General features: G+C 62.4%; 54 protein-coding genes, 2 tRNA genes and 2 pseudogenes (2 of these 58 only partly in view). 40 read left to right on the forward strand and 18 right to left on the reverse strand.

What is annotated here, in order from left to right; translation table 11 throughout:
- Both AC13C2_RS03380 and AC13C2_RS03385 read left to right on the forward strand, forming a co-directional pair.
- Positions 1-626 carry the 3' portion of a fumarylacetoacetate hydrolase family protein gene (locus AC13C2_RS03380; protein WP_424337675.1) on the forward strand. 256 nt of this gene lie to the left of the window's left edge, so 626 of the gene's 882 nt are visible here — the last part of the coding sequence; the start codon falls outside the window, past its left edge; its stop codon occupies positions 624-626.
- Positions 627-868: 242 nt separating this feature from the next.
- Entirely contained in the window at positions 869-1,546 is a 678-nt protein-coding gene (locus AC13C2_RS03385; RefSeq protein WP_482885940.1) for a DUF2270 domain-containing protein, read from the forward strand.
- Between the two features lie 87 nt (positions 1,547-1,633).
- Here AC13C2_RS03385 and mnmA read toward each other — a convergent pair whose 3' ends face one another.
- Positions 1,634-2,776: a tRNA 2-thiouridine(34) synthase MnmA gene (gene mnmA / locus AC13C2_RS03390; RefSeq protein WP_482885941.1), complete on the reverse strand. Its 1,143-nt coding sequence runs from the start codon at positions 2,774-2,776 to the stop codon at positions 1,634-1,636.
- 121 nt (positions 2,777-2,897) lie between these two features.
- Here mnmA and sciP point away from each other — a divergent pair, with 121 nt between their 5' ends.
- The 4 genes from sciP (at position 2,898) to recG (ending at position 8,638) form a co-directional block, all read left to right on the forward strand.
- Positions 2,898-3,176: a CtrA inhibitor SciP gene (gene sciP, locus AC13C2_RS03395; protein ID WP_092764614.1), complete on the forward strand. Its 279-nt coding sequence runs from the start codon at positions 2,898-2,900 to the stop codon at positions 3,174-3,176.
- Between the two features lie 95 nt (positions 3,177-3,271).
- Positions 3,272-3,982, forward strand: a complete 711-nt coding sequence (gene ctrA / locus AC13C2_RS03400; RefSeq protein WP_092764616.1) for a response regulator transcription factor CtrA — start codon at positions 3,272-3,274, stop codon at positions 3,980-3,982.
- A 331-nt stretch (positions 3,983-4,313) separates the two neighbouring features.
- Positions 4,314-6,557, forward strand: coding sequence for an NAD-dependent DNA ligase LigA (ligA, locus tag AC13C2_RS03405; RefSeq protein ID WP_482885942.1), 2,244 nt, complete (start codon positions 4,314-4,316; stop codon positions 6,555-6,557).
- A complete protein-coding gene (gene recG / locus AC13C2_RS03410) occupies positions 6,554-8,638 on the forward strand; it encodes an ATP-dependent DNA helicase RecG (protein WP_482885943.1) in 2,085 nt (694 codons plus the stop codon). The genes ligA and recG overlap by 4 nt, the downstream gene beginning before the upstream one ends.
- Before the next feature lie 452 nt (positions 8,639-9,090).
- Here recG and AC13C2_RS03415 read toward each other — a convergent pair whose 3' ends face one another.
- Positions 9,091-10,542 (reverse strand): methyl-accepting chemotaxis protein, encoded by a 1,452-nt coding sequence (locus tag AC13C2_RS03415; RefSeq protein WP_482885944.1) that lies wholly within the window; start codon positions 10,540-10,542, stop codon positions 9,091-9,093.
- Between the two features lie 42 nt (positions 10,543-10,584).
- Positions 10,585-11,040, reverse strand: coding sequence for an iron-sulfur cluster assembly scaffold protein (locus AC13C2_RS03420; RefSeq protein WP_482885945.1), 456 nt, complete (start codon positions 11,038-11,040; stop codon positions 10,585-10,587).
- Positions 11,041-11,140: 100 nt separating this feature from the next.
- Between AC13C2_RS03420 and hisI the strand changes: the two genes are divergently transcribed.
- From hisI to AC13C2_RS03435, 3 genes are all read left to right on the forward strand, one after another.
- Positions 11,141-11,500, forward strand: coding sequence for a phosphoribosyl-AMP cyclohydrolase (gene hisI, locus AC13C2_RS03425; RefSeq protein ID WP_474521489.1), 360 nt, complete (start codon positions 11,141-11,143; stop codon positions 11,498-11,500).
- A gap of 194 nt (positions 11,501-11,694) precedes the next feature.
- The gene (gene edd, locus AC13C2_RS03430; RefSeq protein ID WP_474521490.1) at positions 11,695-13,500 is read left to right on the forward strand and encodes a phosphogluconate dehydratase; all 1,806 of its coding nucleotides are present in this window, start codon (positions 11,695-11,697) and stop codon (positions 13,498-13,500) included.
- 71 nt (positions 13,501-13,571) lie between these two features.
- Positions 13,572-14,204, forward strand: a complete 633-nt coding sequence (locus tag AC13C2_RS03435; RefSeq protein ID WP_482886044.1) for a bifunctional 4-hydroxy-2-oxoglutarate aldolase/2-dehydro-3-deoxy-phosphogluconate aldolase — start codon at positions 13,572-13,574, stop codon at positions 14,202-14,204.
- Between the two features lie 3 nt (positions 14,205-14,207).
- Here AC13C2_RS03435 and AC13C2_RS03440 read toward each other — a convergent pair whose 3' ends face one another.
- From AC13C2_RS03440 to AC13C2_RS03450, 3 genes are all read right to left on the reverse strand, one after another.
- Positions 14,208-15,734, reverse strand: a complete 1,527-nt coding sequence (locus AC13C2_RS03440; RefSeq protein WP_482885946.1) for a trimethylamine methyltransferase family protein — start codon at positions 15,732-15,734, stop codon at positions 14,208-14,210.
- Positions 15,735-15,907: 173 nt separating this feature from the next.
- Complete coding sequence (locus AC13C2_RS03445) at positions 15,908-17,290, reverse strand: pyridoxal phosphate-dependent decarboxylase family protein (RefSeq protein WP_482885947.1); 1,383 nt, start codon at positions 17,288-17,290, stop codon at positions 15,908-15,910.
- Positions 17,287-18,090 (reverse strand): isocitrate lyase/PEP mutase family protein, encoded by an 804-nt coding sequence (locus tag AC13C2_RS03450; RefSeq protein WP_482885948.1) that lies wholly within the window; start codon positions 18,088-18,090, stop codon positions 17,287-17,289. The genes AC13C2_RS03445 and AC13C2_RS03450 overlap by 4 nt, the downstream gene beginning before the upstream one ends.
- Positions 18,091-18,442: 352 nt before the next feature.
- On the opposite strand from AC13C2_RS03450, the gene cysS reads away from it, so the two are divergent.
- The 3 genes from cysS (at position 18,443) to AC13C2_RS03465 (ending at position 22,201) form a co-directional block, all read left to right on the forward strand.
- A complete protein-coding gene (cysS, locus tag AC13C2_RS03455) occupies positions 18,443-19,786 on the forward strand; it encodes a cysteine--tRNA ligase (RefSeq protein ID WP_482885949.1) in 1,344 nt (447 codons plus the stop codon).
- 67 nt (positions 19,787-19,853) lie between these two features.
- On the forward strand, positions 19,854-21,449 hold the full coding sequence (gene cimA, locus AC13C2_RS03460; protein WP_482885950.1) for a citramalate synthase: 1,596 nt from the start codon (positions 19,854-19,856) through the stop codon (positions 21,447-21,449).
- Positions 21,449-22,201, forward strand: coding sequence for a squalene/phytoene synthase family protein (locus AC13C2_RS03465; RefSeq protein ID WP_482885951.1), 753 nt, complete (start codon positions 21,449-21,451; stop codon positions 22,199-22,201). The genes cimA and AC13C2_RS03465 overlap by 1 nt, the downstream gene beginning before the upstream one ends.
- Here AC13C2_RS03465 and AC13C2_RS03470 read toward each other — a convergent pair.
- Positions 22,198-22,698, reverse strand: a complete 501-nt coding sequence (locus AC13C2_RS03470; protein ID WP_092764644.1) for a flavin reductase family protein — start codon at positions 22,696-22,698, stop codon at positions 22,198-22,200. The genes AC13C2_RS03465 and AC13C2_RS03470 overlap by 4 nt on opposite strands.
- A 96-nt stretch (positions 22,699-22,794) precedes the next feature.
- On the opposite strand from AC13C2_RS03470, the gene speB reads away from it, so the two are divergent.
- Positions 22,795-23,763 carry an agmatinase gene (gene speB / locus AC13C2_RS03475; RefSeq protein ID WP_482885952.1) on the forward strand — a complete coding sequence of 323 codons (969 nt, stop codon included), beginning with the start codon at positions 22,795-22,797 and terminating at the stop codon, positions 23,761-23,763.
- Positions 23,764-23,937: 174 nt separating this feature from the next.
- Here speB and AC13C2_RS03480 read toward each other — a convergent pair whose 3' ends face one another.
- Positions 23,938-24,414, reverse strand: coding sequence for a hypothetical protein (locus AC13C2_RS03480; RefSeq protein ID WP_092764648.1), 477 nt, complete (start codon positions 24,412-24,414; stop codon positions 23,938-23,940).
- Between the two features lie 211 nt (positions 24,415-24,625).
- On the opposite strand from AC13C2_RS03480, the gene lipA reads away from it, so the two are divergent.
- Positions 24,626-25,579, forward strand: coding sequence for a lipoyl synthase (lipA, locus tag AC13C2_RS03485; RefSeq protein ID WP_092764650.1), 954 nt, complete (start codon positions 24,626-24,628; stop codon positions 25,577-25,579).
- A gap of 75 nt (positions 25,580-25,654) precedes the next feature.
- Here lipA and AC13C2_RS03490 read toward each other — a convergent pair whose 3' ends face one another.
- From AC13C2_RS03490 to AC13C2_RS03505, 4 genes are all read right to left on the reverse strand, one after another.
- Entirely contained in the window at positions 25,655-26,857 is a 1,203-nt protein-coding gene (locus AC13C2_RS03490; protein ID WP_482885953.1) for a sensor domain-containing phosphodiesterase, read from the reverse strand.
- Positions 26,858-26,955: 98 nt separating this feature from the next.
- The gene (locus AC13C2_RS03495; RefSeq protein WP_482885954.1) at positions 26,956-27,864 is read right to left on the reverse strand and encodes a c-type cytochrome; all 909 of its coding nucleotides are present in this window, start codon (positions 27,862-27,864) and stop codon (positions 26,956-26,958) included.
- A gap of 3 nt (positions 27,865-27,867) precedes the next feature.
- On the reverse strand, positions 27,868-28,338 hold the full coding sequence (locus tag AC13C2_RS03500) for a c-type cytochrome (RefSeq protein ID WP_092764657.1): 471 nt from the start codon (positions 28,336-28,338) through the stop codon (positions 27,868-27,870).
- Between the two features lie 183 nt (positions 28,339-28,521).
- Positions 28,522-29,103 carry a nucleotidyltransferase family protein gene (locus AC13C2_RS03505; RefSeq protein ID WP_482885955.1) on the reverse strand — a complete coding sequence of 194 codons (582 nt, stop codon included), beginning with the start codon at positions 29,101-29,103 and terminating at the stop codon, positions 28,522-28,524.
- Positions 29,104-29,357: 254 nt separating this feature from the next.
- On the opposite strand from AC13C2_RS03505, the gene csgH reads away from it, so the two are divergent.
- Positions 29,358-29,705 (forward strand): curli-like amyloid fiber formation chaperone CsgH, encoded by a 348-nt coding sequence (gene csgH / locus AC13C2_RS03510; RefSeq protein ID WP_339645056.1) that lies wholly within the window; start codon positions 29,358-29,360, stop codon positions 29,703-29,705.
- Positions 29,706-29,847: 142 nt separating this feature from the next.
- On the opposite strand, the gene AC13C2_RS03515 is transcribed toward csgH, so the two are convergent.
- Positions 29,848-30,618: a DeoR/GlpR family DNA-binding transcription regulator gene (locus AC13C2_RS03515; protein WP_424338218.1), complete on the reverse strand. Its 771-nt coding sequence runs from the start codon at positions 30,616-30,618 to the stop codon at positions 29,848-29,850.
- A gap of 259 nt (positions 30,619-30,877) precedes the next feature.
- Here AC13C2_RS03515 and glpD point away from each other — a divergent pair, with 259 nt between their 5' ends.
- Genes glpD through AC13C2_RS03555 form a run of 8 tightly spaced genes read left to right on the forward strand, consistent with a single transcriptional unit; the run spans position 30,878 to position 38,739 of the window.
- Positions 30,878-32,497, forward strand: a complete 1,620-nt coding sequence (gene glpD, locus AC13C2_RS03520) for a glycerol-3-phosphate dehydrogenase (protein ID WP_482885956.1) — start codon at positions 30,878-30,880, stop codon at positions 32,495-32,497.
- Entirely contained in the window at positions 32,487-33,572 is a 1,086-nt protein-coding gene (locus AC13C2_RS03525) for an ABC transporter ATP-binding protein (RefSeq protein ID WP_092764667.1), read from the forward strand. Before glpD ends, AC13C2_RS03525 begins: the two co-directional genes overlap by 11 nt.
- The gene (locus AC13C2_RS03530) at positions 33,573-34,646 is read left to right on the forward strand and encodes an ABC transporter ATP-binding protein (RefSeq protein ID WP_092764669.1); all 1,074 of its coding nucleotides are present in this window, start codon (positions 33,573-33,575) and stop codon (positions 34,644-34,646) included.
- Positions 34,643-35,515 carry a carbohydrate ABC transporter permease gene (locus AC13C2_RS03535; protein ID WP_092764671.1) on the forward strand — a complete coding sequence of 291 codons (873 nt, stop codon included), beginning with the start codon at positions 34,643-34,645 and terminating at the stop codon, positions 35,513-35,515. The genes AC13C2_RS03530 and AC13C2_RS03535 overlap by 4 nt, the downstream gene beginning before the upstream one ends.
- A gap of 59 nt (positions 35,516-35,574) precedes the next feature.
- Positions 35,575-36,414 (forward strand): carbohydrate ABC transporter permease, encoded by an 840-nt coding sequence (locus AC13C2_RS03540; RefSeq protein WP_092764757.1) that lies wholly within the window; start codon positions 35,575-35,577, stop codon positions 36,412-36,414.
- Positions 36,414-36,713: a hypothetical protein gene (locus tag AC13C2_RS03545; protein ID WP_139204728.1), complete on the forward strand. Its 300-nt coding sequence runs from the start codon at positions 36,414-36,416 to the stop codon at positions 36,711-36,713. Before AC13C2_RS03540 ends, AC13C2_RS03545 begins: the two co-directional genes overlap by 1 nt.
- A complete protein-coding gene (locus AC13C2_RS03550; RefSeq protein WP_092764673.1) occupies positions 36,706-36,981 on the forward strand; it encodes a DUF2160 domain-containing protein in 276 nt (91 codons plus the stop codon). Before AC13C2_RS03545 ends, AC13C2_RS03550 begins: the two co-directional genes overlap by 8 nt.
- Before the next feature lie 39 nt (positions 36,982-37,020).
- A complete protein-coding gene (locus AC13C2_RS03555) occupies positions 37,021-38,739 on the forward strand; it encodes an ABC transporter substrate-binding protein (RefSeq protein ID WP_339645032.1) in 1,719 nt (572 codons plus the stop codon).
- A gap of 80 nt (positions 38,740-38,819) precedes the next feature.
- Here the strand turns inward: AC13C2_RS03555 and AC13C2_RS03560 are convergent, their stop codons facing one another.
- The 3 genes from AC13C2_RS03560 to miaA all read right to left on the reverse strand — a co-directional run bounded on the left by AC13C2_RS03560 (position 38,820) and on the right by miaA (position 41,484).
- Positions 38,820-39,644 carry a DUF1206 domain-containing protein gene (locus AC13C2_RS03560; RefSeq protein ID WP_339645030.1) on the reverse strand — a complete coding sequence of 275 codons (825 nt, stop codon included), beginning with the start codon at positions 39,642-39,644 and terminating at the stop codon, positions 38,820-38,822.
- A 63-nt stretch (positions 39,645-39,707) separates the two neighbouring features.
- Complete coding sequence (locus tag AC13C2_RS03565) at positions 39,708-40,550, reverse strand: helix-turn-helix transcriptional regulator (protein WP_482885957.1); 843 nt, start codon at positions 40,548-40,550, stop codon at positions 39,708-39,710.
- A 52-nt stretch (positions 40,551-40,602) separates the two neighbouring features.
- Entirely contained in the window at positions 40,603-41,484 is an 882-nt protein-coding gene (miaA, locus tag AC13C2_RS03570) for a tRNA (adenosine(37)-N6)-dimethylallyltransferase MiaA (protein ID WP_482885958.1), read from the reverse strand.
- 106 nt (positions 41,485-41,590) lie between these two features.
- Between miaA and pyrH the strand changes: the two genes are divergently transcribed.
- The 16 genes and pseudogenes from pyrH to AC13C2_RS03650 all read left to right on the forward strand — a co-directional run bounded on the left by pyrH (position 41,591) and on the right by AC13C2_RS03650 (position 55,890).
- The gene (pyrH, locus tag AC13C2_RS03575) at positions 41,591-42,331 is read left to right on the forward strand and encodes a UMP kinase (RefSeq protein WP_092764684.1); all 741 of its coding nucleotides are present in this window, start codon (positions 41,591-41,593) and stop codon (positions 42,329-42,331) included.
- A gap of 137 nt (positions 42,332-42,468) precedes the next feature.
- A complete protein-coding gene (gene frr / locus AC13C2_RS03580) occupies positions 42,469-43,026 on the forward strand; it encodes a ribosome recycling factor (RefSeq protein ID WP_092764759.1) in 558 nt (185 codons plus the stop codon).
- Positions 43,027-43,231: 205 nt separating this feature from the next.
- Positions 43,232-43,960, forward strand: a complete 729-nt coding sequence (uppS, locus tag AC13C2_RS03585) for a polyprenyl diphosphate synthase (RefSeq protein WP_092764686.1) — start codon at positions 43,232-43,234, stop codon at positions 43,958-43,960.
- The gene (locus AC13C2_RS03590) at positions 43,957-44,820 is read left to right on the forward strand and encodes a phosphatidate cytidylyltransferase (protein WP_092764688.1); all 864 of its coding nucleotides are present in this window, start codon (positions 43,957-43,959) and stop codon (positions 44,818-44,820) included. The genes uppS and AC13C2_RS03590 overlap by 4 nt, the downstream gene beginning before the upstream one ends.
- Complete coding sequence (dxr, locus tag AC13C2_RS03595) at positions 44,821-45,990, forward strand: 1-deoxy-D-xylulose-5-phosphate reductoisomerase (protein WP_482885959.1); 1,170 nt, start codon at positions 44,821-44,823, stop codon at positions 45,988-45,990.
- Positions 45,991-46,006: 16 nt separating this feature from the next.
- Complete coding sequence (rseP, locus tag AC13C2_RS03600; protein WP_482885960.1) at positions 46,007-47,341, forward strand: RIP metalloprotease RseP; 1,335 nt, start codon at positions 46,007-46,009, stop codon at positions 47,339-47,341.
- 157 nt (positions 47,342-47,498) lie between these two features.
- Complete coding sequence (locus AC13C2_RS03605; protein WP_281243238.1) at positions 47,499-47,624, forward strand: hypothetical protein; 126 nt, start codon at positions 47,499-47,501, stop codon at positions 47,622-47,624.
- Positions 47,625-47,784: 160 nt separating this feature from the next.
- Positions 47,785-50,133: an outer membrane protein assembly factor BamA gene (bamA, locus tag AC13C2_RS03610; RefSeq protein ID WP_482885961.1), complete on the forward strand. Its 2,349-nt coding sequence runs from the start codon at positions 47,785-47,787 to the stop codon at positions 50,131-50,133.
- The gene (locus AC13C2_RS03615; protein ID WP_339646897.1) at positions 50,133-50,747 is read left to right on the forward strand and encodes an OmpH/Skp family outer membrane protein; all 615 of its coding nucleotides are present in this window, start codon (positions 50,133-50,135) and stop codon (positions 50,745-50,747) included. The genes bamA and AC13C2_RS03615 overlap by 1 nt, the downstream gene beginning before the upstream one ends.
- A 63-nt stretch (positions 50,748-50,810) precedes the next feature.
- The gene (gene fabZ / locus AC13C2_RS03620) at positions 50,811-51,263 is read left to right on the forward strand and encodes a 3-hydroxyacyl-ACP dehydratase FabZ (protein WP_092764696.1); all 453 of its coding nucleotides are present in this window, start codon (positions 50,811-50,813) and stop codon (positions 51,261-51,263) included.
- Positions 51,260-52,057 carry an acyl-ACP--UDP-N-acetylglucosamine O-acyltransferase gene (gene lpxA / locus AC13C2_RS03625; RefSeq protein WP_482885962.1) on the forward strand — a complete coding sequence of 266 codons (798 nt, stop codon included), beginning with the start codon at positions 51,260-51,262 and terminating at the stop codon, positions 52,055-52,057. Before fabZ ends, lpxA begins: the two co-directional genes overlap by 4 nt.
- The gene (locus tag AC13C2_RS03630; protein ID WP_424338061.1) at positions 52,054-52,830 is read left to right on the forward strand and encodes an LpxI family protein; all 777 of its coding nucleotides are present in this window, start codon (positions 52,054-52,056) and stop codon (positions 52,828-52,830) included. Before lpxA ends, AC13C2_RS03630 begins: the two co-directional genes overlap by 4 nt.
- The gene (lpxB, locus tag AC13C2_RS03635) at positions 52,827-53,969 is read left to right on the forward strand and encodes a lipid-A-disaccharide synthase (protein ID WP_482885963.1); all 1,143 of its coding nucleotides are present in this window, start codon (positions 52,827-52,829) and stop codon (positions 53,967-53,969) included. Before AC13C2_RS03630 ends, lpxB begins: the two co-directional genes overlap by 4 nt.
- Before the next feature lie 384 nt (positions 53,970-54,353).
- Positions 54,354-54,430, forward strand: a tRNA-Arg gene (locus tag AC13C2_RS03640).
- A gap of 151 nt (positions 54,431-54,581) precedes the next feature.
- Positions 54,582-55,133 (forward strand): annotated as a pseudogene (locus AC13C2_RS03645) (DUF932 domain-containing protein); the annotation flags it as partial.
- 364 nt (positions 55,134-55,497) lie between these two features.
- Complete coding sequence (locus AC13C2_RS03650) at positions 55,498-55,890, forward strand: sulfotransferase family 2 domain-containing protein (RefSeq protein WP_482886045.1); 393 nt, start codon at positions 55,498-55,500, stop codon at positions 55,888-55,890.
- A gap of 221 nt (positions 55,891-56,111) precedes the next feature.
- Here the strand turns inward: AC13C2_RS03650 and AC13C2_RS03655 are convergent.
- Positions 56,112-56,303: pseudogene (locus tag AC13C2_RS03655) on the reverse strand (IS6 family transposase); the annotation flags it as partial.
- Positions 56,304-56,442: 139 nt separating this feature from the next.
- Positions 56,443-56,532, reverse strand: a tRNA-Ser gene (locus AC13C2_RS03660).
- Between the two features lie 115 nt (positions 56,533-56,647).
- On the opposite strand from AC13C2_RS03660, the gene AC13C2_RS03665 reads away from it, so the two are divergent.
- Positions 56,648-56,944, forward strand: the start of a protein-coding gene (locus AC13C2_RS03665) for an ArsJ-associated glyceraldehyde-3-phosphate dehydrogenase (protein ID WP_482885964.1). It continues 696 nt past the right edge of the window; only the first 297 of its 993 coding nucleotides appear in the window; the start codon lies at positions 56,648-56,650; its stop codon lies beyond the right edge, outside the window.

The raw sequence follows: 56,944 nt of genomic DNA on the forward strand, positions 1-56,944 counted from the left end.
ACATCAAGGAGGGCGGTTATGACATACCGGATTACCCGGCGCTCTTCATGCGGGGCAGGAATTCCATCATGGCCGCAGGAGCACCGATGGTGCGGCCATCCTGCTCCGATAAACTGGACTATGAAGCAGAACTGATGCTGGTTATCGGCAAAGGTGGGCGTCACATTCCCGAAGCGGATGCCTTGGACCATGTCTTCGGCTATACCGTATTCAACGATGGGTCCGTGCGCGACTACCAGCGCAAGACGCACCAGTGGACGCCGGGTAAAAACTTTGACGACACAGGCGCGATCGGTCCCTTCGTTGTGACCCCGGACGAACTTCCCGCTGGCGCATCAGGTCTCAGGATTGAAAGCCGCGTCGGTACCGAGATTTTGCAATCCTCCAACACGGCCAACATGATCTGGTCCGTGGCGCAGACGATTGCGACGATTTCGGAATACGCGACACTCGATGCGGGCGACCTGATCGCTATGGGCACACCGCCGGGAGTTGGTCATGCCAAGACGCCAAATCCGCGTTGGTTGCTACCCGGTGAGATCATCGAGATCGAGATCGAGGGTATCGGCATTTGCGCCAGCCCGATTGTCGACGAGAAGGATCTCGGTGTGAAAGCTGCTGAATGAAGACATCCAACGATGCAGAACAGCAGTCAGTGCGGCCCGGTTTCTTTCACCGGCTGGGATGGGCAAGTGACGATATATCCCTCCGGCCCTTCGGATCGGCAGGTCTGGTGTCCAACGTCGTTTGAACCGTGCAGCCATCGGACAGACCGAAAGCGGTCCTAAGTCTCGAAGAGGCCGGTAGCCACCGGGAAATTTGTTGTTCAGTGCATATTTGATGTGCAACCCTGTTTCAGGGGGCTTCGATGACAGCGGAGATAGCTGAGCAAAGAAAGAAACTTAGCGCTGCCGAAATCGGCGCGATTGCGCACCTGTATCGTGGCGAGGTCTACAGGTCGACGCTCTGGCGGACGCGGCTCGACACCACGACCAACTGGGCCGTGGTCACTTTGGGCATCGCATTATCCATCGCGTTTTCGTCGCCGGCCGCATCGCCACTGCCCTTGATACTCGTGGGCGTCTTGATCTTCTTCTTTTTGATGCTGGAGGCGCGCCGCTACCGATATTTCAATGTATGGCGCGCGCGATGCAGGTGGATGGAGGTGCATTTTTATGCGCCGATGCTGCACGACGGCGATCTCCATATGGAAGACGGCTGGCAAAAAGTCCTGGCCGAGGATTATTTATATCCAATGCACCATGTTTCCATATGGGTGGCGCTCGGACGGCGCATCCGACGGAATTATTTATGGATCCTGCTGATTCAAAGCGCGGCCTATATTGGCAAGTTGGTCGTCCACCCCGAACCTTTGACAAACGCGTCGCAGTTCATAGATCGCGCCGCAATTGGTCCATTGGATGGAAAATATGTCATTGGTCTGGGCGTCGCCTATTGCCTGACGTGGGGCGCGGCTTCGCTGTGGAGTTGGAGGGACGATAAAAACCGAGCCATGAAACGGCCCGCACGCTCCAGTATGGGATGAGTGACGTGCCGAGTGGGAGGTGGAGACCGGAATGGCATTTGAAGAGACGCTAGCCGCTGGTTTTCAAGAAACCGCAGGTCCCGGTCTTCAATATCCGCGCCAGATCCAGCCACCGCCCAGAACGCGCGTATCGTCCAGGTCATAGAACACGCAGGCCTGTCCGGGCGAGACGCCTTCCTCCGGCGTCAGCAGTTCGACTTCAGCCAGATCGTTTGCTTTGGGCCGCAGGATCGCTTCGCGCGGAGGGCGCGTGGATCGAACCTTCACGCCGATGTGCCATTCCCCTCGAGAGGCCAGCGGCGCGTCGCCCAGCCAGTTGATTTCGCGCAGCGGCACCAGGCGCGTGGCGAGCGCGGATTTCGGGCCGACGACGACGTGGCGCCTGTCGGGGTCCAGTTTCACCACATACAGTGGCTCGGACAGTCCGCCGATCCCGAGACCGCGACGTTGGCCAACAGTATAGTTGATGATGCCGTCGTGACGGGCCAGTTCGCGCCCGTCCATATCGACGATGGCACCGGGTTGCGCGGCATCGGGGCGCAGTTTTTCAATGACGGCGGCATAATCACCGTTCGGCACGAAACAGATGTCCTGACTGTCGGGCTTGTCGGCGACCGGCAGGCCATATTTCGCGGCCAGAGCTCGCGTCGCCACCTTGTCGTGCAGATGGCCCAGCGGAAAACGCAGATAATCCAACTGTTCTCCGGTGGTGGAGAACAGGAAATAGGACTGGTCGCGCACCGGGTCGGCGGCGCGGTGCAATTCGGGACCGCGCGCGCCCATCTTGCGCTGGATATAATGGCCGGTCGCCATGCAGTCGGCATTCAGATCCCTGGCGGTTTCCAGCAGATCGCGGAACTTGACGCGCTCGTTGCAGCGGATGCAGGGCACCGGTGTCGCGCCACCAAGATAGGCATCCGCGAATTCGTCGATCACCGACTCGCGGAAGGTGTCTTCATAGTCGAGGACATAGTGGGGAAAGCCCATGGTCTCCGCCACGCGCCGCGCATCGTGGATGTCCCGGCCCGCGCAACAGGCCCCTTTTTTTGCCAGCGCGGCCCCGTGATCGTAGAGTTGCAGCGTGACGCCCACCACGTCGTAGCCCTCTTCAGCCAGCATCGCGGCCACGACCGAACTATCGACGCCTCCGGACATGGCGACGACGACCCGCGTGTCGGCGGGGGCCTTGGCGATGCCGAGGCTGTTGAGCGTGGGTTGATCCAGGGGCATGTGCTTCTCCGGCAGGAAACGCCGTCAGATATAGGAAAATGCGAGATATTCACAAGGTGGCGCTTCATCTTGGCTTAACGACTGTCGCTCAGGAAGGCGGTAACCTACGGAGGAGCATGCCATGTATCTCAGAAAGGGGCCGGGACCACATGTGGTGACGCTGCCCGACGGCACACAGATGTCTCGGGCCGATCTGCCGCCCATCGGGACGACGCGATGGGTCGCCCGCCGGAAAGAGGCTGTCGTGCACGGTGTGCAGGCCGGACTGATCACCCGAGACGAGGCGATTGAACGCTATGATCTGTCGGACGAGGAACTCGCAGGCTGGGAGGAGGCAAGGAATGCCTTTGGAGCCAATGGCTTGAAGACGACGCTGATCCAGAAATTCAGACAATCTTAGAGGGTTTGAAGGCTGGTTGGAAAACGTGGTAACGATAAGTTAACCATTTGGGTGAAAGGATGACAGCATCCCTAAGTTCTCCCTGGAGAGAGTTAATGCGTATCCTGCTCGTCGAAGACGATCCCACGACCTCCAAGAGCATTGAAATGATGCTCGGCAGTGCGAATCTGAACGTCTATTCCACCGATATGGGGGAAGAGGGGATCGATCTCGCCAAGCTGTACGATTACGATCTTATCCTGCTGGATCTGAACCTGCCCGACATCAACGGCCATGAAGTGCTCAAGCAGTTGCGCCTCAGCCGAATCGAAACCCCAATCCTGATCCTGTCCGGTTCCGACGATACCGAGAACAAGATCCGCGGTTTCGGCTTCGGTGCAGACGATTACATGACCAAGCCCTTCCACCGTGACGAATTGATTGCCCGCATCCACGCGATCGTGCGACGCTCCAAGGGGCATTCGCAGTCGGTGATCCGCACCGGGTCTGTCGCGATCAATCTTGATGCCAAATCGGTCGAAGTCGACGGGCGGACGATCCACCTGACCGGCAAGGAATATCAGATGCTGGAGCTTCTGAGCCTGCGGAAGGGGACGACCCTGACCAAAGAAATGTTCCTTAACCATCTCTATGGTGGCATGGACGAGCCGGAATTGAAGATCATCGACGTATTTATCTGTAAGCTTCGCAAAAAGTTGTCTGAGGCTACGGGCGGTGAAACCCATATCGAAACCGTATGGGGACGCGGCTATGTTCTGCGCGACCCTGAAGGAAGCGAAAAGGGAAAACATCTGGTCAGCGCCTGATCGTGGTCCGCGACATGCCGGTATCAACGGGAGGGTTAGCCATGACGATCAACTGACTCATATCATGCATTCCGGGCCGAGCGACAGGATCATACGGTCCTGACCCGATGGAATGGACCCGACCGGCAGGTTTTGACACTTCGGTCGCCGGTCATAAACGCCCTCCGCTCAAATATGCGAAGCGATGCGCACCGCCGCTCCCGGATTAACGGGGGCGGCGTTTCGATTCACCGAACGGTCCGGCTTGATGTCCGCCCATCCCGAATCGGTGGAAAGCGACGGAGAGGAGTCTTACTACCGTACGGCGAGGCGATCGGTCGAAGGGGGCAGGGTGGCGCGGGAACGGGACATTGCGGTCGACGATCTGACCGAAGCGCAGGCCAGGTCGGAACTGGCGGCGCTCGGCCCAGTCTTGGCGCAGGCTAATACGGCCTATCACAGCGCGGATGATCCGGTAATGGACGATGCCGCGTTCGACGCGCTCAAACGCCGGATTGCCGCGATAGAGGCGCGATTTCCAGACCTCAAACCTGATGACAGCATCACTGAACAGATCGGTGCCGCGCCGTCCGATGGCTTCGGCAAGATCCGCCATTCCGTTCGCATGCTGTCGCTGGGCAACGCCTTCGACACCTCCGACGTGCAGGACTTCGATGCCCGCATCCGGCGATACCTCGATTTGAAACCGGACGCGCCGCTGGCCTATACCGCCGAGCCAAAGATCGACGGGCTGAGCCTGTCGCTGCGGTATGAGGCAGGCGCGTTGGTCCATGCCGTGACACGCGGCAATGGCGAGGTCGGCGAGGATGTGACGGCGAACGCCCGCACGATTGCGGATATCCCCCAGACGCTGGTCGACGCGCCCGATGTTCTGGAAGTGCGCGGCGAAGTCTATATGACGCATGCCGACTTCGCCGCGCTGAATGCCCGGCAGACAACGGCGAATTCCAAGGTCTTTGCCAATCCGCGCAACGCCGCCGCGGGCAGTCTACGACAGTTGGATCCGACGATAACGGCGGCGCGCCCGCTCCGCTTTTTCGCCTATGCCTGGGGCGAGGTCAGTGCGCCTTTGGCCGACACGCAATTCGGGGCATTGGAACGCTTGGCCGACTTGGGGTTTTCGACCAATCCGGTCACGCGCCGGTGCAGCGGACCGGATGACCTGCTGGCGCAATACGCGCAGATCGCGGCCACGCGCGCCGACCTTGGCTATGACATCGACGGCGTCGTCTACAAGGTCGACAACCTGAAGCTGCAGGAAAGGCTGGGTGTCCGCTCGACCACACCGCGCTGGGCCATCGCGCACAAGTTTCCCGCCGAAACCGCATGGACGCATCTGGAGGGCATCGACATCCAGGTTGGTCGCACGGGGGCGCTGTCGCCGGTTGCACGGCTGACGCCGATCACAGTCGGGGGCGTCGTGGTTTCGAACGCGACGCTGCACAACGAGGATTACATCGCGGGGCGGGACGCCAACGGCCATCCGATCCGAAGCGGTGATCTGAGGGTCGGAGATCGGGTCGAAATATACCGCGCCGGTGACGTCATCCCCAAGGTCCGCGATGTTGATGTGTCAGCACGTCCGGCGGATGCGGTGCCATTCGTATTTCCCAAAATCTGCCCCGAATGCGGCAGCCCGGCGCAACGCGATCCGGGGGAGTCTGTACGGCGATGCACCGGTGGACTGATCTGTCCGGCGCAACGGGTGGCGCGACTCAAGCATTTCGTGTCGCGCGGTGCGATGGATATCGACGGTCTGGGTGACAAGGAGATCGAGCGCTTCCACGATCTGGGTTGGGTATGCACTCCGGCCGATATTTTTATCTTGCAGGCGCGGCATGGCAGCGGGCTCAAGACTGTCGCGAACCTTGAAGGCTGGGGCGAAATATCGGCATCGAACCTGTTTGCGGGGATCGAGGCGGCACGAACGCAAGGTCTGGCCCGCGTCCTGTTCGGGTTGGGCATCCGGCATCTGGGCGAAGTTTCAGGCCGCGATCTGGCACGACATTTCGGCGATTGGGCTAGGTTCGCCACCGTCGCTGACGCGGCGATTCCCGCCGCCGAAGCGCATCGAGCGGCGGAAGCCGCCATCATCGACGAACGCGCCGCCGCCGAGGCCGCGGGCCGCCGTGCCAGGCTGTCCGATGTACGCACCCCGATCTGGTCCGCTGTTTCCGACGCGGCCCGCGCCGCATGGGACGAGCTGACAGGGATTGACGGTGTCGGCGCGACCCTGGCGCTTGCGATCTGCGACGCCATGGGGGCAGCGCAGGAACGCGCGGCGATTGACGCCCTGATGGCGGAGCTGGACCCCGCAGCACCAGAAGCAGTCGCCAGCGCCAGTCCGATCGCAGGCAAGACAGTCGTGTTTTCCGGCACCCTGGAGCGGGTCACTCGGGCCGAGGCCAAGGCGCGCGCGGAGCAATTGGGGGCCAGGGTCTCGGGCTCGGTCTCGGCCAAGACGGACCTGCTGATCGCCGGGCCGGGTGCCGGATCGAAGCTGCTCAAAGCGGCGGAACTGGGGATCGAAACACTGGACGAAGCTGGCTGGATCGCCCTGACCGGCAATAGATGACGGGACGTCCTGAACCCCTGTTTCCCCTGTTCGCCAGTCTGGAAACCTTGCCCGGCGTCGGACCGAAGACGGCCAAACTGATGGCCAACATGTCCGTGGCGACGCCCAGGGACCTGATCTTCACATTGCCCACCGGGGGCGTCGACCGCACGCCGGTCGTGTCGGTTCGGGATGCGATCCTTCCAGGGGTTGTAACCGTACAGGTGACGGTCGGGCGCCACATCGCGCCATCGTCGCGCGGGCGGCCCTATCGTATTGAGGTAGAGGACGCGAAAACGACGTTTCAGGTAGTGTATTTTCGCGGTTCTGCCGACCTCCACGCCAAGACGTTGCCGACCGGGCAAAAGCGGATTTTGTCTGGAAAGGTCGAGCTTTATGACGGCATCGCGCAGATGCCACATCCCGATCATGTGCTGGTCGAAGGCGAACGGCTTCCTGCCTTCGAACCGGTCTATCCGCTGACCGGCGGGATTTCCTCGCGGATCATGGCACGGGCGGTCGAGGCGGCGGTGCAGCGTGTGCCCGAATTGGCCGAATGGATCGATCCGGCACTGGTTGCTGAAAGGGGCTGGCCCGCCTTTGGCGACGCCCTGCGGCAGGCCCATCACCCGGAGGATGCGGGCGATCTGTCGCCCGGCACGGCGGCGCGTCAGCGATTGGCATACGACGAATTGTTTGCGCATCAGCTGACGCTTGCACTGGCCCGGTCGACGGACCGCCGGCGGGCCGGGGTCGTGACCGAAGGCGACGGCCGATTGCGGCGCAAGGTTCTGGCATCATTGCCATTCGAAGCGACCGACGCGCAGAAACGTTGCATCGGAGAGATCGCGACCGACATGGGGCAGCCCCGTCGGATGAACCGCTTGCTGCAAGGCGACGTGGGGTCGGGCAAAACGCTGGTCGCCCTGATGGCGCTGCTGACGGCGGCCGAGGCGGGCGGGCAGGGGGTGTTGATGGCGCCTACGGAAATTCTGGCACGGCAACACGCCGAAGGGTTGCGGCCCATGGCGGATACGGCGGGCGTGGTGCTGGAACTGCTGACCGGGCGCGACAAGAACCGGGAGCGGCAGGCCAAGCTGGATGCGCTGGCGCGGGGAGACATCGCCATTCTGGTCGGGACCCATGCTGTATTCCAGCGCGACGTGGTCTTTGCCGACCTGCGGCTGGCGGTGATCGACGAACAGCATCGGTTCGGGGTGCGGCAACGCATGTTGCTGGGCGAAAAGAATGCGGCGACGGACGTTCTTGTCATGACGGCCACGCCGATTCCGCGATCGCTGGCGCTGACGCAATACGGCGATATGGACATAAGCGTTCTGGACGAAAAACCACCGGGCCGAACGCCGGTGCAGACGGCGACGGTGCCGGTGTCCCGGATGGACGACGTGATTGCCAAGCTGCGCCATGCGGTGGCTGAGGGGCGGCAGGCCTATTGGGTCTGTCCGCTGGTCGAGGAATCGGAGGTCGTGGACACGACGTCTGCCGAAGAACGGTTCCGCAGTTTGCGCGCGGCCTTGGGCGAGGGGGTCGTGGGCCTGGTTCACGGTCAGATGCTGCCGTCCGAGAAAGACGCTGCGATGGCCGATTTCGTGTCCGCCAAGACGCAGGTTCTGGTGGCGACGACGGTGATTGAAGTCGGGGTGGACGTGCCGAATGCGTCGATCATGGTCATCGAGCGGGCGGAAACCTTCGGTCTGGCGCAGTTGCACCAGTTGCGCGGCCGGGTCGGGCGCGGGGCGGCGGCCTCGACGTGTCTGTTGATGTACAAAGCGCCGCTGGGTGAAGCGGCAGAAGCGCGATTGCGGATTCTGCGCGAGAGCGAGGATGGATTCCGCATCTCCGAAGAGGACCTGGCTCTGCGTGGTGCCGGCGATGTGATCGGAACAGCGCAATCCGGATTGCCTCGGTTCCGGATTGCCAACCTGGAACGTCATGCCGGACTGATGGAGCTGGCCAGTCGGGATGCGCGATCCCTGCTTGCGAAAGATGCCGATCTGGCGAGCGCGCGGGGACAGGCTGCCCGGTTGCTTCTATGGTTGAACGAACAGGATCGGGCGCTTCGATTACTGTCTGTCGGGTAGCGACAAAACCAAGAACAAATGCAGTTTGTTCACTAATGTTCTAAAAAAGTTCTTTACTTACTGTTAGGGAAATGAGAACAAAGGTGAAACAAAGCAGCACGGAAGGTGACAGAAATGGCCCGCAGAATGAAAACTTCCCTGACCCGTCTCAGCGATGAACCACTTGGCGATATTCTTGGCGGAATCTGGCTGGTGACTGTGATGCTGGGCCTTCTGAACCTTCCTTCGCTGATCTCCTGATCCTGCCTTTTCCCGGTTACTGTCTGCATCCCCTAGGTCTCGAACCCTGATCCGGACCTCCCCCTCGTCCGGTCGGTCGATCGCCGTCTCTGTCCCCCGGAGACCCCCGATCCGGTCCCGTCGTCCCGCGCCCCGGACATCGGTCCCTCGAACGTAACGGGATGCCACTTCACCGCCGCCTCCGCCCTACGGAGTGCGGCGGTTTTTTTGGCTCATACCCTGTGTGGTGCCTCTTGCACGGTGTTGCGATACCCTATGCGCAGCCCGCCCCAGTGACGGCCCCGCACAGTGATCGGGGCGGAAATATCCTTCATCATGACCATCCCCTGTGCGCCCATATCTCTACGATAGACCTGCATAAGGAACGGCGCGCGGCTGGCTCCGGCCTGCCGCCCGGTCCGGTCGTCGAACAGACGGCGATTTCGGCAATTCGCTGCATTCCACGCCGGATCGTCCGACTGCAGCGCGGAAAACTTGCGGTTATGGGTGGCGATGTACCCCTGTCGGTCACAGGGGCAGGTAAACAGGATGTTCGGGTCGAACCTCAGCGCATCCTCGATGATCGGCGGGACGACGGTGTCGGTCAGCCGGCTGTGGCGGGCCATGAATTGAGGAGGGTCTGAGCCGGGGATAGGGGCAAGCCCGGTATCGAACAAGTCTTCTTCGGTGATCTGACCGGTTTCGAGGGCCGTCTCGAAGGCGGCGGCAATCCTGCCGGCAATGGTCTGGGCGTGGGCGATGAAAGGACGATCCGGGCCGTCGGTTTCGACCTCCGCAACGCGCTGCAACAATGCCTCGCATCTGTCCATCATGTGGTTCGTGCGGTTGCGCGCTTCGTCCACGCCGGTCGCGGTGTGGCGCGTGCCCATGTCGATGATGTCGCAAACCTCTCCAACGTCTTTTTCGGCACTGGCAAGAACGTTGACAGAGGTCTCCAATGCTTCGATCCGGGTACGTGCGGCGGACATCTGATCAGCGATCATGGCAACGGCATCCTGCGTGCTGGCCGCGATTTCCAGACCACGCGCGAACTCCGGTGTCAGGCGGCGGCTGTCTTCGCGCATCGTCCGGGTCCATCCGTCCAGCGAAGTTACCGCAGTCCTGATGCCGCCGGCGGCGTCTGCGGTCTTGTGCGACAGGTCCTTGACCGCTTCGGCGACGATTGCAAAGCCGCGACCGGCATCGCCTGCCCGCGCCGCTTCGATCGACGCATTTATGGCCAGAATGTTCACCTGCCGGGCGATCCGCGTGATGTCGTCGTTGGATGCGACGATCCGGGACAGGACGTGTTCCAGGTCTTCGGTGCGCGGCCCGATGCCCGTGCCCCACGCCGAGAGCTCCTGATAACGGCGTCCGTTTTCCGCGATGGCATCGAGACGCTCCGCCGCTGCCGCCTCGGTCTCGAGAGCCGACGTCCCAAGTGATCTGAACCCGTCGTGCAGGGCGGCAATGGCACCACCGAAATCCTGTGTTGCCCGCCGCAACGTATCGATTTGCACAAGGTTGGCCCGCGCGTTGCCGTCGATTCCGTCCACGAAGGCGGCCAGATCGGCCACCAGATATCCCAGCGGAGCTATTTCCTCAGCCAGGCTGGTGTCTGCGACGATTGCAGGGTCCGCCGGATTGGTCGGTACAGTCGCTAAAGGCAGGGGCTGGGCCGTCATGCATCCTCCTCGGTCTCGACAGAGGGGAATAGAACCTGAAGATTACCTTGCGGTTAATCGCCGGTCATCGAGGCTTTCAACCGCTTCGACCGTCGCATCCAGTGCCAGCAGGATAGAGGCATGTCGATTGCGGAATTCACGCGCGGGCAGCATCACTTCCAACCCGTCGAACGGCGCATCCGGCACCGGCCCGCCGTCTTTCAACATCGCGCGCAACTGATCGCGGGCAGTGCGAACCTGCTCCAGATCGCAACCGATCACCCTGCGCCCAGATACCGACGCGGAAGCCTGGCCCAGCGCGCAGGCCTTCACGTCCTGAGCATATCGGATGATCCGCCCATCCTCGACATCCAGCGATACAGTCACCGTCGATCCGCAAAGCGGCGACCGCTTGCGCACGCTCACCTGCGGGTCGGTCAAAGGCTCGGTCGCTGGCATGTCGGCGGCCAGGGCGAGGATGCGTCCGGAGTAGAGCTTGACCAGATCAGTTTCGGACATTCACGTGCCTCCGGCTTCTGGCCGACCTCAGGAGACTTCCCTCGGACGGTCCTGACCCTTAGGTAGCCCCCCGAACCCCGGTTGCAAAGGTGTGGCCCCGATGACTTTTGACCCTACTACGCTGAAATACGATGCCAACGGTCTGATCCCGGCCATTGCGCAGGATCATGTAACGAACGAAGTCCTGATGATGGCCTGGATGAATGCAGAAGCAATCGCGAAAACCCTGGCGACGGGGCAGGTGACCTATTGGTCGCGATCACGGCAGGCTTTCTGGGTCAAGGGCGAAACGTCGGGGCACGTTCAGGCGCTGGTCGATCTGCGGGTCGATTGTGACCGGGATTGCCTGCTGCTGATCGTCGAGCAGACCGGGCCTGCCTGTCACACAAATCGGCGGAGCTGCTTCTTCACGGCCGTCCGGGATAAAGATGAGATCGAGCTGATGCGACCGATTGGCTAGAGTAAGTGTTCGAAACGGATGCCTTATTGGGATGAGGTTCCAGTCCGGCGCAAATACGCCGTAGATATTGATGGTAACAAAGCTGCGGGACCGGATTCGTGCGCGGTATACCGACGCCGAAAAGGGCAGGAGTCGAACACGCCCCTTGAACCGTTAGCGCTAACGGTGCATTTGTTCCCCAAAGGAGGCCCATCATGCCGCTGGACAGCCGAATCGATGAAATTACCGACCGTATCCGCGAACGCTCCCGCTCGACGCGAGACCTATATCTCGAACGTATGCGGGAACAGGCGCAGAAAGGCCCGCGCCGCGCCCATCTGGAGTGTGGCAACCAGGCCCACGCCTATGCCGCGATGGGCGAAGACAAGGGCGATCTTGTCGCTGACCGGGCGCCGAACATAGGCATCGTGACAGCCTACAACGACATGCTATCGGCGCATCAGCCTTTCAAGGATTATCCCGACCGCATCAAGGCCGCCGCCCGGTCCGTCGGTGCCACGGCACAGGTCGCGGGCGGTGTTCCCGCGATGTGCGATGGCGTCACGCAGGGCCAGAACGGCATGGAGTTGTCGCTGTTTTCGCGCGACGTGATCGCCTTGGCCACGGGCGTTGCGCTGTCGCACAACACCTTCGATTCCGCGCTGTATCTGGGCATCTGTGACAAGATCGTGCCGGGCCTGGTGATCGCCGCTGCGACCTTTGGCTATCTGCCGGGGATATTCGTGCCCGCGGGTCCAATGACGTCCGGTCTGGGCAACGAAGAGAAATCGCAGGTTCGCCGCGATTTCGCCGAGGGCAAGATCGACCGGGCTGAGCTGATGAAGGCCGAAATGGCCAGCTACCACGGGCCGGGCACCTGCACATTCTACGGCACCGCGAATTCCAACCAGATGTTGATGGAGTTCATGGGCCTGCACCTGCCCGGCGCGTCTTTCATCAATCCGGGCACGCCGCTGCGCGATGCCCTGACCGATGCCGCGACAGTGCAGGCGACGAAAATCACGGCGCTTGGCAACGCCTATACGCCGGTCTGCGACGTGCTGGACGAACGCGCCTATGTGAACGGTCTGGTGGGCCTGATGGCGACGGGCGGGTCGACCAATCTGGTGCTGCATCTGATCGCCATGGCGCGCGCCTCGGGCGTTCAGTTGACCTGTGCTGATTTCGATGCCGTGTCGGACGTCACGCCGCTCATGGCGCGGGTCTATCCGAACGGTCTGGCCGACGTGAACCATTTCCATGCCGCCGGAGGCCTGCCGTTCATGATCGGTCGGTTGTTGGAGGCTGGCTTGCTGCATGAGGATGTGCAGACGGTCGCCGGGCAGGGCCTGTCGGCTTATGCGACCGAACCAAAGCTGACAGGCGACCGCATCGAATGGACGCCCGGCCCGAAGGACAGCCTGAACGACAGGATACTGAAAACTCCGGATGCGCCCTTCGACCATCATGGCGGTCTGAAACAGGTGCATGGCAATCTGGGACTGGGAGTCATTAAAATCAGTGCGGTAGCGCCCGAACTTCATGTGATCGAAGCGCCCGCCCGCATCTTCCACTCGCAGGACGACGTAAAGGTCGCTTTCCGCGCCGGAGAGCTTGACCGCGACGGCGTCATCGTGGTCCGCTATCAGGGGCCGCGCGCCAACGGGATGCCCGAACTGCACGGCCTGACACCTGTTTTGACGGTTCTTTTGCAGCGCGGATACAGGGTCGCGCTGGTGACCGACGGGCGCATGTCAGGGGCATCGGGCAAGGTCCCCGCCGCGATCCATGTCGCGCCCGAGGCACTGGACGGCGGTTTGATCGGCAAGTTGCAGGATGGCGACCTGATCCGCGTCGATGCGGTCAAGGGCACGCTCGACGTGCTGACCGAAGGCGTGGCCGGTCGCGATGTTCCGCGGCCCGACCTGAGCCATAATGAGTATGGGCTGGGACGCGAATTGTTCAGCCTCTTCCGGGCCAGTGCAGGGCCATCCGACCGGGGGGCGGGTGTGGTCATCTGACTGCGCCTGCGCCACACCTGATCCAATCCAGCCGCCCACCAAAGGCACCGCAAAGAGGCACCGCCATGACCATGACCCCCGCCGAACAATCCAGGGCCGCCCGCGACATCGCCACCCGCGCACCCGTCATCCCCGTGCTTGTGCTGGACGACGTGGCGCATGCCGCGCCGCTGGCCCGCGCGCTGGTCGCCGGTGGGTTGCCCGCATTGGAGGTCACGCTGCGGACGCCGGTCGCGCTCGAGTGCATTCGTGAAATGGCCAAGGTGCCGGGCGGGATCGTCGGGGCAGGCACGCTGTTGACCCCCGCCGACGTGAAAGCGGCAAAAGCGGCGGGCGCGATGTTCGGGGTCTCGCCCGGCGCGACCGATACGCTGATCCAGGCCTGCATCGACGAAGACCTGCCCCTGCTGCCCGGCGCGACCACGGCGACCGAGGCGATGATCCTGCTGGAAAAGGGCTATGACATGCTCAAGTTCTTCCCCGCAGAGGCCTCCGGCGGCGCGCCCGCGCTCAAGGGTATCGGCGCGCCGATACCGCAAATTTCGTTCTGCCCGACGGGCGGTGTCAGCCCACAGAACAAAGCCTCCTACCTGAGCCTGCCGAACGTGGTCTGCGTCGGCGGAAGCTGGGTCGCTCCCAAGGACATGATGGACGCGGGCGACTGGGACGGGATCGAAAAACTCGCGCGCGACGCCCAGACCTGACCGTCACACCAGCAGATCGAACCGGGCGCGCAGGCTTCGTTCCAGTTCGGGCGCAAAGGCGGCGATGTTTGGCCCGGCCATGATCTCCGCCCGCCGCACGCGCGCCTTTGCGATCAGGTCGGGCCGACCGGCCTCCTGCCATTCCTTCGGGCTGATCCGGCATCCCAGCGTCGGATAGACATATTCGCTCTGCATCACCGACAGGGTCGATTCGGTGCCCAGATAATGCCCCGGCCCCTCCAGGCAGACGGCGCGCATCGCCTCGAGTGCCAGCGTCTCGTCGGTGACTTCGACCCCCCGCACGCAGCGCAGCGCCGCCCCGATCATGTCATCGCCCAGGATCAGGCTCTCGGGGCAGAATCCCATCAGCGATCCGTGCATCCCGGCGGCCTCATATACCATGTTCAGCCCGGCCAGACCGGCCATCACATCGCTCATGCCCTGTTCCCATCCGGCCTGCATGTCGGGCAGCTTGGCGTCCGCCATCCCCGCCGCCGCGCCACCCGGCAGGCCATAGAACCGCCCCATCTGCGCACAGGCCGCCGTCAGCACGGCCTGTTCGCCCGATCCGCCCGACATCGCGCCGGTCCGCAGGTCCGACACGAAAGGCCAGGTGCCGAAGACCGCCGGATGCCCCGGCGCGATGCTGTTCACATAGACAACGCCCGCCAGACATTCGGCCACGGCCTGCATCACCGCGCCCGCCAGCGTCGCGGGGGCCGTCGCCCCGGCCTGACCGGCCGACAGCAGCAGCACCGGCATCCCGCCCCGGATGCAGGCCTCCATCACCTCGCAGCTTTCGGTGGCGAAGCGCATCGGCGGCACCACGAAACAGTTGGAGTTCAGCACGAAGGGTCGCGCGCGGAACGCATCTTCGCCCCCCGCGACCGCGTAAAGGTAGTCCAGACACATCGGAACCGTCGCGGCGGTGCAAAAACTCGTACCGACATGTTTGCGCGTCCCCGTCAGACAGGCGTGCAGCGTGTTGAGGTCCAATGTCTGGTCATCCGTCATGTCGCGCGCCACCATGGGCCGCTGCAGGAAGTGGATGTTGTCGAGCGCATCGGCCAACCGCGCCGCCTCGTGCAGGTCGGCGAGCGTGCTGTCGCGGTAATCGCCGGTCATGGCATCGACCACGCTGACGGCGGCCCCCGCGGTGCCATAGTGGACGCGCGCGCCCGTCAGATCCAGATCGAAGGCCGGATCGCGCGCGGGCAGGGTGATGTCGCGCGCGGCGCGCGCCAGCATGTCCTCGACCAGAGCGCGCGGGAACCGCAGACGACCGTCATCCGATTGCACGGCCCCGGCGGCGGTCATGCTGGCCACGCCCGATGGCGGCGCACCGGACAGGCCGATCTCTTCCAGTGCGGTCAGCGCGGTCTCGTGAATGCGCGCGACATCGGCCTCGGTCAGCGGCTTGTACCGACCGCCGGTCAGGCCAGGGCGGACGGGGCGGGAGGCGTCAGGCAGCGGCGCGGCGCGGGCGGCGTGACGGGCGGCGCGACCGCCGGTGCGGATGGGACGTGTCATCGGATCTCCGGGTAAGGAACAGACGGGGACGGGATCAGTGCCCGACAGGTCGTCCCCGCGCCGCACGCCCCCGCCGCGCGCCGATCACACGCAATACCAGAAGATGCATGGTAAAATATCCCATGCAGTCAGGGTCGCGCGTCTCCGCGCCCCTGTCGCGTCCGTTTGCGACATCATCGCAGGTCGCGGATGACCTCCCGGACGGCCATCACATCGTCACGGGTGCAGTCCCATGTGCCGCATGTGAAGCGAATGACGAACCGGCCCGCATGTGTCGTCTGCGTCAGATAGATGCGTCCGTCCGCATTGATGCGCGTCAGCAGGGCTTCGGTCGCGGCACAGCCCCCGGTCAGCGCGAAACTGAAAAGCGACAGGCGCGGTTCGGATGTGATCTCGAGGCCCGGCTCGCCCCGCAGAACCTCGCACAGCTCCCGCGTCCAGGCGACGTGGTTGCGGATGCGGATGCGAATGCCGTCCAGCCCGTGCGCGCGCAGCACGAACCACAGCTTCAGCGCCCGCATGCGACGGCCCAGCGGCACGGTCCATTCGTTGAAATTGGTGACGTCCTCGCCTTCCAGCGTCTGGAGGTAATCAGGCCTCAGCCCCAGCGTGCGGATCTGGTCGACCGGGTCGCGGATCAGTTGCACGGCACAGTCGAACTGTGCGCCCATCCACTTGTGCGGATTGAAAACAAGACTGTCGCAGTCTTCCGCACCTTTCAGAAGCGTCCGGAACTCGGGGCAGATCATCGCACTGCCCGCCCATGCGGCATCGACGTGGGTCATCAGGTCGTGCGCACGTGCGACCGGCAGGCAGGCCGTGATCTCGTCGAAGGCCCCGACCGCCGTGCCGCCCGCGCAGAACACGATACCGGCGGGCATCAGCCCGGCGGCGACATCCGCCTCGATCGCGCGCGTCAGCGCGTCCGGGTCCATCGACAGGTCGTCACGGGTGGGAACCTTGACCAGATTGTCCTGTCCTATGCCCGCCAGCCGCACGGCCTTGTCCACCGATGAATGGGTCTGCGCACTGGCGTAGATGCGCAGCCGCGGCTGGTCCGACAACCCCTCGGTCAGGCCCGCAAAGCCGAGCGCCCGTTCCCGCATCGTCAGCACCGCCGACAGTGTCGCGGTCGTCGCCGAATCGTGGATCGTGCCGGTCCAGTCTTCGGGCATGTCCAGCGCGCGGATCAGCCAGCAGATCATGCCCTGCTCCAGTTCGGTCGCCGCCGGAGAAGTCTGCCAGAGCATTGCCTGCGCCCCGATGCCGGACATCAGCTGTTCGGCCAGCATCGACGCGGGTGCCGCATTGGCCGGGAAATAGGCGAAGAAGCGGGGGTGCTGCCAATGGGTCAGGGCACCGGGGATCAGCGCCTCGAAATCGGCAAGGATGTCTTCGGGCGTCTCGGCCATGTCGGGGGCCGTCGCAGGCAGTCGGGCCAGCACATCGCCGGGCGAGACCGGCGCGCGGACGGGCCGGTCGCGCAGGGTGGCATGATAGTCGGTGATCCAATCGGCGGCGCGCTTGGACCAGTGGTTCAGATCGTCGTGATTCACTTCGACCCTGCCGCCAGATAATCATCGACCTCGCCCGACCCGATGCCGCCCAGACGGGTGAAATCGCCCGCGCCGAACATATCCCGTGCGGTGTCGCGGATCACCTGATGCGTGGCGCGCGCCAGGGCCGACCCGAGCGAGATGCGGGCGACCCCGGCGGCGGCGAATTCGTTGCGGCTGGTCTGCGTCCACGGCCCGGCGGCCAGCGCGTTGACCGGGGCGGTGACCGACGCGCAAAGGCGGGTCAGACCTTCGATGGTTTCGGGCATCGGGCAATACAGAACGTCTGCGCCCACGGCTTCGAACGCCTGCAACCGGCGGATCGCTTCGTCCAGATCATAGGTGCCGTGCATGACGCCGTCGGCGCGCGCGCAGAAGACGAAGTCGTGGTTGGCCCGGCGCGCGGCCTTCACGGCGGCATCCGTGCGCGCGACCGACAGATCGAAGTCATAGGGCGCGCCGTTCGGGGTCACGTCCTCGATGCAGCATCCGGCCAGACCGGCAAGCGCGGCCAGTTCGACGGTTTCCGCACAATCGGCGGGGTCGGGGCCATACCCGTCCTCCAGATCGGCAGAGACCGGGACCGACAGGTGATCGGCCAGATCCCTGGCATGGGCGATGGCCTCGGTCCGCCCCACTTGACCGCCGTCGGGCAAACCGCGGGTGAAGGCGTATCCGGCGGATGACGTGGCGATGGCCCTGGCACCCAGAGCCACCAGCATGCGGGCCGATCCGACGTCCCAGGCATTGCCGAGGATGAAGGGATTGCCGGGTTGGTGCAGGGCGCGGAAGTCGGTCATCGGGTCGTCTCCTTGGCGAAGGTCAGAAGCGGGCGCGACGCTGCATATCGCGTACGAGCCTGCCGTGGCCGTTGGGGCGGTGCAGCCTCGGAGCTGGTAAGACGCCACTGTCGGCACCGGACACCGGCGGCACGTCCATGTCAAATCGTTGATCGGCGGCCATGCCGCGGCGCTTGGCAGGGCGGCATCGCCATGTTAGGCGCAGGCTATGGGCACGTGCATCTGCATCATCTGCATTTCAACCGCCCGCTGACAGGATCGGCGGGCGCTGGTTGCCCGTTTCCCATCCGGCATCCATCCCCGCCATAAAACGACAGGAAACGCCCGGATGACCGCGCCGAATGCTATCCCGATGCTCCGACTTCGCAACTCGCTGACCCGAAAGGTCGAGGAGTTCGCGCCGCTGGATGCGTCCAATGTGCGCCTCTACCTGTGCGGACCGACCGTCTACGACCGCGCCCATCTGGGCAATGCGCGCAACGTGATCCTGTTCGATCTGCTGTTCCGCCTGCTGCGTCACGATTATGGCGTGGACGCCGTGACCTATGTGCGCAACTTCACCGATATCGACGACAAGATCATCGCGCGGGCGGCTGATACCGGCCGCGAGGTCGAGGATATCACCGCCGAGACGACACAGTGGTATCTGGACGACATGGCCGCGCTGGGCACGCTGGAGCCGACGCATATGCCGCGCGCGACGGACTACATCGAACAGATGGTCGAAATGATCGAGGGGCTGATTGCGTCCGGTCACGCCTATGTCGCCGACGGGCATGTGCTGTTTTCGGTCGGGTCGTTCGACGGCTATGGTACCCTGTCGGGCCGGACCGTGGACGACATGATAGCGGGCGCGCGGGTCGAGGTCGCGTCCTATAAACGCGACCCGATGGATTTCGTGTTGTGGAAGTCGTCGTCGGAAGAAGAACCGGGCTGGGAGACGTCGCTGGGCTACGGCCGCCCCGGCTGGCATATCGAATGTTCCGCCATGGCCAAGGCGCTTCTGGGCACATCGTTCGACATTCACGGGGGCGGCAACGATCTGCTGTTTCCGCATCATGAGAACGAGCGGGCGCAAAGCTGCTGCGCCGACCCGGACGGCGATTTCGCGCGGTACTGGCTGCACAATGAAATGCTCCTGGTCGAGGGCCGCAAGATGTCCAAGTCGCTGGGCAACTTCTTCACCGTCCGCGACCTGCTTGACCGTGGCGTGCCGGGCGAAGTGATCCGCTTCGTGTTCCTGTCGACGCATTATTCCAAGCCGATGGACTGGACCGAGGCCAAGGCGCTGGAGGCCGAAGGCACATTGCGCAAATGGCGCGCCATGGCCGGGGATGGCGGAACCGTGGATGACGCCGTGCTGAGCGCGTTGCGCGATGACCTGAACGCGCCCGGCGCGATTGCGGAACTGCACCGTCTGGCCAAGGCCGGAGACGGCGCGGGGCTGAAGGCATCGGCCGGGATGCTGGGATTGCTGGAGGACGGGATGGGCGATTGGATCGACGGGGGCAACGACGAGGTGGTGGAAGCGGTTCTGGCGGCCCGGATCGCCGCGCGGGCCGAGAAGGACTGGGCGCACGCCGATGCGTTGCGCGATGCGCTGGTGGCGGCGGGCGTCGTGGTGACGGACGGGCTGGGCAGGGGCTGGGAGGCCGGGCCGGGGTTCGATCCGTCGAAGCTGGAGGGTCTGTTGTGATCACATTTACGTCCGACGTGGATCACCCGTGGATCACCCGTTCCGAATATATGGATCGGAGGACGCGATGACCGAACGTCTCTACCTCTATGACACCACCCTGCGCGACGGTCAGCAGACGCAGGGCGTGCAGTTCTCGGCCAGCGAAAAGCGCGAGATCGCCGCGATGCTGGACGGTCTGGGTGTGGATTACGTCGAAGGCGGCTGGCCCGGCGCGAACCCGACCGACAGCGATTTTTTCGACGACGCGCCGAAGCTGCGCGCCACTTTGACGGCCTTCGGAATGACCAAGCGCGTCGGACGCTCGGCAGAGAACGACGACGTGCTGGCCGCCGTGCTGAACGCCGGAACCTCCGCCGTCTGTCTGGTCGGCAAGACCCATCCGTTCCACGTCACGACCGCGCTGGGCGTAACGCTGGAGGAAAACCGCCTGGCCATCACCGAGTCGGTGGCGCACCTGGTGGCGTCGGGCCGTGAGGCGTTGTTCGATTGCGAGCATTTCTTCGATGGCTACGAGGATGACCCGAAATATGCGGTATCCTGCGCCAGGGCGGCTCTGGACGCGGGGGCGCGATGGGTCGTGCTGTGCGATACGAATGGCGGCACCATGCCCGCGCGCATCGCCGAAGTGGTGCAGGCCGTGATCGCGGCGGGCCTTCCGGGCGACCGTCTGGGCATTCATACGCACAACGATACCGAACAAGCCATTGCCGGATCGCTGGCCGCGATCGAGGCCGGGGCGCGACAGGTGCAGGGTACGCTGAACGGGTTGGGGGAGCGCTGTGGCAATGCCAATCTGACGTCGCTGATTCCGACACTTCTGTTGAAAGAGCCATTTGCCAGCCGCTTCGAGACGGGCGTGTCCCGCAAGGCGCTGCCGGGACTGATGAAAGTGTCGCGACGGTTGGATGACATCCTGAACCGGGTGCCACGGCGCGAGGCGGCCTATGTCGGTGCCTCGGCTTTCGCGCATAAGGCGGGCCTGCATGCCAGCGCGATCCTGAAGGACCCGACGACCTACGAACATGTGCCGCCCGAAACGGTCGGAAACGCGCGGATCGTGCCGATGTCCAATCAGGCCGGGCTGTCGAACCTGCGCAAGCGGCTGGCAGATCTGGGGTTGGACGGCACAGCTGACCAGTTGCGGCGCATTCTGGAGGTCGTGAAGGAGCGGGAGGATGCGGGCTATGCCTATGACGTGGCGCCCGCCAGTTTCGAGCTGATTGCACGGGCCGAACTGGGCCAGTTACGCGAATTGTTCGAGGTGAAGCGCTACCGCGTCACGGTTGAACGGCGCAAGAACAAGCGCGACCAGATGGTCACCCTGTCCGAAGCGGTGGTGGTGGTTAAGGTCGACGGCGAAAAGCGGCTTTCGGTGTCGGAGTCGATGGATGAGACGGGCAATGATCGCGGTCCGGTCAACGCGCTGTCGAAAGCCCTGGCCAAGGACCTCGGGTCGCTGTCGGGTCACATTGAAGACATGCGGCTGAAAGATTTCCGCGTTCGTATCATGCAGGGCGGGACCGAGGCCGTGACCCGCGTCATCATCGACCACGAAGACGATGCCGGGCGGCGCTGGTCCACGGTCGGCGTCTCAGCCAACATAGTCGACGCCAGTTTCGAAGCGTTGCTGGACGCGGTGCGCTGGAAGCTTTTGCAGTGATGACCGACGCCGAGGTGTCGGCCTGCGCAGGACTGGTGGCGCGCGGCGACCCGGACCGGTTCCGCGCGGTAATGGCCGCGCCTGTGGACCTGCGTCGGAGGCTGTTTCCGCTTTATGCGTTCAACCTTGAAGTCGCGCGCGCGCCATGGGTCACGAAAGAGCCGTTGATCGCCGAGATGCGGCTGCAATGGTGGCGCGATGCGCTGGCCGAGATCGGATCGGACGGCGCGGTCAGGCGGCATGAGGTCGTCACGCCGCTGGCCGCTGTTCTGGACGCGCAGGCGACGCTCGATCTGGACGACCTGATCGAGGCACGGCGGGGTGACATAGAAGGATGGTCCTTTGCGTCGTCAGAGGAAGTGACGCGTTATATCGACCGGACGGCGGGAACGCTTCTGTGGACAGCGGCGCGACTGGCAGGGGCGTCGGATGCGCCAGCAATCCGTGATGCCGGGCTGGCTCATGGGATTTCGGCGTGGTTGCGCGCCGTGCCCGACCTTGTCGCCAAGGGACGGCATCCGTTGCCGTCGGGCGAGGCCGAGGCGCATATTGCGGCACTGGCGGAGACGGGGCTGGCTGCACTGGATCGGTTCCGGCAAGCGCGGCAACCGACGCAGGCGCGCCCGGTATTTCTGGTCTTGAGTGACACGCGGGCAGAGTTGCGCGCGTTTGCCGCAAATCCGGGGACGCAGCCACGACTCAATCCACTCGTCAGCCGTCTGCGGCTGGGGTGGCGGGCGGTGACGTCCTAGGCTTTTTCAGCCCGCAGATAGCTGCGCATTCCATAGATCAGGGGCGCGCCGTCATCGGACACGCGCACGGCGCGGACGGCACCGATGATGACGTGGTGTGTGCCGACCAGCTCGGCTGACTGAACTTCGCAATCGAAGCCCGCCAGCCCGTCCAGAACCGGCGCGCCCGTCACCATGGTGGTCCAGGTCCCGGTGGCAAACCTGTCGTCGCCCGTAGCTCCCGTGCGCCCGGCAAATACGTCGGCCACGTCGCTCTGCTCGGACTGCAGGACGCTCACGGCGAAGCAGGCATTCGCAAGGATCGGCTCGGCCGCCGAAGCGCCCTTGTTGATGCAGACCAGCATCGTCGGGGCTTCTCCATCCGCCGACACGCTTGTCATGGCCGATACCGTGACGCCCGCGCGGCCCGCTGGCCCGTCGGTCGTTACCACGCTGACGGTGGCGGCGGCGCGGCTCATGGCGTGGATGAAATCGGTGCGGAGCTGGGTGTCGTGCATGATCCATGCACCTAACGCACCGGGGCGCGGAGTCGAGAGGGTTTTCCTTGCCGCACTCTCGTGGTGTGGTCGTGCCGAACAGAAGGGAGTCGATCAATGGCACTGCAGGACGCGCGCGATCAGGTGGACGGGGCCTTTGCCCGGGACGCTCGCCGGGGGTTGGCGTTCGAGAACGCCTTCGGCGGCGCAACCTCGGCGTTTCGGCGAACGTATACCAAGGATCTGACCGGATATGATCTGGCGATTACAGGCGTGCCCTTCGATCAGGCGGTGACCCACCGGCCTGGTACGCGGTTCGGGCCACGCGCGATCCGCGAGGCGAGTGCGCTGCAACCCTTCGATCCGCCATATTACTGGGATTATTCGCCACTGGATGAATTCGCCGTGGCGGATTATGGCGACGTGGGCTTCGATTATGCCAAGGTCGCCGACTTTCCAGCCGCCTTGCGCGACCATGTGAAAGGCATCCTGGATCAGGGAGCAGGTTGCATCGCGATGGGCGGCGACCATTACATCAGCTTCCCGATCCTGCAGGCGCATGCCGAAAAACACGGGCCTTTGAGCCTGATCCATTTTGACGCCCATTCCGACACATGGCCCGACGACGACATGAGCCGGATCGACCATGGCACGATGTTCTACAAAGCGGTCAAAACCGGCGTGATAGACCCGGCGACCAGCGTCCAGATTGGCATCCGCACCGTGAATCCGAACACGATGGGAGTGACGACCATCGACGCCCGTGCCGTCCATGAGGCCGCACCCGGAGAGGTTGCGCGCCGCATCAAAGAGGTCGTGAGCGACCGGAGTTGCTATCTCACCTTCGATATCGACTGTCTTGACCCGGCCTTCGCGCCCGGCACAGGCACGCCGGTCTGGGGCGGGCTGTCGTCGGCGCAGGCCGCGGCGATCCTGCGAGACCTGGCCGGCGTCAACCTGGTCGGGGGCGACGTGGTCGAAGTCTCCCCGCCCTACGACACGACAGGGGCAACGGCGATCGCGGGCGCGCATGTGCTGATGGAACTGGTGTGCCTGTGGGGATGGACACGGCGTCAGTCGAAGTGACGCAAAAGGTTCAATGCACTTCTGGGGCGCATGAAACTTTAACGTCACTTCGTAGATGGTTGATATATTTACCTAACACGTAAATTTATCGCTGGCAGAAACTTTGGCAAATTCCAGGGGTTCCGGTTCAAACAGATCCGCCCCCCGGATTTACGCACGGGAGGCGGGCACCGGTCAGGCCCCGAAGTAGTTGGCCGAACCGGCGTAGCTGTCGACGGACACGACGTTCCCGCCGATACTGTAATTCTGGCCGTCGTTGCTGGTGTAGATGACGTTGCCGGAATCCGGATCGGAGAGCGGATTGTCGAAATTGTAGCCGTCGGGCGCGTCAGATATGGCCGCTTGTTGGGCGTGATAATAGACTGCGCCGTTGTTGCCGGGCGCAAGGGACTGTCCATAGGCAACATAATCCGAGGCCGTGCGACCCGAAAAGACCGTCGTGTTGCTTGCGGAGGCAAGTGTCATGCCACCGAACTGTTCCGAGAATTTGCTTTCATCTTCGAGGGCCGCGCTGACGTCGGTCGAGAGATCTTCGATGCCGCCCGAAACGACGCCCATCACAGCAAGCCCGAGGCCTACGAGCGCTGCCGTCAGGACAACCCAGTCGACCGTGACCGCGCCGGCTTCGTCATTCAGAAAAGTGGCATTCATATTCTTGTTCCAAAAATTACTACATTTCACTGTGCCTTGATGGCTACGGGGGCATTGGAACATGAATTTTCGGCATATTTCTGGCGGGATTGGGGAAAAATGTCTGTAAAAACATGCATCGGGCGCAACTCTGCGGTTCTGTGGTGGCCGACACTGGAACGCGGGGCCGGCTTGCCTTAAGTGAAGATGGAACAACCCTGGGAGACCGCGGATGCGCGACCTGAAGATCCCCGCCGAACGTCACCCCGAAAAGGCCAGGCGGCCGGATAATCCGCAGCCGAAGAAACCGTCCTGGATTCGCGTCAAGGCGCCCGTTGGCGAAGGTTACAGGCAGACAGCTAAGATCATGCGCGAGCATAAACTGGTGACGGTCTGCGAGGAGGCGGGTTGTCCCAACGTCGGGGAATGCTGGTCGCAGGGCCATGCGACCATGATGATCATGGGCGAGGTCTGCACCCGTGCCTGCACGTTCTGCAACATCGCAACCGGCAAGCCGCCCGAAGCGCTGGACGTGTTCGAGCCGGGGCGCGTTGCGGATGCGGTGCAGAAACTGGGGTTGAACCACGTCGTCGTCACGTCGGTCGACCGGGACGACGTGGACGATGGCGGTGCGGAGCATTTTGCTCAGACGATCCGCGCGATCCGCAAGCGGGCCCCCGATACGACGATCGAAATCCTGACGCCCGATTTCATCAAATGCGATCCATCGGCTCTGGAAGTTGTCGTTGCGGCGAAACCGGACGTGTTCAATCATAATCTGGAAACCGTCCCCGGCCTTTACCCCGAGGTGCGTCCCGGCGCGCGGTATTTCCACTCCCTGCGGCTGCTTCAGCGGGTCAAGGAACTGGACCCGACGATGTTCACCAAGTCCGGTATCATGGTTGGGCTGGGTGAGGATCGACAGTCTGTGTTGCAGGTCATGGACGATATGCGTGCAGCCGACATCGACTTCCTTACGGTCGGGCAATATCTGCAACCGACACCCAAACATCACGCTGTTGACAGGTTCGTCACGCCCGAGGAATTCGCGGGCTATGAAAAAGCCGCCTGGGGCAAGGGATTCCTGATGGTTTCGGCAACACCCCTGACGCGCTCCAGCTATCACGCGGGAGAGGATTTTGCCCGTTTGAGGTCGGCGCGGTTGCAGAAGCTGAGCGGGGGCTGACACGGCAATCCTGCAGGGCGAGCGCCGGGGACGGGCGCGCCGCTGTTGCCGCTTCCTTCAGCGCTGGAGGAGCGATCAGACGGTCACATTTGGTGCAGCCTGATTCATCGGGCCGGGCCGGCCCATCAGCCAGCCCTGGCCGTAATCGGCACCGATCATGCGCAGGCAATCCCATTCCGCGCGCCGTTCGATCCCTTCGGCAGTGACCTTGGCACCGGTTTCCGAGGCGAAGCTGACGAGGGCCCCGGCCAGGGAGCGGCGGGCGGTGTCGGTATCGATGTCACGCACCAGCGACATGTCCAGTTTCAGAATGTCCGGCCGGAGTTGTAGTATCTGTTGCAGTCCGGAATAACCCGCGCCGACATCATCGATGGCGATCCACGTTCCCCGCGCGCCGATCGCCTGTACCGCGCGCAGAAGGCGATCGAAATCGTTTGATCGTTCGTGTTCGGTAATCTCCAGCGTCAGACGGGTGGGGTCGACCCGCGACAGGATCGGCAGCAACGCGCCGCTGGCCACGGTATCCGGGGCGGCGTTTACGGCCAGTCGTGCATGCGGTGGCAGACCGGGCAGGGCTTTCAGCGCCGCGTCGATGACCTTCAGCTCCAGTTCGGTTTGCAGACCGGCGGTTCGGGCATCGTCGAACCATTTGTCGGGGCTGCGATAGGGGTCGCTGCGAAACCGGCAGAGGGCTTCGAAGCTGGCCAGACCGCCGTCCGCAAGGCGATAGATCGGCTGAAATAGCATGTCGAACGCCGCATCGCGGAGCATGTCGCGGATGATATTGCGGGTGCCTTCAAGTTCGCTTTGTCTGCTGTGGTTCAATCGCACCTGATCGGCGGCAAGGTCGGCGAAGAGGCGCATGACCTTGATATCCCTGTCATTCAGGCTGGGGTTCGCCACTGGGGAAAGGCAACAGAACATTCCGTAGACGGACCCGTCCGCCCGGTGGATCGGCAGGCTGACGTGGCTGCCTATCTGGGCCGTGTTCGTGATCGGCAGCGACTGTGCCAGGGGAAAGGCGGCGGTGTCGGGGATCAGCTCCGGCAGGTCGCCGCGAAGGATATGCTGGCAATATACCTCGTCCAGATGGCGGGAATCGCCCGGCTTGATAAGGTCTTCCATACCCGGTGCGCTGACATTGCGAAAAATGGTCTGATCCCCGACGAACTCCGACAGATAGGCGATGGGCATGTCCAGATGTTCCCGTACAGCGGTAAGGGCGCTGTCGATGATGGCTTGATTTTCTCGGTCTCCGACCGGAAGCGCATCAAGCATGTCTATTTTGTCCTGAAGCACCTTAACCCCAATCCGTAAAATCTCGTCTCCTTTGTGGCATGCCAGCCATTAAGGGAGACCGAAGATATTCCCGCGAATTATCCGGGTTCGGCGTTTTGCTCCTCCACAGCGGGCAGGGCCTTGAGATAGGCCGCGATGGCGGCGCGGTCACTTTCAGGCAGCTGGGCAAGGTTCAGGATCGCCAGGGCCATCTGACCTGCCGCGACGTCGAACTCGGGTGTGAAGCCGTCGGCCAGGAACTGCGTTATTTCGGTTTCGGACCAGTCGAGTGTGGCGGGCGTGATGCCCGGTATGCGGCCCAATCCCGATGGGTTTGGCGCGCCTGCCATCCAGCGGCTGCGGTCCAGCCCACCCAGGGCGTCACGGGGCGTATGGCATTCTGCGCAATGGCCCAGGGCCTCGACGAGGTAACGGCCGCGGATCAGGGGCTCGGTATCGGCGGGCATGGTGAAACCGTCCGGCACATAGAGCAGCTTCCAAAGCCCGACGCCCCGGCGGATGGAGAAGGGGAAGCCGAGGTCGTGCGGCAGGCTTTCGGTATCCGACGCGGGCAGTGTCTGCCAGAATGCCCAAAGATCGGCGATATCCTGAGGCTGGGCCAGGGCATAAGCGGAATATGGGAAGACCGGATAGTAGTGCGTGCCCTCGGGCGATACGCCGCGCTGCACGGCGCTGGCGAATTGCGCGAACGTCCATGCACCGATCCCCTGATCGGGATCCATCGAGATATTGGGCGCGCGGAAGGTGCCGAAGTCGGATACGAAACCGATACCTCCTGACAGGATCAGCCGGGCCTCGCCCTCCGCGTCCTTGGCTGCGTGGCAGGACGCGCAGCCACCGGCGTAGAACACCATTTCGCCCTGTGTCGCATCGCCGGTCAGACCGGCCAGGTCACCCTCGGTCAGGGCCTGGGCGCGCGTGAGCCAGAGGCCCGCGGCAAGGCCCAGCCCTCCCAGAATGAGAACACCGATCAGCGCCCGGCGCACGGGTCAGTTCTTGGCGCGATACGTATCGTGGCAGGCACCGCAGGATTTGCCCAGATCGCCCATGGCGGCCCTCATCGGGTCCAGCCCGTCGCCCGCGACGGCCTGAAGGTTGGCGGCAGCCGTGCCGAAGCCTTCCCACGCGGTCTGGAACCCGGCAGGGTCCGACCAGATGGCGGGCAGGGCGATCGTGTCGGTCAGGGCCCCGTTGTCGGTTCCTTCGGGAAACAGCGTCGACAGGTTCAGGTTCGACACCGCCACAAGGTTGTCGGCGGCGGTCTGCGCCACCCCGGCGTCGTAGTCGGAGTTGCCGCGTGCCATTTCGCCAAGAAGGCCGGTGTGCAGAGAGATGACCTGCATCGCGCCCTGACGACCTTTGACCGAGGGAGGAACTGTATGGGAAGCCGCTATGGCTACAGTTCCGATGGCGGCGGCAACACAGGCGCCGGCGACAAGGGTGAGATTGGGTCGATACATGAGCGCTCTCCGGATGTTGCAGTCAGTCCGAGTTTGCGCCGAGCTTTGTCCTCGGGTCAATTCAATACCGGCGTCGCCCCTGTCTGCGCCAATATCCGGCTTCTTCGGATCGACGGATCGGCTACGGGGGCGGTTCGAAGCCTGAATGCCATGCAGGTCAGCGATGCCCGTGATGCAGGCTGGTCAGCCGCGGCCCGCACGCCATTCTGCCCAGGCCTCGGGTGTGTCCAGGTCGGTCGTTGCCGCGCGACCGGGCAGGGCGCAGGTTGCCCCGCGATAACGGGCGATGATGTTCCGCGCGCCGGTATCTCCCGTCAATGCCAGCAGTTCCGGGAACAGCTCGGAGGCGAATACGACCGGCTGCCCCGGTGTGCCATCCGCATCCGTCGCGCGCAGGATAGCAGCGTCGGAGGCCTGCCATGCGGTCGAGAGGCGGGTGAGTGTCATGGCGTCGATGTCCGGCATGTCGGCCAGATGGATCAGAAGCCCCCCGGAGTTACAGGCGGCTACGCCCGCGCGGATGGAGGCCGACATCGCGCGATCCGCGACTTCGACAATCTGCGCCGGGCTGTCGCCCAGCCATGCGCGCCGGGGCGAAGCGGGAGGCAGCGCCACGATCACACGGTCGCTGACCGCGCAGGCCGCACGGGTCGCGCGCAGGATCAGCGGCGTGCCGTCCACTTCTTCCAAGAGCTTGTCGGCCCCGCGCATCCGGGTGGACGCCCCGGCGGCAAGGATCAGGATGGCAGGCGCGGGCCGGGTCATGCCGGGCGTCGGACCGGGGTGACCCTGCACCCACCGGGCCGGGCGTGGACTGGATGCAAAGATGATCCATCGGGCATGTCGGCGTCCCTTGTTCTGACGTCCTGTTCGGACGTTCCATCCTGTCACCCCACGCAAAGCAGTGCAATTCGGCTGGACTGCCGGGTCGGGCTGGTTCGAAATCCGGAAATGGCATAGACTTGGCGCAGCCTTCCGGTTTTCCCGGAAGGGGTCTTGTCGATGAACGAGAGGACTTCATGCTGCCCGAACCCCTTCTGCCGTTGGTCCTGGTACTGGCCCTCGATGCCGCTGCGCCCGAGCCCTGCCGTCTCTTGATCGACGGCGCGAACGGACGGTATGAGGTGACCGCCGAAATCACTCCGCCCGATGTCGGCCAACTGACCTATGCCATCGAGATTACCGTCGAAAGCGGCGCATCGCGGTCTCGGGCCACCAATCGCGGTACGGTGCAGGTCCTCGAAGCGGGCAAGTCGATGGCTCTGTGGCAGGGTGCCTTCGGTGGCACCCCCGAGGCCACGATGCAGGTGAGACTGATAGCGACCATGGGTGACGCGGAAATCACCTGCGAGGCGACATTGCCCTGAGTTGCGGTCGGGTGTTCAGGCTTGCCTCCGGCCCAAGATTTTTACGCTTCTGCCTTGGTCAGGAAATAACACTCATCAGCAACCTGTTTGGCTGAAAGCAATGCAGCAACTGCCTGTTGTGGCACCATATGGCTGGAAGGAGTTATCCTTCTGACCGTTCCACAACCACCTGCGTGGCCCAGGCTTCGCATTGATCCGCCAGATCGCGAGACACCGGGTGGTCGGTGAAGAATACGTCGATGTCACCCAGCGACGCGATGCGCGCCGGGGCAGTGCGCTGAAACTTGCTGTGGTCGGCGACCAGCATCTTGCGATGCGAACGGTTCAGGATTGCCTGACTGACCCCGACCTCCTGCACGTCGAAGTCCAGGATATCGCCGTCTGTGTCGATCGCGCTGCACCCGATGACGCCGATATCGAACTTGAACTGCCGGATTGCTGCCGTGGTGATGTCTCCGATCAACCCGCCATCGGACTGGCGCAGCGTCCCGCCGGTTACAATGACCTTGCAATCGGGATTCTGCGACAGGATGTTGGCGACGTTCATGTTGTTGGTCACGACCAGCAGGTTGCGGTGGTGCATCAACTCGGCCGCGACCGCCTCGGTGCTGGTTCCGATGTTCAGGAATACGGCGCAATCTTCGGGGATCTGTGCGGCGCAGGCCCGCGCCATGGCGATCTTGCCGCGAGCGTTCAGGCGTCGGCGCTCCTCGTAGCCGATGTTGACGGTGCCCGAGGGCAGGACCGCGCCGCCATGTACCCGTTCCAGCCGCCCGGCTTCGGCCAGATCGGCCAGATCCCGGCGAATCGTCTGTAACGTGACGCCGAAATGTTCGGACAGATGCTCGACCGTGACCTTGCCGTCGCGGCGCGCGATTTCGAGGATTTCAGGATAGCGAATGGTCTGTGTCATGGTCCGGTTCCAATGTGCTGCGACGTCACGCGATCATTCGGTCTGCTGTCAACGGTCTTTGACTGAAAGTCGCGCTGTCCGGAGGGTAAGAGAGTATACTCTTGGCTGATGCTCGGGGGACCCACGACTAGTCGGTCCGGAGATTCGCATAATATCAGTGCATTGGGAAAAAACGAACATAAACGAAAATTATCCTGTTCCTTTTGAGGATGTTTGGTTAGATAGACTAGCGCAAACGAGGATTTGGGAGGATCCTAGAGTGGCACATGAGGAGGATACCTGCGACTTGCTCGTGATCGGCGGCGGCATCAACGGCTGCGGTATCGCGCGTGATGCAGCCGGTCGGGGCCTGTCCGTCACTCTGGCCGAAATGTCCGATCTCGCCTCCGGCACATCCTCCGCGTCGACCAAGCTGTTCCACGGCGGGCTGCGGTATCTTGAGTATTTCGAGTTCCGGCTGGTCCGCGAAAGCCTGATTGAACGCGAAATCCTGCTGCGCGCCATGCCGCATATCAGCTGGCCGATGCGCTTTGTTCTTCCATATCACAAGGATATGCGGTTCGAGAGCGACACTCCGACGTCTCGCCTTCTGAACGTCGTGATGCCGTGGATGCGCGGACGACGACCCGCATGGCTGATCCGGCTGGGCCTGTTCCTGTATGACCACATGGGAGGCCGGGACATCCTGCCCCCGACCAGAACGCTTGACCTGACGTCCGGTCCTGAAGGCGCGCCACTCGACGATCGTTTTGCCACGGCATTCGAATATTCAGACTGCTGGGTCGAGGATGCGCGCCTTGTCGTCCTCAACGCGCGTGACGCCGAGGCGCGGGGCGCGACGATCCTGACCCGTACCAAGGTCGTATCCGCCGATCAGCAGGACGGGCAATGGAACGTCACGCTGGAAGACAGCGAGACTGGCGAGACGCGTGTTGTGAGGGCGAAAATGATCGTCAATTCAGCGGGTGCCTGGGTCGGCGACCTGATCCGCAACACGATCAGATCCAGGAGCAAGGATGGCGTGCGGCTGGTCCGGGGCAGCCATATCGTGACCAAGCGACTGTTCGATCATGACAAATGCTATTTCTTTCAGGGGACTGACGGGCGGATCATGTTCGCCATCCCCTACGAGACCGATTTCACCCTGATCGGAACAACCGATCAGGATCACGACACCCCTGATCATACGCCGTTCTGCACTCCCGAGGAGCAGCGGTATATGATCGATTTCGTGAACGGGTATCTCAAAACGCCGATCTCGACCGACGATATTGTCTGGACCTACTCCGGTGTCCGCCCGCTGCATGACGACGGCGCGTCCTCCGCGTCGGCGGCAACGCGGGATTACACGTTGAAGGTCGACACCAGCGCCGGTGCGCCCGTGCTGAACGTCTTCGGCGGCAAGATCACCACTTATCGACGGCTGGCGGAAAGCGCACTCGACAAGATCGGCACGCAGTTCGCCGACCTCCCCGGCCCATGGACCGCCGGGTCGCCGATGCCGGGCGGCAACTTCGCCGTCGACGGCGTCGATGCGATGATCTCCGGTTTGCGGCGCGATTATCCGTTTCTGACATTGCCTTGGGCGCAGCGTCTGATCCGGGCCTATGGCACGGACGCGCCTCTGATGCTGGGCGACGCGCGGACCGCAAATGATCTGGGTCAGGATTTCGGTGCAACCTTGACGGAAGCCGAAATTGACTGGCTCATGACACGGGAGTTCGCGCGCACATCCGAAGACATCTTGTGGCGCCGGTCGAAGCTGGGGCTGCGGATGTCCGCGGATGCTGTGACAACGCTTGATAAATATCTGACCGACGCGCGATCGCCCCGCGTTGTAGCCGCTCAGCGGCAGAGAGGAGAGGCTCGTGGCACTTGAACTGGACGGCGTGACGCATACCGTCGGCGCGCAGACCCACATTCACACGACGTCCCTGACGCTGGAAAAGGGAACGATGAATGTCCTGTTGGGTCCGACCCTGTCCGGCAAGACATCGCTGATGCGTCTGATGGCGGGACTGGATCAGCCGACCCGGGGGCGCGTCTTGTGGAATGGAGAAGACGTGACGGGTCAGCGGGTTCAGGACCGAAAGGTGGCGATGGTCTATCAGCAGTTCATCAACTACCCCTCGATGACCGTCTACGAGAACATCGCTTCGCCGATGAAATTGCTGGGGCTGGACAAGGCCGAGATCGACCGCCGCGTCCGTGCAACGGCGGATCTGATGCAGCTGACCCCGATGCTGAACCGCAAACCGCTGGAATTGTCGGGCGGTCAGCAACAGCGCTGTGCCCTGGCGCGGGCACTGGTCAAGAATGCCGGACTGGTCCTTCTGGACGAGCCGTTGGCCAACCTCGATTACAAACTGCGTGAAGAATTGCGCGCCGAGATCCCGCGCATCTTCGAGGAATCCGGCTCGATCTTCGTCTATGCGACGACCGAACCCGAGGAGGCGCTGTTGCTGGGCGGTCATTGCGCCACGCTCTGGGAAGGCCGCGTAACACAGTTCGGTCCGACCGCGCAGGTCTATCGCCAACCTGCCGACGCGACGACGGCGCGGGTGTTTTCGGACCCGCCGATGAACTTCCTCACGCTGAAAAAGCAGGGCGACATGATGACCTTCGCCAAGGGTGGCAGCCTGCCGGTGCCGCGGTCGGCGGCCAACATGCCCGACGGAACATATATGGCCGGGTTCCGGCCAAATCACCTGACGCTGGAGGAGACTCCTGGTGCTGTCCGCTTCGACACCAGGCTGACCGTGACCGAGATCACGGGGTCGGAAACCTTCGTCCACCTTGAACACGCGGGCGATCGATGGGTCGGATTGATCCACGGTGTGCGCCAGCTGCGGGCCGGACAGGACCTGCCGGTTTATCTGGACCTGTCGCGCGTTTACCTGTTTTCCGAAGACGGCCGTCTGGCCGCCACTGCCCCCTATGCGGAGGCTGCGTAGATGGCCAAGATCACACTCGACAATCTCGCGCATTCCTATCTGCCGAAACCCAGGTCCGAGGATGACTTCGCCCTGAAGGAGTTGAACCACGACTGGGCTGACGGCGAGGCCTATGCTTTGCTGGGCGCGTCGGGCTGCGGCAAGTCCACGCTTCTGAACATCATCTCGGGCCTGTTGATCCCGTCGCAGGGCCGGGTGCTGTTCGACGGTGTGGACGTAACCACCGCACCCACGGCGGACCGTAACATCGCGCAGGTGTTCCAGTTCCCCGTAGTCTACGACACGATGACAGTGCGTGAAAACCTAGCCTTCCCGCTCAAGAACCGGGGCATGGATACGGCCGAAATCACACGCCGGGTCCAGAAGGTCGCCTCGATGATCGACATGGAGGATCGTCTCGACCGCAAGGCACGCGGCCTGACGGCGGACGCCAAGCAGAAGATTTCGCTGGGGCGCGGGATGGTCCGCGAGGACGTGAACGCACTGCTTTTTGACGAACCGCTGACCGTGATCGATCCGCATATGAAGTGGGAACTTCGAACCCAGTTAAAAAAGCTGCACAACGATTTCGGGCACACGATGATTTACGTGACGCACGATCAGACCGAGGCGCTGACCTTCGCGGACAAGGTCGTCGTCATGTATGATGGCCGCGTCGTCCAGATCGGCACGCCGCAGGAATTGTTCGAACGGCCCGCGCATACCTTCGTCGGCTATTTCATCGGCTCGCCGGGCATGAACCTGTTCGACGCGCAGATCGACGGACGCACCGCCCGCGTCGGCGACACATCGGTCGATCTGGGGCAATCCTACACGGCGCAGGGCAAGACGCAGATTGGTGTGCGGCCCGAATTCATCCGCCTGCAATCGGGCGGCGAGGGTATCCCCGCACGCATTCGCCGGGTCGAGGATGTCGGCCGTCACAAGATCGTCCGGCTGGACGTCGAAGGGCGCCCCGTCAGCGCCATAGCGGGCGAGGGGGATACCATCCCGGCGGATATCGATCACATCTCGTTCGCTCCCGAAGGAGTGAATGTCTACGCCGACGACTGGCGTGTGGAGGGCAGGGCATGAACAAGACCGTCAACCAAAAGGCATGGTTCCTGGTGCTTCCGGTGCTGGTGCTGGTCGCCTTTTCCGCCGTCATCCCCCTGATGACAGTGGTGAATTATTCGGTGCAGGACACCTTCGGAAACAACCAGTTCTTCTGGGCGGGCCTCAGCTGGTTCGAGGATATGTTGTCCAGCGACCGGATGTGGAACGCTCTTGGCCGTCAGCTGATGTTCTCGGCGATCATCCTGGCCATCGAGGTGCCACTGGGCATTTTCGTGGCGCTCAACATGCCCAAGGGTGGCTTCTGGGCATCGTTCTGCCTTGTCACCATGTCGCTTCCGCTCCTGATCCCGTGGAACGTGGTCGGCACCATCTGGCAGATTTTCGGGCGTGTCGACATTGGCCTGCTGGGCTATGCGCTCGACGCGATCGGCATCGACTACAACTATACGCAGAACACGCTCGACGCCTGGATGACGGTCATCGTGATGGATGTCTGGCACTGGACTTCGCTGGTCGCGCTGCTGGCCTATGCAGGTCTGAGATCAATTCCGGATGCTTATTATCAGGCCGCCAAGATCGATCAGGCCAGCCGCTGGGCCGTGTTCCGATATATCGAACTGCCCAAGATGGCGGGCGTTCTGATGATCGCGATCCTGCTGCGCTTCATGGACAGTTTCATGATCTATACCGAGCCTTTCGTCGTTACAGGCGGTGGCCCCGGCAATGCCACGACATTCCTGTCCATCGACCTTGTGAAGATGGCGCTGGGTCAGTTCGATCTTGGACCGGCAGCGGCGTTCAGCCTGATGTATTTCCTCGTGATCATGCTGATCTCGTGGGTGTTCTATACGGTCATGACGACCCTTGATGCACGGGAGGGCAAATGATGTCCGATACCGCAGCCCCCGGCGCCGCCCCCCTGCCGGGCGACGTGACGGCAAAGTCGATGACCATGACCGGATCGCGGACGCGCTCGCGCCGCTTCCGACCCTCCGGATCGCTTATCGTAATGGGACTTTACCTGTTGTTCCTGATGCTGCCGATTTATTGGCTGCTGAACATGAGCCTGAAGACAAACTCGGAAATTCTGGGCGCGTTCTCGCTCTGGCCGCGCAATTTCACCCTCGAGAATTACGAGACGATCCTGACCGACCCCAGTTGGTACATGGGCTACGTCAACTCGATCATCTACGTGGTGATGAACACGGTGCTCAGCCTCGCGGTGGCACTGCCTGCGGCCTATGCCTTCAGCCGTTACAGCTTCATGGGCGACAAGCACCTGTTCTTCTGGCTGCTGACCAACCGGATGGCACCGCCTGCGGTATTCGCGCTGCCGTTCTTCCAGCTCTATTCCTCCATCGGGTTATTCGACACCCATATCGCAGTGGCGCTAGCGCACACGCTGTTCAACGTGCCTTTGGCAGTCTGGATTCTGGAAGGGTTCATGCGCGGCGTCCCGAAAGAAATCGACGAGACGGCCTATATCGACGGCTATTCCTTCCCGACCTTCTTCGTGAAGATATTTACACCGCTGATCGCCTCGGGCATCGGCGTGGCCGCGTTCTTCTCGTTCATGTTTTCCTGGGTGGAGCTGCTGCTGTCGCGGACGCTGACGTCGGTCGATGCCAAGCCCATCGCCGCGACGATGACCCGCACGGTCGGCGCGTCGGGCGTCGACTGGGGCGTGCTGGCGGCGGCGGGTGTCCTGACCATCGTGCCGGGGGCGTTGGTGATCTATTTCGTGCGCAACTACATCGCCAAGGGCTTTGCCCTGGGGAGGGTATGATGGAACTCAGAGATTTCATCCAAACTTCGACCCAGGAAATTCTGGAAGGCGTTCGTGCTGCGGAGAACGAAGACTCTGCGGTCGCTCCAGCAAGTATCGAAGGAAAATCAATCTGGACCGAAAGGCCGATTTCATTCGAGGCAGATGTGACAACGGATGCATCTGCAAAGAGTGGCTTGCGAGTTATGCAGATTGCCGAGGCTGGTGGTGAAGTGGAGCGAACTAAGGCGAACCGCATTTCCTTTTCAGTGCCTGTGCACGTGAATGTTCGTAGTGGCAAGGAGGCTCCCCATGCTTGACTGGATGGCCTGGACCTGGCCCACCGCAACCTTCTTCATCATCATTGCGGGCATCCTGCTGACCTTCACGGTGCTCGCCATCAAATTCCCGGAGACGCCTCGCACCGGCATCCTCCGGATCGCAACGACACGTGGTGACAGATTGTTCATCACGCTTCTGGGTTCGGCCTTCATCAATCTGGCCTGGCTCGGTCTCAGCGGTCTGCCCCAATGGGGCGCGCTGGTCGTCTGTGCCGTCTATGCCGCAGCGGTCTTCCGCTGGGTCTGACGGCCCGTTTCCATCGTTCACACGTTCAGGGAGGAACACATGAACAAGACCCTTACAACAACCTCGGTACTGGCCCTGGCGCTGTTCGCAGCACCCGCCTTTGCCGACATGGAAGCCGCGCAGGCCTTCCTCGATGCGGAGATCGGCGATCTGTCGACACTGACCCGCGAAGAGCAGGAAGCCGAGATGCAATGGTTCATCGACGCGGCCGAGCCCTATCAGGGCATGGAGATCAACGTTGTCTCGGAAACCATCACCACGCACGAGTACGAGTCGCAGGTGCTGGCCAAGGCCTTCGAGGAAATCACCGGCATCAAGGTGAACCACGACCTGATCGGCGAAGGCGATGTCGTTGAGAAGCTGCAGACGCAAATGCAGTCGGGCGAGAACATCTATGACGCCTACGTCAATGACAGCGATCTGATCGGCACCCACTGGCGCTATCAACAGGTTCGCAATCTGACCGACTGGATGGCAGGCGAAGGTGCCGACGTGACGTCGCCGACGCTGGACGTCGACGATTTTATCGGTACCAGTTTCACGACCGGACCCGACGGCAAGCTCTATCAGCTTCCGACACAGCAGTTCGCGAACCTTTACTGGTTCCGGTACGACTGGTTCAACGACGAACAGAACAAGGCCGATTTCCAGGAGAAGTACGGCTATGAGCTGGGCGTTCCGGTAAACTGGGCCGCCTATGAAGACATCGCCGAGTTCTTCACCGGTCGTGATCTCAGCCGTCTGGGCGTCGAGGGCGAAGTCTTCGGCAACATGGATTATGGCAAGAAGGACCCGTCGCTTGGCTGGCGCTATACCGATGCATGGATGTCCATGGCCGGTGCCGGAGACGTCGGTGAACCCAACGGCCTGCCGGTCGATGAATGGGGTATTCGCGTCAACGAGAACAACCAGCCGACCGGCTCTTGCGTGGCGCGCGGTGGCGACACCAACGGCCCGGCTGCGGTCTATGCCGTAACCAAGGCGATCGAGTGGCTGAACAAGTACTCGCCGCCGACCGCCATGGGGATGACCTTCGGCGAGGCCGGTCCGATTCCGGCGCAGGGCAACATCGCCCAGCAGATGTTCTGGTACACCGCCTTTACCGCCGACACGGTAAAGCCCGGCCTGCCCGTGATGAACGAGGACGGCACGCCCAAGTGGCGCATGGCCCCCTCGCCGCACGGTGTTTACTGGCAGGAAGGACAGAAGATCGGCTATCAGGACGCCGGATCGTGGACGCTGATGAAATCCACCCCGGTGGATCGGGCGCAAGCCGCCTGGCTCTATGCCCAGTTCGTGACCTCCAAGACGGTGGATGTGAAGAAGTCCCATGTGGGCCTGACCTTCATCCGCGAGTCGACGATTCAGGACGAATCCTTCACCGAGCGGGCCGACAAGCTGGGCGGTCTGGTTGAATTCTACCGCTCGCCCGCGCGCGTGCAGTGGTCACCGACCGGAACCAATGTGCCTGACTATCCCAAGCTGGCGCAGCTGTGGTGGCAGAACATCGGCGACGCGATGTCCGGTGCGAAAACTCCACAGGAAGCACTCGACAGCCTTTGCGCCGATCAGGAACGCGTGCTGGAGCGTCTGGAGCGTGCCGGTGTCCAGGGTGAATTGGGTCCGGTCCTGAACGAAGAGCGGGATGCGGAGTACTGGTTCGCCCAGCCCGGCGCACCGCAGCCGAAGCTGGAGAACGAGGATGAAGAGCCTATCACCGTCAGCTACGACGAGCTGATTCAGTCGTGGAACCAGTAAACCACTGATCCGATGACACGGGCCGGGGCGTATTTTGCGCCCCGGCCTTTTTTACGGATGTCCTGTGGTCAGCGCACCCGTCAGCCCATCGCGCGGAGCTTTGCCGCCACGGTCTTCAGGTCGGGATCGGATGCCTTGGGGATAACGCGATAAGCGGCGTTGACGAAGCAATAGAAAGCAAACCCGATCAGAGCGATACAGATCGCAATCACCAGAAAATTACCGAATGACTGATTTTCAAGAAAATCGAATGCCCGTTCGACGCCGCCGCTTTCTTCGGCCTGTCCCGTCCAGGCGGCGAACACCAGGAATGCACCGATGATCACGATCAGCACACCCTGCGCGATAACGCCTGTCCGGACGGCCCAGTCCCAATTTTCGGTGAACGGATTTGCGGCCAGATGTTTCCGGTGGCTTGCCTTGACGCCTTTGCGGATTTCATAGACGCCTGCGCCAAAGGTCAGAAGGCCGCCAAGGCCGACGATCAGCCATCCACCCGGCCAGCCCAGGACTGCCGAGACGAAGCCCGGAATGCCGCCGCCGCTTCCCTCGATGCCGAGTGCAGCAAAGGCCGCCAATCCGGCCAGCGCTCCGTGAACCAACCCGGTCGTGGCCATTCCGATGCGCGACACGATGCCCTTGGCGTCAGTCCCGTAATCCTCCAGATCGTTCCATGCATCCACCAGCCGCCATATCATGTAAGCCGCCAAACCGAGCGCGATAAGCCAGAGCGTCAGAACCCCCCAGATCGAACCTGACAGCGCCTCCATGGTGGAACTGGTGCCCTTCGCGTCGCCGCCGCGCCAAATCGCGAAAAGCGAAAGGCCCGCAACCGCCAGATAAGTGATGCCGCGTCCAGCATAGCCCGTGCGCATGATCGGAATCGTCCAGCTTGAATCGGACATTCGAGGGGTCTCCTGAGGAGGGAATACGCGTAACAACGTCTGGCAACCCTATATCGGTTCCGATCAGATCGATGCGACCCGCCGCGCCTCGGCGCGAAAGGCCGATGGCGTCTGCCCGGTCTCGCGCCGGAAGGCCCGCGTGAAATAGGCAGGACTGCTGAATCCCAGGTCGGCCGCGATCATCGCCGCGGACGCGTCGGTGTCCGACAGGCGGCGGCGCGCTTCGTGCATCAGACGCGCCTGCATATAGGCCGCCGCTGTCATTCCCGCGGTCTCGCGAAGGGTGCGGGTCAGATGGGTCGCGGTGACGCCCAGTTCCGCGCCGATATTCTCCAGTGTGACGCAGCTGCCCAGATGCGCCTCGACCGCGCGGGCAAAGCGCGCCGCAAGCTGTGCGGGGCGGGGCGTCGGCGGAGCCTCGACCGTCCGCGCCTCGCGTTCGACCAGCGCCGACAAGAGGATCACCCGACCCAGTGCCGAACGCCCGGCGGGCGGATCTGCCAGGTCGCCATGCCGTCCCAAGCGGTCGATCAGGCCGGACAACTCGCCCTGCACCGCGACATCCGACAGTCGCAGATGACGCGGTGTGTCAGGAAGCGGAGCCTCGAACAGGGCGGGCATACGGATCAGCGTGCCTTCGGTCATCGTCCCCGGCACTAGCGCGAAAGGTGTCCCCGGCGGCAGGGCGATGGCGGTTGCCGGTCCGAACCCGCGGGTGCGTCCCAGAACGGTGATGCGACCCTGGCCTCGCTGAATCCAGATCAGAACGGGCAGGGGTTCGACATGGGGCAGGGTGCGCCGCCAGCGGCCATGCCGCTTGAGCGCAGTGACCATTTCCAGCGTCAGACCTGTCAGACGCTCGGCCTCGGACAGATCCCGCGATTCGAAGAGGCGGATGCGCGACATGAAACCTAGGGGACCACGGGCGGGACACGACTGTCAAAGAAACAAAATGTCGTCAGATGTCTTCTGCGTCCAGTAGCGTCCAGCCTGCCCGCCTTGCACGGAACCACGTGCGTTGTCGCTTGGCATAACGGCGGGTGGCAATGATTGCTTGTTCGCGGGCTGTCGCAAGGTCGATTTCGCCGCGCAGATACGAGATCAGCTCCGGCGCGCCAATGGCCTGCGCGGCATTCAGTCCGGGGTCCCAGTTCGGCAGAACCGCGCGCGCCTCGTCCAGCGCGCCGTCGTCCAGCATCAGATCGAAACGGCGTTCGATCCGGGGCGTCAGCCAGTCCTTCGGCGCGTCGATCATCAGCGGCACTGCCTTCGCCAGCGGCACCAAAGGCGGCGGCGTATCGGCCTGCCAGTCGCGGATCGACCGGCCAGTGTGCCGCGCCACTTCCCAGGCTCGCATGACACGCATCGGATTAGACAGGTCCAGATCAACGCGCACGTCGTCCGACAACTCCGCAGCCAGTGCGGTCAGACCGATGTCGACCAACCGGGCCTGCGCCTCGGTCCGGACGTCCGGGGGCGTAGGGGGAATGTCGGCCAGACCTTCAGTCAGGGCGCGAAAGTAAAGGCCGGTTCCGCCGACCACGATAGGACGCATCCCGCCGAGCAATGGCGTGACGTCGCGCAGCCAGTCGCCCACGGAATAGGCACGCATCCATTCGATGTGACCATACAGAGCGTGCGGGGCCAGCGTCTCCTCCTCGGGAGAAGGACGGGCCGTCAGGCTGCGCCAGTCGGCAAAAACCTGAAGCGCATCGGCATTCACGATGCGCCCGCCGCCCCGCCGCGCGATCGCCAGCGCCAGCGAAGACTTGCCAGATGCCGTCGGTCCAGCGATCAGGACCGGACGATCTTTGGGTATATCATCTATAAATTGCAGCATCTTGTGGCGCGTTCTTCATGTCATTCTGGATGTTGTCGGTTGCGGTTGCCCGTTCCCGGTTAATCCGGCATACCCGTCACCGCAACGGCCACGAGGGGAGCCCAGGATGCAGGACCAGGACACCGGGACCGCAGGCGCAAAGCCCCTCAAGCGTGTAATGCTCAAGATTTCCGGCGAGGCGCTGATGGGGCCGCAAGGCTTCGGTCTGCATCCCCCGACCGTCGAACGCATCGCCCGCGAAGTGCAATCTGTCCATGAAATGGGCGTCGAGATCTGCATGGTGATCGGCGGCGGCAATATATTCCGCGGCCTTCAGGGCAGTGCCCAGGGGATGGAGCGGACGACAGCCGATTACATGGGCATGCTGGCCACAGTGATGAATGCGCTGGCAATGCAGGGCGCGATGGAAAGCCTTGGTATCCATACTCGGGTCATTTCGGCCATTCCGATGGATCAGGTCTGCGAACCGTATATTCGCCGCCGCGCTGTGCGGCATCTGGAGAAAAAGCGGGTCGTGATCTTTGCCGCCGGAACAGGCAATCCGTATTTCACGACCGACACGGCGGCAACGCTGCGCGCGTCCGAGATGTCCTGCGGCGCCATCTTCAAGGGCACCAAGGTCGATGGTGTCTATGACAAGGATCCCGAAAAACACCCCGATGCCGTGCGATACGAGACGATCACCTATGACGAAGTGTTGCAGAAGCACCTGAAGGTCATGGATGCGTCGGCCATCGCCCTGGCGCGTGAAAACGGCCTTCCGATCATCGTCTTTTCGCTGGACGAGCCGGGTGGTTTCCGGGGAATTCTCGCGGGGAAAGGCACCTATACCCGTGTCGAGGGCTGAGGTCGCCGACAGCCTTCCACAATTATCCATATCTAACCAAGCATAAGCGCGGCAGGACCGGCCCGCCCTGCATCTATACAAGAACTCTCGCGGGCCGTATGAAAGCGGGCGACGACGAACCTGACGGAGAATTGGGAATGGCCGAAGAATTCGACCTCGACACTGCTGACATGACCCGTCGCATGGACGGCACGCTGGCCAACCTGCGCACCGAATTCGGTAGCCTGCGGACGGGCCGGGCCTCGGCTTCGATGCTGGAGCCGGTGATGGTCGATGCCTACGGCAGCCCGACGCCGATCAACCAGGTCGGCACCGTCAACGTCCCCGAGCCGCGCATGGTCACCGTGAACGTCTGGGACAAGGGGCTTGTCAGCAAGGTGGAAAAAGCCATCCGAGAGAGTGGCTTGGGCATCAATCCGCAGCTCAACGGCACAATCATTATGCTGCCGATTCCTGAATTGAACGAAGAGCGCCGCAAGGACTTGACCAAGGTCGCCGGCCAATATGCCGAAGGCGCGCGCGTCGCGATCCGGAACATCCGCCGCGACGGTATGGACAAGATCAAGAAGGCCGATGGGCTGGCCGAAGACGAAGCTAAAATGTGGGAGTCGGAGGTGCAGGATATGACCGACGCATACATTAAGAAGGTGGATCAGGCGCTGGACGACAAGCAAGCCGAGATCATGCAGGTTTGAATGCTGAACTGACCCACAGGGACAGCAAGCGATCCGATGGATCGTTTGAGCACATAAAGAGCGGAGCCCCGGATGATGCAGACAGACCGCGAGCCTGCGCATGACCCGTTGGCCTGGATGCCTTGCGGACATTGGCGAGACTTTGGGTCGCGGGAGCGGTCCGGTATTGCCAGTCCCGGCTGACGCCGGAACGAAGGATCAGACGATGAGTAAGGGCGTTTCCGCTTCCAGACCCGGTCCCCGGCACGTTGCCTTCATCATGGATGGTAATGGTCGCTGGGCGGAACAGCGGGGTCGGCCGCGTCTTCTGGGCCACCGGGCGGGCGCGCGCCGGGTTCGGGAAATCGTCGAGTCCTGTCCCGAACTGGGGGTTGAGTACGTCACGATCTTCGCTTTCTCGACCGAAAACTGGAAGCGGACTCAGGCCGAGGTGTCGGGCCTGATGACGTTGTTCCGTCGGTATATAGAAAGTGAAGCGCAGACCCTGTTGAAGCAAGGCACGCGGGTGCGGTTCATCGGCGACCGCCTGCGTCTGGACAAGAAGCTGCGCGGTCTGATGGACATGATCGAAGCGCTGACCGCGCATAACGTTCGCTGTCACCTGACCATTGCATTGAACTACGGTGGCCGGGACGAGGTGGCGCGCGCCACCAAGCGTCTGGCCCGTGACGTGGCCGATGGTAAACTGGACCCGGACGCAATCACCGACGAAACGCTGCCGCGCTATCTGGATACCCATGTCCTGCCCGACCCAGACCTGGTGATCCGCACCAGTGGCGAGGCGCGGATCTCGAATTTCCTGCTGTGGCAATCGGCTTATGCCGAGTACGAATTCGTCGATACGCTCTGGCCCGACTTCACCCGCGCGAAGTTCGAAGAGGTTCTGGACCGCTATGGCAGCCGAGATCGCCGCTTTGGAGGTGTCAAGGCATGACCGATCCTTCCGACCTCCCCGAAGACGAACCGCCGTTGTTCGATTTCACCCTCGACCCGCCGATCGAACCACAGGTGGCGGGACGGTTTCAGGATCTTGCGCCGCGCATGGGAACCGCGCTCTTTCTGCTGGTGATCGGCGGTGTTGCGATCTGGGGGGGCGGTTTTTGGTTCGTGACGGTGATATCCATCTGCGTCGCGGTAATGCTGTGGGAGTTGGCGACGATGCTACGCTGCGGGCGGAAACGCGCGCGGCTGATGGCGGTCGTGGGCGGCGTCGCGCTGTTCGTGGCCAACATCATGCCGGTCGGGTTCGGCCTGCCGCTTCTGATGCTGGTGCCGATGACGGCGATTGCGTTCATCCGCAACGACCGCCGGATCATGGTCGGGTTTTCCGCCGCCATCGTGCTGGCCGGTCTGGCGCTGACGCAGCATCTGGCGCAGTTCGGTCTGATCTGGATGATCTGGCTGATCGCCGTCGTCGTGATGTCCGATGTGGCGGGGTATTTCGCGGGCCGGATGCTGGGCGGGCCGAAGTTCTGGCCGCGCGTCAGCCCCAAGAAAACCTGGTCCGGCACCATCGCGGGCTGGATCGGCGCGGGACTGGTCGGCTGGGTCTGGGTCGTCTGGCAGAATGCGGGGTGGGAAACGATCGGCATTTCCATAGCGCTCGCCATGATGGCGCAGATGGGCGATATCGCGGAATCGGCGGTCAAGCGGAAGGCCAGCGTCAAGGACAGCTCCAATCTGCTGCCGGGCCATGGCGGGCTGTTCGACCGGTTCGATGCGATGCTGGGCGCGGCATTGATGCTTCTCGTGATTGAATCGCTGATGGAATTTCCGCCGGTTCCGGGGGTCTAGATGAAGCGCGTCTCCATCTTCGGCGCGACTGGTTCGGTCGGTCAAAGCACACTCGACCTGATTGGGCGTGGTGATTACGATGTCGTGGCATTGACCGGCGGACATAACGTCGCCTTGTTGGCCGCCGATGCGATCCGCCTGCGGGCGGATGTTGCTGTCACAGCTTACGACGATCAACTCTTCACATTGCGCGAGGCCTTGGCCGGCACCGGTATCGAGGCCGCCGCCGGGACTGCCGCGCTGGAGGAAGCGGCGGACCGCCCCGCCGATTGGATCATGTCGGCCATCGTCGGGGTGGCCGGTCTGACCCCCGGACTGCGCGCCCTGCGGCATGGCACGACGGTCGCGCTGGCCAACAAGGAAAGCCTTGTCTGTGCCGGGCCGCTTCTGATGGCCGAGGCGACGCGGCACGGCACGACGATCCTGCCGGTCGACAGCGAGCATTCCGCCGTGTTTCAGGCACTTGCGGGCGAAGACATCGCAGCGGTCGAGAAAGTTGTCATCACCGCATCGGGCGGCGGCTTGCGCGATATGCCGCTGGACAAATTGGCCGGGGCGACACCGGATCAGGCCGGTACGCACCCGAACTGGGACATGGGCCAGCGGATCACCATCGATTCCGCGTCGATGTTCAACAAGGCGATGGAATTGATCGAGACGAAGGAATTCTTCGGATTAAACCGTTCGCAGATCGAAACCATCATTCACCCGCAAAGTCTGATCCATGCGTTGGTGCAATTCGTCGACGGTGCAATGATGGCGCACCTTGGCGCGCCCGACATGCGTCATGCCATCGGTTATGCGCTCAATTGGCCCGACCGCGTGGCGCTGCCGGTGGCGCGGCTGAACCTTGCGGATATTGCCCGCCTCGATTTTCACGCGCCTGACGCGGCGCGCTATCCGGCACTGGCGCTGGCCGATTTCGTCATGGCAAGGGGCGGACTTGCAGGGGCCGCGTTCAACGCCGCAAAAGAACATGCATTGGACCTTTTCATCGACCGCCGCATCCGGTTTACCGACATGGCACCGCTGGTCGAACGGGCACTTGATCGGCTGGATGGGCAGGGAAGCCTTGAAGCTGCCATGCTTTCACTCGATATGGTGCAGGACACCGATCGACTGACGCGAGCCATCGTGCAGGAGCTTGCGCAGACCCTCCGCGCCGCCTGAGCAGGAAAGACCTTACATGTTTGCAGACCTCATCCCGCAGTTCGGCGGCCTGATCTGGACGATCCTCGCGTTTGTGCTGGCCTTGTCCATCATCGTCGCTATCCATGAATATGGCCATTACATCGTCGGACGCTGGTGCGGGATCAAGGCGGATGTTTTTTCCATTGGCTTCGGCCCGATCCTGTTTTCGCGGATGGACCGGCACGGCACACGCTGGCAGATGGCGGCGTTGCCGCTGGGAGGATACGTCAAGTTTCGCGGCGACGGCAATGCCGCGTCGGTCGGCGATGACGGCACTTTGGAGGAAATGACGCCCGAGGAACGCGCCCAGACCATGACCGGCGCATCACTCTGGCGCCGCGCGGCGACCGTCGCGGCGGGTCCTGTTTTCAATTTCATCCTGTCGATCCTGCTGTTCGCAGGGATGGTCATGTTCCTGGGGCGTCCGACCGAAATGCCCACCGTCGGCGAGACTGTTTTGCTTCCGCCCGAGATGATCCAACTGGAACCGGGCGATCAGATCCTGTCGATTGCTGGCAATCCGATCGAGACATTCGCAGATCTGAACAATGTGGTGCGCGATCTGCCGTCGGTCCCGTTGCTGCCCTATGAAGTGCTCCGCGACGGGTCCGTGATTGAGGTCGAGGCGACGCCACCGATGCCCGCGCGTGCCGATACGGTGCAGCCGCGATCTGCCGCCTGGGATATCGGGATGCGTCCTGGCGATGTCATCCTGACGGCTGAAGGTAACCCGCTTTACTCGTTCTCGGACCTGCAAGCGGTCGTCAAGGCGGCGGACGGGGGGACAGTCACGTTGACGGCCTGGCGCGACGGCGAAATCCTCGACTTCATTCTGCAACCGCGGATGCGCGACGTGCCACTGCCCGATGGCGGGTTCGAGCGTCGCGCCCTGATCGGCATCACCAGCTCTCTCGCGTTCGAGCCTGCGACCGTCAGGTCCGGTCCGATCGAGGCGATCAGTTTCGGCGGTCAGCAGGTCTGGTCGATCCTGGGTCGGTCGCTATCGTCGCTGGGCTATATCATCACCGGCAAGATCAGCACCTGCAACCTGTCGGGGCCGATCGGAATTGCCCAGACCAGTGCGGTCGCTGCCAGCCACGGCGCCGCGACCTTTATCGGTTTCATTGCGCTGTTGTCGGCGGCAGTGGGAATGCTGAACCTGTTCCCCATACCGGTGCTGGACGGCGGACATCTGGTGTTCCACGCTTATGAGGCGGTGCGCGGCAAGCCGCCGTCGGACAATGCGGTGCGGATCTTGATGATGATCGGAATCGCACTCATGGGGGCACTTATGGTGTTCGCATTGTTTAACGATCTGACCTGCGCATGATCGGCGGATAGCGGCGCGGGCGCGGGCAATCCTTCGCCCCGCCATCGGCTTGTTTACTGTTCGGCAACCGAAACGGTCCGAAATCGCCCGATGGTCGCCCCAATCCCGCCCCATTCCGGCGGCATCAAGAGGGACATGTTTTTATAGGGTTGTCCCCATGCGCCAAATGCAAAATGGATATCGTGGCCTCTCGGTCTTCATGGGCTTGAACATCGACCGCTTTCTGTCGGCTTTCGCCATTCTCGGTGCGGTTCTGCTGGCGGCGTGGGTCCAGTCGCTCTGATAGACGAACCATACGGCTGAGGGAGTTGCGCAGAAACCCTCTGCACACACATGAAACAATTCATGTAACCAAGGCCCCATCCGGGGCTTTGTCGCTTTGACATGCAATCCACCGTTCGGTAGTGACATTCCAAAGAATGTCGTAACGGGGCGGTAAAGACATGATCGAGCACGGCAAGGCGCAGAATGGCGTCGGTCGGAGGGCAACCTCCATCCTCACATCCTGGATTTACGGCTTGCGGCTGACGCTGTTGGCCCTGCTTGGCGCAGTCCTGATGGCCGGAGCGGCACAAGCGCAGACCTTCCAGTTCCAGACCTTCGAAGTACAGGGCAACACCCGCATCGAAACCGCGTCGGTCCTGTCCACACTGGGCGTGACGCCGGGACAGCCGATTTCCGCGGGCCAATTGAACGATGGCTTTCAGCGGCTTCAGGCGTCGGGTCTGTTCGAGACGGTCGAAATCGTGCCGCAGGGGTCCAAGCTGCTGGTGATCGTGAACGAGTATCCGACGGTCAACCGCATTTCCATCGAAGGCAACAATCGCATCAAGGACGAACAGATCGAGACGCTGATCGGAAGTCAGGTGCGTCGCGTCTATTCCCCGGCACAGGCCGAACGCGATGCCGCCGCAATCAGCGAAGCTTACGCGATCGAGGGACGGTTGTCCGCCACGGTGCAGCCCAAGATCATCCGCCGCAGCGATAATCGCGTCGATCTGGTTTTCGAAATCGCAGAAGGCCGCGTATCCGAAGTGGAGCGTTTGAGCTTTGTCGGTAACCGAGCCTTTTCCGACCGCCGCCTGCGCCGCATCCTGGAAACCAAGCAGGCCGGTCTGTTCCGCACCTTCATCGGTTCGGACACCTTCATCGCCGACCGGGTCGCGCTGGACACGCAACTCCTGCGGGATTTCTATCTGTCGCGCGGATATGCTGATGTTCAGGTCCTGTCTGCCACGCCCGAACTTGCGCCCAGCCGCGACGCCTATTTCCTGACGTTCCGCATTCAGGAGGGGCAGCAATTCCGCTTCGGACAGGTCAACGCCGTATCGACCCTTCCCGATATCAATGTGCCGGAATATCAGGCCGAAGTCCGGGTAAAGCCAGGCGATATCTTCAATCCGCAGTCAATCGAGCGGCAGATTCAGCGGCTGGAGCTTCTGGCTACGCGGCAGGGCCTGACCTTCGTGCGGGCCACGCCCCAGATCACGCGCAACGATGCCGCCCGGACGCTGGATGTCGATTTCGTTCTGGAACGCGGCGAGCGTCTGTTCGTCGAGCGGATCGACATCGAAGGCAATGCCACGACGCTGGACCGGGTCATCCGCCGCCAGTTCGATACCGTCGAAGGCGATCCGTTCAACCCACGCGAAATTCGCGCCTCGGCCGAACGCATTCGCGCCCTGGGGTATTTCAGTCAGGCCGACGTGGAGGCACGTGAAGGCACGACGCCAGAGTCCGTCATCGTCGACGTCAACGTCGAGGAGCAGCCCACTGGATCGCTGGGGTTCGGTGCGAATTACTCCGTCGAAAGCGGCGTCGGCGTATCGTTCAACTTCTCGGAGACGAACTTTCTGGGGCGCGGCCAGATCCTGAGTTTTTCGATCGACACCGGCTCGGAAAATTCAGCTTCGAACCTCACGTTCGTGGAGCCGTTTTTCCTGAACCGCGATCTGGCGCTGTCATTCTCGATCTTCTACAGCGAAAGCTCGCAGGATTCGCGGACCTTCGACTCGCGCAGCGCCGGCTTCCGCACCGGGCTGGAGTTTCCCGTCGGCGAATTCAGCCGCCTGAACACCTACTACAGCTTTGCTACCGACAAACTGACCGAACGGTCCGGGACCACGTTGTCGCCTGTTCTGTTGGCCGACGTCGGCGAGGCGATCACTTCTTCGGTCGGCTATAACTATACCTACAGCACGATCAATACCGGTCTGGACCCGACGCGCGGTGTTCGCCTGCGCTTCGGTCAGCAGTTCGCGGGCGTTGGCGGGGACGAGGAATTCATCAAAACGACGTTTCTGGCGTCGGCCCAGCGCACCGTTCGCAACGACGAAGTGACCCTGAACGGCACCTTCGAAGGCGGCGTTCTGACGTCGCTTGGCGATGGCATCTCGCGCAGCTCGAACCGGTTCTTCAACAATCAGTCGATCATTCGCGGCTTCGAGTCGGGCGGCATCGGTCCGCGCGACCTGAACTTCGACGATGCGACGCTGGGCGGCAATTATTTCGTCGCTGCAAGGTTCGAGGCGCAGTTTCCCCTTGGGTTCATTCCGGAGGAATATGGAATAACGGGTGCTACGTTCCTCGATATGGCGTCGGTCTGGGGGCTGGACGACATTCCTGCTGGCTCGAATGTGGATGACGACTTTTATCTCAATTCGGCTGTTGGGGTTGGTGTTCTCTGGGATACGGCGATCGGTCCGCTGCGCTTCAACTTTACCCGCGCGATCAACAAGCGGTCGTTTGACCGGGAGCAGACGTTCGACCTGACGATCCAGACGCGGTTCTGATGCGGCGTGCCGGGCTGTTGCTGGCGACCATTGTCGCTTGCGCTACGGGCTCGGGGTCGGCGCAGCAGGCGGTCGACCCACCACAGGCCGTGGGCGTGCCGCAATCGGCGGTTGTGGTTCTGGACCGTGATACATTGTTCAGCAACAGCTTGTTCGGACGGCGGGTTGCCCGCGATATCGAGACGGCCTCGACCGAACTGGCCGCCGAGAACCGCCGTATCGAGGCCGAGTTGGAGGCCGAGGAACGCGCTCTGACCATAAGACGCGACGAAATGGACGTCGTTGCTTTCCGCACCCTTGCGGACGACTTCGACAGCCGCGTTACCGGGATCCGACAGGCGCAGGACGCAAAGGCCCGCGCCATTACACAACAGACCGAGCGCGCACAGCAGATATTCTTCGAGCGTGCCAACCCGGTTCTGGTGGATCTGGCCCGCGAAACCGGCGCCCTGGTGATCCTGGACCGGCGGATTGTCATCGCGTCTGCCGATCAGGTCGATATTACCGCGCTGGCGCAAACTCGGATCGACGCGATGCTGGGGGACGGCAGCGGGCTTCTGGATCGGACCATACCCGAACCCCGTCCTACCCCCGGCGCTGCCCCCGGCAAATAGCCCACGCTTGCCCCGACCGCCCGCCGCACGTTAACTGCCGATCGCAACACGAAGGGGCCGCGCATGACCACCGAAGCCGATATTCACCTGATCCAGCGGATCATTCCGCATCGCTATCCCTTTTTGCTGATCGACAAGGTGCGCGATATCGTCGCCAATACTTCGGCATGCGGCATCAAGAACGTGACTTTCAACGAACCGCACTTTCAGGGCCATTTTCCAGGCGCTCCGATCATGCCGGGCGTCACCATTATCGAGGCGATGGCGCAGACGGCGGCAGTCATGGTGGGTGTGTCCAACGATTTGGCGGATAAGGAATTCCTAGTCTATTTCATGGCGATCGATGGCTGCAAGTTCCGTCGCAAGGTCATCCCCGGCGACGTGCTCGAACTGAAAGTCGATGTCACCCGCGGCAAGCCCGGCGCCAAGGTCTGGCGTTTCCACGGCGAAGCGACGGTGAACGGCGAAATGGCGGCTGAGGCCGATTTCACCGCAATGATGGATCTGCCGAAGTGAGCATTGATCCGACGGCCAGGATCCACCCGTCAGCCGTGATCGAAGACGGCGCGGAGATCGGCGCGGGCGTCTCGGTCGGCGCATTTACCTTAATTGGTCCCGAAGTCGTTCTGGCCACGGGCGTCGACGTTCGCAGCCACGCCGTCGTCACGGGGCAGACCGAGATCGGTGACGGCACGGTTATCTTCCCCTTCGCGTCCATCGGTGAAGTGCCGCAGGATCTGAAGTTTGGCGGCGAAAAGACGCGACTGATCGTCGGCGCGCGCAATCGCATCCGCGAACATGTGACGATGAATACCGGCACTGCACAGGGCGGCGGCGAGACGGTGGTGGGCGACGACGGCCTGTTCATGGCCGGATGCCACATCGCGCACGACTGCCGCATTGGCGATCGGGTGATCGTGGTGAACCAGACTGCCGTGGCGGGCCATTGCCAAATCGAGGACGACGTCATCATCGGTGGGCTGTCGGGTATTCATCAATGGGTGCGCATCGGGCAGGGCGCAATCATCGGTGCACTGTCGATGGTGACGAACGACGTGGTTCCCTATGGCCTCGTGACCGGCCCGCGGGCCGAGCTGGACGGACTCAATCTCGTCGGGTTGAAGCGCAGGGGCGTTGACCGTGCGGACATACAGGCATTGCGAGTCGCGCTGCTGACCCTGAAACAGGGAGAGGGCACATTTCTGGAACGTGCTCGCCGTCTTGGCGACGAAACCGATAGCGATTACGTCCGGCGCATGGTCGATTTCATCACCGGTGCTTCGGATCGCAGCTTTCTGGTTCCGAAGTGACGCTGGCACTGATTGCAGGGCAGGGGGCGCTGCCGCAGTTACTGGCCTGCGCAAGACCCGATGCCATTTGTTACCATCTCGACGGATTTGCACCGGACGATGTGTCGTCGCAACCGTTCCGCATCGAACGCCTGGGCAGTTTCATCGCCGCGTTGCAGGCGAATGGCGTGACCGAGGTTTGTTTTGCTGGCCGGATCGCACGCCCCCTGTTAGACTCATCGGCTATCGATGCGGCAACATTGCCGCTGGTTCCACGCATGATGCAGGCTTTGCAGGCAGGTGACGACTCGGCATTGCGGGTCGTACTGGAGATATTCGAGGAGGCGGGGCTACACGTTATTGCCGCGCAGGACGTGTTGCCGTCGCTTCTGGTTGTCCCTGTGCAGGGCACCCCTTCGGATCGTGACAGGAAGGATATAGCGCGCGCCATGCAGGTTCACGCTGCCCTTGACCCGCTGGACGTCGGGCAGGGCTGTGTCGTCGCGGGGGGGCAGGTGCTGTCCATTGAGGCGATGCCGGGAACCGACTGGATGCTGGCCAGCCTGAGGCATTTCGATGGACCTGTTGGCGGCGTTTTGTTCAAAGCGGCAAAGGCCCGCCAGGACCGCCGTGTCGATATGGCGACCATAGGCCCGGATACTGTGACCGGAGCTGCAGCTGCGGGTCTGTCAGGTATCGCGGTGGTGCAGGACGACATTCTGGTTCTGGACGCACAGGAAATGACGCATCGCCTGACCAGGACCGGACTGTTTCTGACGACGTGGACCCAGTGACGCGGCTGTTTCTGATCGCCGGGGAGCCGTCGGGCGACCGATTGGGTGCTGCGCTGATGCGTGGCCTGCGTGTGCTGGAGCCGGAGATCGGGATCGCGGGCATCGGCGGTCCGGAAATGATTGCCGAAGGCTTGCAAAGCCTGTTCCCGATGGAGGTTCTGTCGGTCATGGGTCTGTCCGAAGTGCTGCCCCGTCTGCCCGACCTGTTTCGCCGACGAGATCAGGCGGTTGACGCAATTACCGAGATGCAGCCGGACGCCCTCGTGACCATCGACAGCCCCGATTTCTGCCTGCGGGTCGCGTCCCGTGCCCGGGCCGCCACTCCGACGCTCAGGACGATCCACTATGTCGCTCCGTCTGTCTGGGCATGGCGCAAAGGGCGGGCGGCAAAAATGGCGCGTTCGATCGACCATGTTTTGGCCTTGTTGCCGTTCGAGCCGCCCCTCATGGAAGCCGTCGGGATGACCTGCGATTTCGTCGGCCACCCGGTCGTGTCCGAGCCGCAGGCAACCGATGCGGAAATCGCATTATTCAAGGCGGCCCATGGTGACCGCATCGCCCTTGTCCTGCCAGGGTCACGGCGGGGCGAGGTTTCGCGGCTGGCGCCGGTCTTCGGTCGCGCCCTGGAGCAATTGCCGAAGGACGCCCGCGTGGTCGTACCAACCGTGCCGCACCTGGCCGACATGGTGCGCGACCTGACCCGGCTCTGGCCCGGCAATCCTCTGGTGGTGACCGACACGGCGGAGAAACGCGCCGCCTTCGGTGCGGCGACGGCGGCGCTGGCGGCCTCGGGCACGGTGAGCCTGGAATTGGCGGCCTCGGGCACACCGATGGTCATTGCCTACGATATGAGCTGGCTCAGTTGGCAGATCATCAGCCGGATGATGAAGATCGACACCGTCACGCTGGTCAATCTGGTGACCGAACAAAAGGCCGTGCCGGAATTTCTTGGCCCCGCTTGTCTGCCCGGCCCTGTCGGCACGGCCTTCGCGCGGCTGATGTCGGTCCCGTCCGAGCGAATGCGGCAGGCCGAGGCACTGGAGCTGACGATGCGGCGGTTGGGCCGGGGTGGCGAGGCACCAGGCCTGCGCGCCGCAAAGTCGGTGCTGGCGCAGGTGAAAAAGCACCATGCGAAGTGACTTGCAGAGGTCGGGGTTCGCGGCTATCCCCTGCCGCGCAGGGTCCCATAGCTTGGCAGGATATAGCGTTACCGCTTTGAAGGATAAGTAAAGGGGCAGTTTTGAATGGAAATGAGGAAACTTGGTCAAGAATTGACTGCTTATACTGGCAGCGATGAGATGGTTGGAACACTGATATATCTCGCGTAAGCATCGTATAAGCAGCTGAATCAAGATACGCACCCGTAGCTCAGCTGGATAGAGCGCCGCCCTCCGAAGGCTGATGTCAAGGGTTTCGTGTGTGAAGGCGAGTGAAAATAAACGTTTGGAATCAGTGGTTTGCGGGGCTGCCGATCTTTGCTTTAATCCCGTGGAAAATTGAAGTAAGCACTGCGTAAGCAGTTTGCACCCATAGCTCAGCTGGATAGAGTGTCGCCCTCCGAAGGCGAAGGTCGTAGGTTCGAATCCTACTGGGTGCGCCACTTCCCCCCTAAAACCCGCGAATTGCTTGCCATCGACGGTGTCGCTGGCTCCTGCTTTTTGACGTCTTGAGAGTCAGAGGCGGGCAGGGAGGGCCGTGACGGATTGAGGGCTGGAGGAGAGGCCTCCGGCGCCCGTCGCGGAGGTTTCCCCATGAATACCGAAATCATCGATGCCGGGCGTGATATCAGCGGCGGCTACAAGGTGGATGTGTCGCGCGGCAAGAATGTGGACCGCGTGTCGTCCGAATGGTTCTCGCGGCCGGATGACGAGCGGTATCTGTCGCTCGATGATCTCTTCGCCTCGGTCAAAGGCCGGGCAGAGCGGAGCCGGACGCGCACGGTGGAAAGCGCAGCGATCCGGGTCGAGGCGCATCGGGACAACCCGGAGCAGCTGGGCCTTGTCCTGCCCGATGCGGATGAACCCATCGCGCCGACGCATTGGTCCTTTGGCCAGCTCTCGAGCCTCGTCGGCGCGCCGGCCGCCTATCTGCGGCAACTGCCCGCGCCGCTGGCTGGGATCAACCTGCAATACGGGCTGACCAACCACCGGGCCGAGCAAATCAAAACCATGGAGGTCGCGAATGGCCGCACCGAGCTGCGCGCCGTGACCGGCCCCGACTACGGCCGCATCTACGACCACGAACTCGTCTCCGCCGTGCAGCGCATCGCGGGCAACGGCACGGGCGACACGCGCTGGAAGCTTCATTGTAATAGCACGGACAGATGCCAGCGAAAGTTGCAAGTCGGCATCTTGTTTGCCTCGACGGCCCGATCGGGGGATGCTGTGTCTTGAGAGAGCACGCAACTCGGGGAGTGACGGGAATGTGGAAGAAGAGCGAACAAGTTTTGGAAAGCCGCATCGGCTTGTCTTCGTTCCTGAAGTCTCACCCAAACTCCGGAAGCATGGTCGTGCACAAGGGGAGACGCCTTCTCTATATGAAGGCGGCCAAAACGGCTGGGACCAGCATCCTGAGGAAGACTCTTGAACCGAAGCTCGGTGGTTTCATCCATAAGAAAGATGCACCCATAAGATTGACCGTTGGCTAAGGAGGATCGACGATGCTGAGCTGTCGAGATATTTCATATTCGCCGTCGTTCGAAACCCTTACGATCGCTTCCTGTCGATGGCCGGCTACTTCAAAATGTCAGTAGAAGATTTGATCGACCAGTACGACGATCTCGTCAAAAAGGAACCATACAAAACCCATCTGGCTCCACAGTTCAACTATACGCACTTGGGAAATGTTCAGTTTGCAGACCGCATACTGAGATTTGAGAAGTTGAGCGACGACTTTTCAAAACTTATGACGGATCTGGAGTTGCCTGATTGGGATCTGCCGCACGAAAATAGGTCTGACCGGAGCAGTTTGCCATTGGAGCTTACGGGTCAGCACGCGGATTTTGTCGCCCGTGCGTATCGTCGTGACCTCGAGCTATACGAATACGAGGTCTTACGGTGAGGGCGATGTCGGCATCGTCAAAGCAGCGGATCGGGCTCACGAGAAAGTTGGAAGTCCGGATCGTAACCCATTGATATGTTTAGGGCCGGAAACTTCCAACTTTTCCTCGCAAGCCTTTGATCTGAAAGCCATTTAGCTCCATCTCTCGGGTGCGCCATTTATATCTTAATATAAGTATGTCGCGATATCGGTGGTTCTGTCAGGCGGATTCGAACTAGTCTCTGCAAGGACAGCATCGTGCCAAAACGATTCCACCAATACCGCACCGTTTCGTGACTGATGTCGATGCCACGCTGGTGCAATAGATCTTCGACGTTTCGAAACGAAAGTGGGAAGCGGACGTACATCATCACCGCCAGGCGAATGACTTCGGAGCATCTGTGAAAATACTTGAACGGGTCAGGTTTTGTCATGAGCAAAGGCTATGAAACAGACCTGCCCGCCTCAAGTCGATTTGTTCTGACAGCACCCTCAGCGGGCATAATGCTAACCCGCGGAAAGACGGCAGAAATTGCGGTGAAATAGAGGACACCTCAGAGAGAAAAGGGAAGATGGCGGGGGCGGTGGGATTCGAACCCACGAGACACTCTCGCGCCTGCCGGTTTTCAAGACCGGTGCCTTCGACCGCTCGGCCACACCCCCGTGCGCTGCGTCTTATACCGGGATTTTCAGCAAGAAAAGCGTGACGGCATCGTGACTGTCACCAAATTGTCATGCAAGTCGCCTATCCGACCCACATTGCGGCCGGAGATGACTAATGAAAGCAATCCTGAACGGTCTCGGTCGTATCGGAAAGCTCGCCCTGCGCGAATTGCTGGACCAACCGGGACAGATCGAGATCGTCGGCGTTAACGACGCGGGTGGCGATGCCGAGCAACACGCCCTGCTCATGGAATTCGACAGCGTTCACGGACGCTGGTCGCGCGCATGTCACGCGCAGGGCGACATGCTGGTTCTGGGCAATGACCGCATCCCATTCACCAACCGCCGCACGATTGCGGATCTTCCGCTGAACGGTGTCGATATGGTCATCGACTGCACCGGCACCTTCAAG

This window comes from Jannaschia sp. L-14R (assembly GCF_056857695.1).

Coding starts and splice junctions, on each gene's coding strand:
- AC13C2_RS03385 (WP_482885940.1), top strand. CDS start 869: ATGACAGCGGAGATAGCTGAGCAAAGAAAGAAACTTAGCGCTGCCGAA.
- mnmA (WP_482885941.1), bottom strand. CDS start 2,776: ATGCCCCTGGATCAACCCACGCTCAACAGCCTCGGCATCGCCAAGGCC.
- sciP (WP_092764614.1), top strand. CDS start 2,898: ATGTATCTCAGAAAGGGGCCGGGACCACATGTGGTGACGCTGCCCGAC.
- ctrA (WP_092764616.1), top strand. CDS start 3,272: ATGCGTATCCTGCTCGTCGAAGACGATCCCACGACCTCCAAGAGCATT.
- recG (WP_482885943.1), top strand. CDS start 6,554: ATGACGGGACGTCCTGAACCCCTGTTTCCCCTGTTCGCCAGTCTGGAA.
- AC13C2_RS03415 (WP_482885944.1), bottom strand. CDS start 10,542: ATGACGGCCCAGCCCCTGCCTTTAGCGACTGTACCGACCAATCCGGCG.
- AC13C2_RS03420 (WP_482885945.1), bottom strand. CDS start 11,040: ATGTCCGAAACTGATCTGGTCAAGCTCTACTCCGGACGCATCCTCGCC.
- hisI (WP_474521489.1), top strand. CDS start 11,141: ATGACTTTTGACCCTACTACGCTGAAATACGATGCCAACGGTCTGATC.
- edd (WP_474521490.1), top strand. CDS start 11,695: ATGCCGCTGGACAGCCGAATCGATGAAATTACCGACCGTATCCGCGAA.
- AC13C2_RS03435 (WP_482886044.1), top strand. CDS start 13,572: ATGACCCCCGCCGAACAATCCAGGGCCGCCCGCGACATCGCCACCCGC.
- AC13C2_RS03440 (WP_482885946.1), bottom strand. CDS start 15,734: ATGACACGTCCCATCCGCACCGGCGGTCGCGCCGCCCGTCACGCCGCC.
- AC13C2_RS03450 (WP_482885948.1), bottom strand. CDS start 18,090: ATGACCGACTTCCGCGCCCTGCACCAACCCGGCAATCCCTTCATCCTC.
- cysS (WP_482885949.1), top strand. CDS start 18,443: ATGCTCCGACTTCGCAACTCGCTGACCCGAAAGGTCGAGGAGTTCGCG.
- cimA (WP_482885950.1), top strand. CDS start 19,854: ATGACCGAACGTCTCTACCTCTATGACACCACCCTGCGCGACGGTCAG.
- AC13C2_RS03465 (WP_482885951.1), top strand. CDS start 21,449: ATGACCGACGCCGAGGTGTCGGCCTGCGCAGGACTGGTGGCGCGCGGC.
- AC13C2_RS03470 (WP_092764644.1), bottom strand. CDS start 22,698: ATGCACGACACCCAGCTCCGCACCGATTTCATCCACGCCATGAGCCGC.
- speB (WP_482885952.1), top strand. CDS start 22,795: ATGGCACTGCAGGACGCGCGCGATCAGGTGGACGGGGCCTTTGCCCGG.
- AC13C2_RS03480 (WP_092764648.1), bottom strand. CDS start 24,414: ATGAATGCCACTTTTCTGAATGACGAAGCCGGCGCGGTCACGGTCGAC.
- lipA (WP_092764650.1), top strand. CDS start 24,626: ATGCGCGACCTGAAGATCCCCGCCGAACGTCACCCCGAAAAGGCCAGG.
- AC13C2_RS03490 (WP_482885953.1), bottom strand. CDS start 26,857: ATGCTTGATGCGCTTCCGGTCGGAGACCGAGAAAATCAAGCCATCATC.
- AC13C2_RS03500 (WP_092764657.1), bottom strand. CDS start 28,338: ATGTATCGACCCAATCTCACCCTTGTCGCCGGCGCCTGTGTTGCCGCC.
- AC13C2_RS03505 (WP_482885955.1), bottom strand. CDS start 29,103: ATGACCCGGCCCGCGCCTGCCATCCTGATCCTTGCCGCCGGGGCGTCC.
- csgH (WP_339645056.1), top strand. CDS start 29,358: ATGCTGCCCGAACCCCTTCTGCCGTTGGTCCTGGTACTGGCCCTCGAT.
- AC13C2_RS03515 (WP_424338218.1), bottom strand. CDS start 30,618: ATGACACAGACCATTCGCTATCCTGAAATCCTCGAAATCGCGCGCCGC.
- AC13C2_RS03530 (WP_092764669.1), top strand. CDS start 33,573: ATGGCCAAGATCACACTCGACAATCTCGCGCATTCCTATCTGCCGAAA.
- AC13C2_RS03535 (WP_092764671.1), top strand. CDS start 34,643: ATGAACAAGACCGTCAACCAAAAGGCATGGTTCCTGGTGCTTCCGGTG.
- AC13C2_RS03540 (WP_092764757.1), top strand. CDS start 35,575: ATGACCATGACCGGATCGCGGACGCGCTCGCGCCGCTTCCGACCCTCC.
- AC13C2_RS03545 (WP_139204728.1), top strand. CDS start 36,414: ATGGAACTCAGAGATTTCATCCAAACTTCGACCCAGGAAATTCTGGAA.
- AC13C2_RS03550 (WP_092764673.1), top strand. CDS start 36,706: ATGCTTGACTGGATGGCCTGGACCTGGCCCACCGCAACCTTCTTCATC.
- AC13C2_RS03555 (WP_339645032.1), top strand. CDS start 37,021: ATGAACAAGACCCTTACAACAACCTCGGTACTGGCCCTGGCGCTGTTC.
- AC13C2_RS03560 (WP_339645030.1), bottom strand. CDS start 39,644: ATGTCCGATTCAAGCTGGACGATTCCGATCATGCGCACGGGCTATGCT.
- AC13C2_RS03565 (WP_482885957.1), bottom strand. CDS start 40,550: ATGTCGCGCATCCGCCTCTTCGAATCGCGGGATCTGTCCGAGGCCGAG.
- miaA (WP_482885958.1), bottom strand. CDS start 41,484: ATGCTGCAATTTATAGATGATATACCCAAAGATCGTCCGGTCCTGATC.
- pyrH (WP_092764684.1), top strand. CDS start 41,591: ATGCAGGACCAGGACACCGGGACCGCAGGCGCAAAGCCCCTCAAGCGT.
- frr (WP_092764759.1), top strand. CDS start 42,469: ATGGCCGAAGAATTCGACCTCGACACTGCTGACATGACCCGTCGCATG.
- uppS (WP_092764686.1), top strand. CDS start 43,232: ATGAGTAAGGGCGTTTCCGCTTCCAGACCCGGTCCCCGGCACGTTGCC.
- AC13C2_RS03590 (WP_092764688.1), top strand. CDS start 43,957: ATGACCGATCCTTCCGACCTCCCCGAAGACGAACCGCCGTTGTTCGAT.
- dxr (WP_482885959.1), top strand. CDS start 44,821: ATGAAGCGCGTCTCCATCTTCGGCGCGACTGGTTCGGTCGGTCAAAGC.
- rseP (WP_482885960.1), top strand. CDS start 46,007: ATGTTTGCAGACCTCATCCCGCAGTTCGGCGGCCTGATCTGGACGATC.
- AC13C2_RS03605 (WP_281243238.1), top strand. CDS start 47,499: ATGCGCCAAATGCAAAATGGATATCGTGGCCTCTCGGTCTTCATGGGC.
- bamA (WP_482885961.1), top strand. CDS start 47,785: ATGATCGAGCACGGCAAGGCGCAGAATGGCGTCGGTCGGAGGGCAACC.
- AC13C2_RS03615 (WP_339646897.1), top strand. CDS start 50,133: ATGCGGCGTGCCGGGCTGTTGCTGGCGACCATTGTCGCTTGCGCTACG.
- fabZ (WP_092764696.1), top strand. CDS start 50,811: ATGACCACCGAAGCCGATATTCACCTGATCCAGCGGATCATTCCGCAT.